General features: G+C 72.8%; 42 protein-coding genes and 1 pseudogene. 24 read left to right on the top strand and 19 right to left on the bottom strand.

What is annotated here, in order from left to right:
* The 3 genes and pseudogenes from ACIQGV_RS22495 to ACIQGV_RS22485 form a co-directional block, all read right to left on the bottom strand.
* A pseudogene (locus ACIQGV_RS22495) lies at nucleotides 1–341 on the bottom strand (hypothetical protein); the annotation flags it as partial.
* 368 nt (nucleotides 342–709) lie between these two features.
* A complete protein-coding gene (locus ACIQGV_RS22490; protein WP_402496842.1) occupies nucleotides 710–1012 on the bottom strand; it encodes a hypothetical protein in 303 nt (100 codons plus the stop codon).
* Nucleotides 1013–1361: 349 nt separating this feature from the next.
* Entirely contained in the window at nucleotides 1362–1586 is a 225-nt protein-coding gene (locus ACIQGV_RS22485) for a hypothetical protein (protein ID WP_402496841.1), read from the bottom strand.
* Nucleotides 1587–1705: 119 nt separating this feature from the next.
* Here ACIQGV_RS22485 and ACIQGV_RS22480 point away from each other — a divergent pair, with 119 nt between their 5' ends.
* Nucleotides 1706–2557 (top strand): aldo/keto reductase, encoded by an 852-nt coding sequence (locus tag ACIQGV_RS22480; RefSeq protein WP_402496840.1) that lies wholly within the window; start codon nucleotides 1706–1708, stop codon nucleotides 2555–2557.
* Between the two features lie 40 nt (nucleotides 2558–2597).
* Here the strand turns inward: ACIQGV_RS22480 and ACIQGV_RS22475 are convergent, their stop codons facing one another.
* Both ACIQGV_RS22475 and ACIQGV_RS22470 read right to left on the bottom strand, forming a co-directional pair.
* Nucleotides 2598–3368 (bottom strand): group II truncated hemoglobin, encoded by a 771-nt coding sequence (locus ACIQGV_RS22475; protein WP_402496839.1) that lies wholly within the window; start codon nucleotides 3366–3368, stop codon nucleotides 2598–2600.
* Nucleotides 3369–3510: 142 nt separating this feature from the next.
* On the bottom strand, nucleotides 3511–3672 hold the full coding sequence (locus tag ACIQGV_RS22470) for a hypothetical protein (protein ID WP_402496838.1): 162 nt from the start codon (nucleotides 3670–3672) through the stop codon (nucleotides 3511–3513).
* 140 nt (nucleotides 3673–3812) lie between these two features.
* Here ACIQGV_RS22470 and ACIQGV_RS22465 point away from each other — a divergent pair, with 140 nt between their 5' ends.
* Nucleotides 3813–7109, top strand: a complete 3297-nt coding sequence (locus ACIQGV_RS22465; protein WP_402496837.1) for a hypothetical protein — start codon at nucleotides 3813–3815, stop codon at nucleotides 7107–7109.
* 239 nt (nucleotides 7110–7348) lie between these two features.
* Here ACIQGV_RS22465 and ACIQGV_RS22460 read toward each other — a convergent pair whose 3' ends face one another.
* Nucleotides 7349–7771, bottom strand: coding sequence for a DUF6003 family protein (locus tag ACIQGV_RS22460; protein WP_402496836.1), 423 nt, complete (start codon nucleotides 7769–7771; stop codon nucleotides 7349–7351).
* Nucleotides 7772–8093: 322 nt separating this feature from the next.
* Between ACIQGV_RS22460 and ACIQGV_RS22455 the strand changes: the two genes are divergently transcribed.
* On the top strand, nucleotides 8094–9245 hold the full coding sequence (locus ACIQGV_RS22455; RefSeq protein ID WP_402496835.1) for a phosphatidylserine/phosphatidylglycerophosphate/cardiolipin synthase family protein: 1152 nt from the start codon (nucleotides 8094–8096) through the stop codon (nucleotides 9243–9245).
* 40 nt (nucleotides 9246–9285) lie between these two features.
* Here ACIQGV_RS22455 and ACIQGV_RS22450 read toward each other — a convergent pair whose 3' ends face one another.
* Complete coding sequence (locus ACIQGV_RS22450) at nucleotides 9286–9966, bottom strand: adenosylcobinamide amidohydrolase (protein WP_402496834.1); 681 nt, start codon at nucleotides 9964–9966, stop codon at nucleotides 9286–9288.
* Between the two features lie 347 nt (nucleotides 9967–10313).
* Between ACIQGV_RS22450 and ACIQGV_RS22445 the strand changes: the two genes are divergently transcribed.
* From ACIQGV_RS22445 to ACIQGV_RS22430, 4 genes are all read left to right on the top strand, one after another.
* The gene (locus ACIQGV_RS22445; RefSeq protein ID WP_402497117.1) at nucleotides 10314–12602 is read left to right on the top strand and encodes a PAS domain S-box protein; all 2289 of its coding nucleotides are present in this window, start codon (nucleotides 10314–10316) and stop codon (nucleotides 12600–12602) included.
* Nucleotides 12603–12739: 137 nt separating this feature from the next.
* Nucleotides 12740–13564, top strand: a complete 825-nt coding sequence (locus tag ACIQGV_RS22440) for a class I SAM-dependent methyltransferase (protein ID WP_402496833.1) — start codon at nucleotides 12740–12742, stop codon at nucleotides 13562–13564.
* 76 nt (nucleotides 13565–13640) lie between these two features.
* Complete coding sequence (locus ACIQGV_RS22435) at nucleotides 13641–14096, top strand: SRPBCC family protein (protein WP_402496832.1); 456 nt, start codon at nucleotides 13641–13643, stop codon at nucleotides 14094–14096.
* 123 nt (nucleotides 14097–14219) lie between these two features.
* Complete coding sequence (locus ACIQGV_RS22430) at nucleotides 14220–14891, top strand: DUF4232 domain-containing protein (protein ID WP_402496831.1); 672 nt, start codon at nucleotides 14220–14222, stop codon at nucleotides 14889–14891.
* Between the two features lie 60 nt (nucleotides 14892–14951).
* Here ACIQGV_RS22430 and ACIQGV_RS22425 read toward each other — a convergent pair whose 3' ends face one another.
* Nucleotides 14952–15335: a VOC family protein gene (locus ACIQGV_RS22425; protein WP_402496830.1), complete on the bottom strand. Its 384-nt coding sequence runs from the start codon at nucleotides 15333–15335 to the stop codon at nucleotides 14952–14954.
* A 94-nt stretch (nucleotides 15336–15429) separates the two neighbouring features.
* A complete protein-coding gene (locus ACIQGV_RS22420) occupies nucleotides 15430–15726 on the bottom strand; it encodes a hypothetical protein (protein ID WP_402496829.1) in 297 nt (98 codons plus the stop codon).
* A 654-nt stretch (nucleotides 15727–16380) separates the two neighbouring features.
* On the opposite strand from ACIQGV_RS22420, the gene ACIQGV_RS22415 reads away from it, so the two are divergent.
* Nucleotides 16381–17871 (top strand): hypothetical protein, encoded by a 1491-nt coding sequence (locus tag ACIQGV_RS22415; RefSeq protein WP_402496828.1) that lies wholly within the window; start codon nucleotides 16381–16383, stop codon nucleotides 17869–17871.
* Between the two features lie 517 nt (nucleotides 17872–18388).
* On the opposite strand, the gene ACIQGV_RS22410 is transcribed toward ACIQGV_RS22415, so the two are convergent.
* Nucleotides 18389–19141 carry a hypothetical protein gene (locus tag ACIQGV_RS22410; RefSeq protein WP_402496827.1) on the bottom strand — a complete coding sequence of 251 codons (753 nt, stop codon included), beginning with the start codon at nucleotides 19139–19141 and terminating at the stop codon, nucleotides 18389–18391.
* A 497-nt stretch (nucleotides 19142–19638) separates the two neighbouring features.
* On the opposite strand from ACIQGV_RS22410, the gene ACIQGV_RS22405 reads away from it, so the two are divergent.
* The 6 genes from ACIQGV_RS22405 (at nucleotide 19639) to ACIQGV_RS22380 (ending at nucleotide 27636) form a co-directional block, all read left to right on the top strand.
* A complete protein-coding gene (locus tag ACIQGV_RS22405; RefSeq protein WP_402496826.1) occupies nucleotides 19639–20652 on the top strand; it encodes a cyclase family protein in 1014 nt (337 codons plus the stop codon).
* A gap of 46 nt (nucleotides 20653–20698) precedes the next feature.
* Entirely contained in the window at nucleotides 20699–22279 is a 1581-nt protein-coding gene (locus ACIQGV_RS22400) for a GMC oxidoreductase (RefSeq protein ID WP_402496825.1), read from the top strand.
* Nucleotides 22280–22460: 181 nt separating this feature from the next.
* The gene (locus ACIQGV_RS22395; protein ID WP_402496824.1) at nucleotides 22461–23300 is read left to right on the top strand and encodes an SDR family oxidoreductase; all 840 of its coding nucleotides are present in this window, start codon (nucleotides 22461–22463) and stop codon (nucleotides 23298–23300) included.
* 33 nt (nucleotides 23301–23333) lie between these two features.
* A complete protein-coding gene (locus tag ACIQGV_RS22390; RefSeq protein ID WP_402496823.1) occupies nucleotides 23334–24824 on the top strand; it encodes a cytochrome ubiquinol oxidase subunit I in 1491 nt (496 codons plus the stop codon).
* Nucleotides 24821–25858, top strand: coding sequence for a cytochrome d ubiquinol oxidase subunit II (locus ACIQGV_RS22385; protein WP_402496822.1), 1038 nt, complete (start codon nucleotides 24821–24823; stop codon nucleotides 25856–25858). The genes ACIQGV_RS22390 and ACIQGV_RS22385 overlap by 4 nt, the downstream gene beginning before the upstream one ends.
* Before the next feature lie 26 nt (nucleotides 25859–25884).
* Nucleotides 25885–27636: a cation:proton antiporter gene (locus ACIQGV_RS22380; RefSeq protein ID WP_402496821.1), complete on the top strand. Its 1752-nt coding sequence runs from the start codon at nucleotides 25885–25887 to the stop codon at nucleotides 27634–27636.
* A 70-nt stretch (nucleotides 27637–27706) separates the two neighbouring features.
* Here the strand turns inward: ACIQGV_RS22380 and ACIQGV_RS22375 are convergent, their stop codons facing one another.
* From ACIQGV_RS22375 to ACIQGV_RS22365, 3 genes are read right to left on the bottom strand one after another with little or no spacing between them, the layout of a single operon-like run.
* Nucleotides 27707–29545 (bottom strand): glycoside hydrolase family 15 protein, encoded by a 1839-nt coding sequence (locus tag ACIQGV_RS22375; protein WP_402496820.1) that lies wholly within the window; start codon nucleotides 29543–29545, stop codon nucleotides 27707–27709.
* A gap of 51 nt (nucleotides 29546–29596) precedes the next feature.
* Nucleotides 29597–29962, bottom strand: coding sequence for a hypothetical protein (locus ACIQGV_RS22370; protein ID WP_402496819.1), 366 nt, complete (start codon nucleotides 29960–29962; stop codon nucleotides 29597–29599).
* Nucleotides 29963–29964: 2 nt separating this feature from the next.
* Nucleotides 29965–30453, bottom strand: a complete 489-nt coding sequence (locus ACIQGV_RS22365; protein ID WP_402497116.1) for a gluconokinase — start codon at nucleotides 30451–30453, stop codon at nucleotides 29965–29967.
* A gap of 201 nt (nucleotides 30454–30654) precedes the next feature.
* Here ACIQGV_RS22365 and ACIQGV_RS22360 point away from each other — a divergent pair, with 201 nt between their 5' ends.
* The 5 genes from ACIQGV_RS22360 to ACIQGV_RS22340 all read left to right on the top strand — a co-directional run bounded on the left by ACIQGV_RS22360 (nucleotide 30655) and on the right by ACIQGV_RS22340 (nucleotide 37519).
* The gene (locus ACIQGV_RS22360) at nucleotides 30655–33438 is read left to right on the top strand and encodes a SpoIIE family protein phosphatase (RefSeq protein ID WP_402496818.1); all 2784 of its coding nucleotides are present in this window, start codon (nucleotides 30655–30657) and stop codon (nucleotides 33436–33438) included.
* Nucleotides 33439–33680: 242 nt separating this feature from the next.
* A complete protein-coding gene (locus tag ACIQGV_RS22355; protein WP_402496817.1) occupies nucleotides 33681–35348 on the top strand; it encodes a sodium:solute symporter family protein in 1668 nt (555 codons plus the stop codon).
* Between the two features lie 20 nt (nucleotides 35349–35368).
* Complete coding sequence (locus ACIQGV_RS22350) at nucleotides 35369–35689, top strand: hypothetical protein (protein ID WP_402496816.1); 321 nt, start codon at nucleotides 35369–35371, stop codon at nucleotides 35687–35689.
* Nucleotides 35690–35966: 277 nt separating this feature from the next.
* The gene (locus ACIQGV_RS22345; protein WP_402496815.1) at nucleotides 35967–36689 is read left to right on the top strand and encodes a FadR/GntR family transcriptional regulator; all 723 of its coding nucleotides are present in this window, start codon (nucleotides 35967–35969) and stop codon (nucleotides 36687–36689) included.
* Nucleotides 36686–37519, top strand: a complete 834-nt coding sequence (locus ACIQGV_RS22340) for a sterol desaturase family protein (protein WP_402496814.1) — start codon at nucleotides 36686–36688, stop codon at nucleotides 37517–37519. Before ACIQGV_RS22345 ends, ACIQGV_RS22340 begins: the two co-directional genes overlap by 4 nt.
* A gap of 64 nt (nucleotides 37520–37583) precedes the next feature.
* Here the strand turns inward: ACIQGV_RS22340 and meaB are convergent, their stop codons facing one another.
* The 4 genes from meaB to ACIQGV_RS22320 all read right to left on the bottom strand — a co-directional run bounded on the left by meaB (nucleotide 37584) and on the right by ACIQGV_RS22320 (nucleotide 43708).
* Nucleotides 37584–38561, bottom strand: coding sequence for a methylmalonyl Co-A mutase-associated GTPase MeaB (gene meaB, locus ACIQGV_RS22335; RefSeq protein ID WP_402496813.1), 978 nt, complete (start codon nucleotides 38559–38561; stop codon nucleotides 37584–37586).
* A gap of 8 nt (nucleotides 38562–38569) precedes the next feature.
* On the bottom strand, nucleotides 38570–40744 hold the full coding sequence (gene scpA, locus ACIQGV_RS22330; RefSeq protein ID WP_402496812.1) for a methylmalonyl-CoA mutase: 2175 nt from the start codon (nucleotides 40742–40744) through the stop codon (nucleotides 38570–38572).
* The gene (locus tag ACIQGV_RS22325) at nucleotides 40744–42561 is read right to left on the bottom strand and encodes a methylmalonyl-CoA mutase family protein (RefSeq protein ID WP_402496811.1); all 1818 of its coding nucleotides are present in this window, start codon (nucleotides 42559–42561) and stop codon (nucleotides 40744–40746) included. Before ACIQGV_RS22325 ends, scpA begins: the two co-directional genes overlap by 1 nt.
* A 61-nt stretch (nucleotides 42562–42622) precedes the next feature.
* On the bottom strand, nucleotides 42623–43708 hold the full coding sequence (locus ACIQGV_RS22320) for a hypothetical protein (RefSeq protein WP_402496810.1): 1086 nt from the start codon (nucleotides 43706–43708) through the stop codon (nucleotides 42623–42625).
* A gap of 241 nt (nucleotides 43709–43949) precedes the next feature.
* Between ACIQGV_RS22320 and ACIQGV_RS22315 the strand changes: the two genes are divergently transcribed.
* Together ACIQGV_RS22315 and ACIQGV_RS22310 are read left to right on the top strand one after the other, a co-directional pair.
* A complete protein-coding gene (locus ACIQGV_RS22315) occupies nucleotides 43950–45905 on the top strand; it encodes an APC family permease (RefSeq protein ID WP_402496809.1) in 1956 nt (651 codons plus the stop codon).
* Nucleotides 45906–46134: 229 nt separating this feature from the next.
* A complete protein-coding gene (locus ACIQGV_RS22310) occupies nucleotides 46135–47097 on the top strand; it encodes a helix-turn-helix domain-containing protein (protein ID WP_402496808.1) in 963 nt (320 codons plus the stop codon).
* Between the two features lie 54 nt (nucleotides 47098–47151).
* Here the strand turns inward: ACIQGV_RS22310 and ACIQGV_RS22305 are convergent, their stop codons facing one another.
* Nucleotides 47152–48993, bottom strand: coding sequence for an N-acetylmuramoyl-L-alanine amidase (locus tag ACIQGV_RS22305; RefSeq protein WP_402496807.1), 1842 nt, complete (start codon nucleotides 48991–48993; stop codon nucleotides 47152–47154).
* Between the two features lie 77 nt (nucleotides 48994–49070).
* The gene (locus tag ACIQGV_RS22300) at nucleotides 49071–51008 is read right to left on the bottom strand and encodes a PhoX family protein (protein ID WP_402496806.1); all 1938 of its coding nucleotides are present in this window, start codon (nucleotides 51006–51008) and stop codon (nucleotides 49071–49073) included.
* Nucleotides 51009–51792: 784 nt separating this feature from the next.
* Here ACIQGV_RS22300 and ACIQGV_RS22295 point away from each other — a divergent pair.
* The 3 genes from ACIQGV_RS22295 (at nucleotide 51793) to ACIQGV_RS22285 (ending at nucleotide 56627) form a co-directional block, all read left to right on the top strand.
* Nucleotides 51793–53232 carry a hypothetical protein gene (locus ACIQGV_RS22295; protein ID WP_402496805.1) on the top strand — a complete coding sequence of 480 codons (1440 nt, stop codon included), beginning with the start codon at nucleotides 51793–51795 and terminating at the stop codon, nucleotides 53230–53232.
* The gene (locus ACIQGV_RS22290) at nucleotides 53229–54380 is read left to right on the top strand and encodes an ARPP-2 domain-containing protein (protein WP_402496804.1); all 1152 of its coding nucleotides are present in this window, start codon (nucleotides 53229–53231) and stop codon (nucleotides 54378–54380) included. The genes ACIQGV_RS22295 and ACIQGV_RS22290 overlap by 4 nt, the downstream gene beginning before the upstream one ends.
* Before the next feature lie 189 nt (nucleotides 54381–54569).
* Nucleotides 54570–56627 (top strand): glycosyl hydrolase family 28-related protein, encoded by a 2058-nt coding sequence (locus tag ACIQGV_RS22285; protein ID WP_402496803.1) that lies wholly within the window; start codon nucleotides 54570–54572, stop codon nucleotides 56625–56627.
* Nucleotides 56628–57167 lie beyond the last annotated feature (540 nt).

Raw genomic sequence — 57167 nt, 5'->3', positions numbered from 1 at the left:
GGTCCGGTGTTCAGTCGGGAGTCCGGCCCGGATCCGAGCCCGGCGTCCAGCCCGGCGTTCAGCCCCGGGCCCGGCTTGGAGTCCAGCCCCGACCCCAGCCCCGACCTCAGTCCGGAGCCCAGCCCCGACCCCGGTCCGGAGCCCGGTCCGGAGTTCACCACGGGGTCGTCCCGCCCGACGCCCAGGACCTCGCCCGTCCTGGTCCCCGTGCCGGACCCGGGACGGGCCCCGGGCCGGAGGCCGCCGCCGGCCCGCTCGCCCACCCTGTGGCCGAGGCCGTCACCGATGTCCTCGCCGATACTCTGGCCGGGACCGTCCTCGATCCCCTCGTCGATCGTCATGGCCGTACGGCCCCGGGGTCACGCCGCAGGATCCGGCGCATCCGGCGGACCAGGCCCCCTGATCCGCCGCAGACTGTCACGCATTCCATAAGGCGACGGCCTCCACCTCTGAGCAGCCTCGCCCTGCACACTCGCGGCGAGCCGGTGCCCACCCTCATTCTCAGGTCGACCGAACAAGATCGCCCGCCGGAAGCGGGGCCGGATCGGTTCCGGGCCGCCGGCCGCCGGACCACCCTCCGGACCCGGCCGGCACGCCCCGGCGGAGTCACCCACTGACGGAACCTCATCCTCCGCGATTCGGGGGCGCGTTGGCCCGTGATCGGCCTCTACGGCGATCGCGCGCCAGAGATGATCACGGCGCATTTCGGTCAGTGCAACGGGAGGGAGATCCCCATGAGGCAGCGAACCGAGTCCGTCCTGCGAGGCACCCTGGCGGCGCTCGGCGCGGCCGCGCTCATCGGGGTGGGCACGCCGTCGGCGAGCGCGAGGTCCGGCGCACCGGCCATCCGCTGCGGCGGCACCGGCTTCAACGTGCGGTGCGTGCAGTACGCGCTGAACCGCTGGAACTCGGTGAAGGGCTGCACCTCGCACCTCATCGGTGCCGACGGCATGTTCGGCGGCAGGACGTACAGCGAGGTCCGCAGGTGCCGGCAGGCGTACGGCCTGGACAACGGCGGTGTCGTCGGCCCCGTGACCGGCGGCCGTATGCACCGGGCCTGGACCGACGGCGACCTCGACGGACCGGCCTGCTGCCAGGCGGTGCCCACCCGGTCGCAGCCCGACGGCAGGCAGGGGGGAACGGCTGTGCGGACAAGGGCGTCCAGACTCTTGTGCGTTTCAGCCAGCGTGGCGCATTGTGGTCGCCCACCGTCCCGCTGGCACCCCCTGTGGGGGACACAGCACCTCCCCGGGGACGGTGCCGTGCTCCCCTTTCGGCTTCCCTGGACGAAAGCGGTGGCACAGCCCCTGCCGTGCCCCCTGCGGCAGGGGCTCACTCCTGCGCCCGGGGCGCGGCCGCCGTCACTCCCCGGCGCGGGTCCATGTGCCCGGGCCACCGCCGCGCCACTCGATCAGCGAGGCTCGTGCGACGTCCATCTCGTCCCAGTCCTGGAGTCCCGCCTCCTGCACGAACGTGACGACGTCGAGCGGGCCGTAGGCGATGCCCACGAAGCGGCCGCCGATGCGGACGCGCCGCCCGCCGTCGGCGGTGGGCGGGTAGACGACGACAGGTCGATCGGTGGCCATGGCGCCAGCCTGCCGGTGGTTCGCGCGGGGCGCACGGTGTGGTGCGCCAGTCGCGCGGGAGGCGAGGGCGGGGCAGCGTGGGAGGGAGTCCGGACCTCGCGCGACCGAACGGATGAACGATGAAGTACGTGACCCTGAACAACGGCGTCCAGATGCCCCTTCTCGGGTTCGGTGTCTACCAGATCCCCCCGGAACAGACCGAGCGGGCCGTCACCGAGGCCCTCGCCGCCGGGTACCGCCTGCTGGACACCGCGGCCGCCTACGGCAACGAGGAGGCGGTCGGCCGTGCCCTCGCCGCCGGCGGCGTCCCGCGTGAGGAACTCTTCGTCACCACCAAGCTGTGGGTCCAGGACCGGCCCGCCCAGGACAACGCCCGGCGTGCCTTCGAGCGGTCGCTGACCAGGCTCGGCCTGGACCATGTCGACCTCTACCTGATGCACCAGCCCTACGGCGACGTCCACGGACAGTGGCGTGCCATGGAGGAGCTCCACCGCGAGGGCCTCGCCCGGGCGATCGGCGTCGCCAACTTCCACCCCGACCGCCTCGTCGACCTGGACATCAACAACGAGATCACGCCCGCGGTCGACCAGATCGAGACCCACCCCTTCTTCCAGCGCACCGCCGACCACGCGTTCATGCGCGAACGGGGCGTCCAGCTCCAGTCGTGGGGCGGGTTCGCCGAAGGACGCAACGGTCTGTTCAGCAACCCGCTGCTGAGCGGCATCGGCGCCCGGCACGGCAGGTCCGTGGCACAGGTCGTGCTCCGCTGGCTCGTCCAGCGCGACATCGTCGCGATCCCCAAGTCGGTGCGGGCCGACCGCATGGCGGAGAACATCGACGTCTTCGGCTTCGAGCTCACCGACGACGAGATGACGGCCGTCGCCGGCCTCGACACCGGCGCCTCGCTCTTCTTCGACCACCGGGATCCGGTGATGGCCGAGCGCCTCGGCGGCGTCCGCGTCGACACCTGACCCGTCCGGCCGGGATCCGCCGTGGCGCCCGCGCCGCACGTCATCCCCGGTACGGCGGCGCGGCCCCCCAGTTCCAGCGGGGCACGGGCTGTTCCGCCGGCGGCGTCGCGCCGGCGGAGGAGAAGTGCACCGCCAGCCGCGTGCCCCACTCCAGGTACGCGACGAAGGCCGAACGGAACTCCGCGTCGGCCGGCAGGCCCGCCTCGTCCGCCGCGTCCTGCATCAGGTTCACCCAGCGGCGGCGCTGCGGCTCGGTGATCGAGCGGCCCATGTGCTTGGCGACCATGTGGCCGTGCCCGCCCTGCGTCTCGGAGTAGGCGGACGGGCCGCCGAAGACCTCGCCGAGCCAGAGCGCCACATGGGCGGCGTGGTCCGGGTCCAGACCGGCGAACAGCGGAGCCAGCAGGTCGTCCTCGCGGACCTTGCCGTAGAAGACGGCGGTGAGACGGTCGAGCGCCTCCGCGCCGCCCGCCCAGGCGTACAGCGTCGGCACCGACGCGCCCGTCCCGCGCACCGTCGTCGGGACGTAGTGACGCATTTCCTCGATGTGCGGGACGAACGGCCGGATCTCGGCGAGGAAGGCGGGGAAGAGGTCCGACTTGCGGAAGCCCTCCAGATGATCCTCCGTCGAGGTCCAGGTGATCCGCAGGACGAAGTGCTCGAAGTCCTCCTCGCAGCGGGTGAGTTCGTAGTCGACACAATGAGGGGAGGCCGCCAGCTGGACCGCGGCACGGGTGTAAGCGGCCAGGAACTCCGCCGACTGCTGCTCGGGGATGCGATACCGGACGTATTCGACTGTGTGGGCCGTCATGCGCTCACGCAATCACGAACCGCCCGCTGGAAGCTGCACTTCCGGCGGGCGGTTCGCTGACGGCTCATTCGCCCGGACCGCCCCCGGGCCACGGGGAGAGGCAATACCGTGGCTCCGTGCGCGGAGCGTGCCCGGGAGGTCGCTAGCGGTCGCCGCGCGGGCGGACCGGACGGCGGGCCCGGCGCACGAGCGGGGGGACGGCGGCGGCGAGACCGGTCAGAGCCGTGAGGGACTTCAGCAGGACGGTGATCTGGGGCAGCCAGTCCCACAGGAGCAGGACCGCGGCGGTGACGGTGGACCACATCGTGACCTCCGGACGGGGGGAATCGGATCGATGACCTGGCCGACGATGAGGCCGCCGCCGTCCGGTCCCGTCCAGATCTGGATGTCCGGACGGCGGCGGAGGCCGCCTCGCCGGTACGGCGACGGGACGGGACGGTGCTGATGCGCGAGGAACTGGATCTGCTGTGGGTGTCGGCGGAACGGCCGTCGGCGGTCAGCCTGCTGAGGCACTCCGATCGGTGCGGCAACAGCGTGGGCCGGTCGACGCTGGCCGAGGTCAGGAAGGAGGACCGCACGACAGCGCCCAGCTGGGCCACGGTCAAGGCGTTCGTCGAGGCATGCCACAGCTACGCCAGGGCCCGCAGGAAGCCGCTCGAACCGGTGGAGCCGGATCTGCTGCACTGGCGGACGCTGTACGACCGGACGTACCCGTCCACCCGGAGCCGCCCGGCACCGCCGTCCGCCGCCCGGCCGTCCGCCGGATGGAGCCCGTCCGATCTGGACGTGCACGACGCCCTGACGGTCGACGCCGGCCCCGGTGCGCCGCTTCCGCCGCTGCCGGCGTACCTGCGCCGCCGGTTCGACGACGAACTCGACCAGGCTCTCGCCGCCGCGGGCGAACGCAGTGTGCTGGTCGCCCTCACCGGGGGATCCTCCACGGGCAAGACCCGCGCCCTGTACGAGGCGGTCCGCCGTGACGCCGGGCTGAGCGCCCGGCCGCTCCACTACCCGCGCACCGCCGGGGCGCTCCTGGACCTGGTGGCCTCCGGCGGGCCGGCGCCGGGCACGCTGCTCTGGCTGAACGAGGCCCAGCATCTTCTGTACGGCGAGAGCGGCGAGAAGGTGGCGGAGGCACTGCGGGCACTGTTCGACAGCTCCCGGCAGGGCTCGGTCGTCGCCCTGGCCAGCATGTGGCCGGAGTACTGGGACACGCTGACGGCGGAACCGGCCCCCGGGGCGCCCGACCCCCACCTCCAGGCACGTCAGCTGCTGCTCCACCGGGCCCGCCGGATCCGTGTGCCCGACGCGTTCGACCCCGGGCTCGTGGCCGCCCTGGCCGAGCGGGCCGACGCGGACCCACGGCTCGTCCTGGCCGCCGCGACCGCCGGTGCGGGCCGTCGTGTGATCCAGACCCTGACCGGAGGGCCCTATCTCGTCGACCGGTACGAGCACCCCCAGACGAACGAGGCCCTGCTCGCCGCCGCCGTGCTCTCGGCCGCCGTCGACCTCCGCCGTTTCGGGATCACCGGCGGGGTGCCCCACGATCTGCTGACCGCCGCCGCCCGCGACTACCTCGACGTCGACGCGCACGACGGCCTGCTGCCCCGTGACTGGACGGACGCCGCACTGGACGAGGCCACCCGGCGGCGCCACGGGATCCGGGCCCTGAGCCCGCGCCGCGAGCCGCCCCCGGACGGAGCCGTCGTCGTGTACGAGGTGCACGACTACCTCGAACAGCACGGCCGCGCCCGGCGGCACGACAAGGTTCCCCCGGACAGCTTCTGGCAGGCCGTGGACGACACCCGGTCCGTCGGGGAACTGAGGGCGCTCGCCGAGGGGGCCGAGGCGCGGGGAAGGCTGCGTCAGGCGGCGCTGCTGCTGGACCGGGCCGCCAGGAGGGGCGACCGGCAGTCGGCGGCGGGCCTCGCTCACCTGCTGGACCGGGCCGGGCGGACGAAGGAGGCGTACGGCTGGTGGCGCTGTGCCGCCGAGGCGGGCGACAGCGGGGCCATGGCCGAGACCGGCATCCGCCTGCGGCGGCAGGGCGACGAGCACGCGGCCCTGCGCCGGTGGACGGCGGCGGCCGAGGCCGGCGACCTCCGCGCCCCCTGTTTGCTGGCCTACCACCTGGAGGCCGCCAGCCGGTCCCGGGAGGCCCGCGGCTGGTGGAACCGGGCCGCCCGGGCCAACGGCGAGGACTACTACGTCAACAGGACGATCATGGACTTCCTGCTCCAGGAGGGCCGTGCGGACGAGGCGATCGCCTGGGCGCCCAGACGGTGCAGCTACGTCGGCGCCCACCACGGATGGGCCGCACTGGCACGGCTGCTCCACCGGCAGGGCCGTACCGACGAGGCGATCACCTGGTGGAAGAGCCTGCTGCGGGACATGGACGAGGACCGCGGTGACCATCGGGCGGTGCTGGGCGAAGCGGCCGACGCGATGATCGCCGCCGGCCGGGCCGACGAAGCGGTCTCCTGGCTCCGCGGCATGGCCGACCACGGCAACGAGCACGCCCGTCCCGAAGCGGTGGAGCGGATGAAGGGACTCGGGCGCTTCGACGAGGCGGTGCGGTGGCTGAAGGAGCACGCCGTCTCACAGGCGGACGCTCCCGGCGACGGCACCGTCGCACGGGTCGCCGACCTGCTCGTGGCCGAAGGCCGTACCGCCGAGGCGCTGGAGTGGCTGGAGCGACGGGCCGCCGGGGGCGACCTGCCCGCGCTGGTCCGGGCGACCGGGCTGCTGCAGGCGCAGGGCCGTACGGAGGAGGCCCTGGACCTGCTGACCGGCGAGGGCGCCCTGTCGTTCACGGACGCCGCCGACGTCCGGGCCCTTCGCCGGACGGCCGGGCTGCTGCGCGCGGCGGGCCATCGCGCGCTCGCCCTGCTGCTGGTGCAGGAGGCCGCGCAGCCGGGCGGCCACGGCCACCGGTCCCTGCGGCGGCCCGTCGAGCGCCATGTCGCCTCCCGGGGCGACGTCACCGCCGCGGAGGCGGTCGAGGGGTGGGAGGAGGCGTACTCCGCGCTCGACGCGACCGCGATGATGCTCGCCGTCGCTCTCCTCGACGCCACCGGCGCCTACGAGGACGTCCGCGGCCGCCTCGCGGCGTCCGGCGTCGCCGGCCCCGATGCCGGGGAGGGCCGGGGGGTCCGGGACTGGATGCGTACCAGGATCGACTCGGGCGACCCGCTCACGGTCGTCGGAGCGGCCCGCGCGGCTGTGCGGTCCGGCTTCCCGGACGAGGCGCTGAGCGCGTACACGTGGCTGAGCGACGGCGGACACGTACTGCTGCTCGTCGGTGCGGCGGGCATCTCCCTCGGATCGGTCGCCGGGCTGCTGGAACGACAGGGCCGCGTCGACGAGGCGGTACGGCATCTCCTGGGCGACAGGGGCGGCTTCCCCCAGGGGACCCGACGCGACGCGGCGCGGATCCTGACACGCGCGGGGCGCACGGACGACGCCACGGCCCTGCTGCTCCGGCACGACGACCACAGCGCCGTCGCACGCCTGCACGCCGACGCGGGACGCGTCGAGGAAGCCGTCGACGCGCTGCGCCGCTCCGCCGACGCCGGCCGAGGCCGTGCCCTCGACGAGGCCGTGGGGCTGCTGGACGACGCGGGCCGCTCCGACACGGCCCGCCGGCTCCGCGCCTACGGCTGGAACCCGGACGGCACCCCGGCCACGGCCTGGGACGCCCCGGAACCACCGCCGCCGACTGCCGAGAGCCCCGCCCGGTGAAAGGCGCGGGCGGACGGTGGACGGTGGACGTCGAAGGGGGCACGGATCCTGCCGCCCGACGCCGGGCGGGGCGGTTCCACGGACCCGGCGCACGGCTCGCGCTCGCGGCCCGCGGGGGCGCTCCCGTCCGTTGCTGCGTTGCTGCGTCGCTCCGTCGCCTGCGACCCGGAGCGGCGTGCCCGCACGGTCCGACGGCAGGGCGAGGAGGCGGGGTGACGCCGTCCGTACGACGGCCGCCGTCAGCGGGCGGCCGCCTCGACGACCGCCAGGTCCTCGCCCGTCAGCTCCGCGATCCGGTGCGCCGGCACGCCCGCGGCCAGCGCGCGGGTGAGCAGCGCGTCACGGCCGTCGGTGTACGAGCGGTACGCCAGCAGTTCGTCCTCCAGCCGGGCGACGTCCTGCGGCGCGCTCCGGTGCCGCACCCGGCTCAGTTCCTCCTCGCCGAGGGGCACGGGGAGCCGCTCGGCGTCCTCCGGAACGGCCGAGGTCGCCTCCGGGGGGACCAGCCGCAGCCGGGGCGAGGCGGCGGTGATGCCGAACGCGTGCAGCCAGCCCTGCACCGCGGGGGTGTCCATGCAGGCGAGTTCGCCGACGGCGGCGGGAGGCACACCGAGCGTCGAGCCCGCGCCGTTCACCAGGACCAGGTAGGCGTCATCGGTCATCCTCGGCTCCTCACACGAGTTGGTCATGCCCGGGACTGCCGTATACCCGCGGTCGCCCGCCTCACCGCGGCAGTTCTCCGGCGGCGACGGCGCGACGGCGCCGCCGGGGACCCGGAGCGCGCGGTGCGGGCCGGGAGTGGACGGCCGTCCGCCGGGCACGAGGTTGTCCGGACTCCGCGACGGTTCGCGGCAGGTGTTCCAGGAGCGAGGGAGATTCGGCGTGGTCGTGAACGGCATACCGGCGGTCTCGGGTCCCGTGGGCTCAGGTCCCGCGGTTCCGGGCCCCGGGGCATCGGGGCCCGGAACCGCGTCCGAGGCGGCGGTGCGCATCCAGCGGCTGCGCCGCCGCCTGGAGCGGCTCATCGGGATAGCCGCGACGGAGGGCAACAGCCTCCGTCCCCTGCGCAACGGCGACGAGATCTTCCCCGCCATGCTCCAGGCGATCCGTGCGGCCCGGCACACCATCGACATGATGACCTTCGTCTACTGGCGCGGGCAGATCGCCCGCGACTTCGCGGCGGCCCTCGCCGACCGCGCCCGCGCGGGAGTCCGGGTGCGGCTGCTGCTCGACGGGTTCGGCGCCAAGGAGATCGAGGGGGACCTGCTCGCCCTGATGAACCGGGCGGGCGTGCAGGTGGCCTGGTTCCGCAAGCCGGTCTGGCTGTCCCCCTTCAAGCAGAACCACCGCTGCCACCGCAAGGCCCTCGTCGTCGACGAACACACCGCGTTCACCGGGGGCGTGGGCATCGCGGAGGAATGGTGCGGCGACGCACGCGGCCCCGGTGAATGGCGCGACACCCACGTCGAGGTGCGCGGCCCGGCCGTGGACGGGGTCGCCGCCGCGTTCGCGCAGAACTGGGCCGAGTGCCATGAACACCTCTACGACGAGCGCGACCGCTTCACCGGGCACGCCCAGGACGGCTCGTCGATCGTCCAGGTCGTCCGGGGGTCGGCCAGCATCGGCTGGCAGGACATGCAGACCCTCGTCCGCGTCATGCTCACCTCCGCGGAGGAACGCTTCCGCCTCGCCACCGCCTACTTCGCCCCCGACGACTACTTCGTCGGCCTGCTGTGCGAGACGGCCGGGCGCGGAGTGCGCGTGGAGATCCTGCTCCCCGGGCCGCACACCGACCAGCGCGCCTGCCAGCTCGCCGGACAGCAGCACTACGAGCGGCTGCTGCGCGCCGGGGTGCACATCGGCCAGTACCAGCCGACGATGATGCACGCCAAGATCATCACCGTGGACTCGGTCGCCTCGCTGATCGGGTCCACCAACTTCAACCGCCGCTCCATGGACCACGACGAGGAGGTCATGCTCGCCGTCCTCGACGAGGAGTTCACCGCCGCGCTCGACCAGGACTTCGACGCCGACCTGCGCGACAGTGTGGCCATCGCGCTGGACCGCTGGAGACGCAGACCTGTCCTCCAGCGCGTCAAGGAAGCGGCCGTCACCCCCATCAGAAGGTTTCTGTGACACTCCCCGGTCGCGGTCGCGGTCGCGGTCGCGGTCGCGGTCACGGCCGGGGCGCGGACGCGAGCACCGCCCGGCGGACGGCCCGGGCGAGCCGTGCACCCCACACCGAGCGGGGACCCGCGAAGGCGTGGACCTCGTCGCCCCGGCGCGGGCGGCGCGCGGCGACACACACCGCGTCGGTCGGCGTCCCGGAGCAGTCGTAGCCGGCGTCGAGCAGGGCCTGGACCTTGGCCTCCGTGGCCGTGGCGACCGCGTTGACCAGCGCCGCGTCGGTCAGCGGCACCGGCAGCGCGACGACGATGTTGATCGTCCCGGGCCCGGCCGGCCCCGGCACGCCCTCGTCCGGGGAGGCGGCCCAGCCACGCACACCGAGTCCCGCGGTGGCGACCGCGCCGACACCACCGTCCTGCCCACGGCCGTACGCGGTGACGTCGGCGGCCGTCATCAGACCGACTCCCGGCCCGTGTTCGCCCGCGGCCGCCGCCAGTTCGGCGAGATGCCGGTCCGGGTCGGTGCGCCGGTAGCCATGGGGGACCTGGGCGTTGAGAACCCAGCCCCGCTCGCCCAGACCGCCGCCGAGCGGAGCGCTGCTGATCATCCGCCAGCCGGGCCCCGCCCGCCACAGCAGCGAGTGCAGCCTCTCACCCGCCTCGGTGCGCGTCATCTGCCGCACCACGAGCGGACCGCCACGGGCACGGGGCAACGGAACGACAGCACTCACCGACAGGACACTCCTCACCCAGTACGAACCGCCCGATCCTACGGCGTGTCACCGGCACCCCCCGCACCGCCCGCCCCGCACCGTCCGGCCACCCACCCGGCGCGCGGCACCGTCGCGCCGGACGCATGATCGACCAGGTGGGTACACATGTACCCCGGTGGTCCGCGGGCAGCGACGGGCTGTGGCAGCGGTGTGGGCGAGACCGGCCGTTGAGTGGCCAATAGCGGTCATACGGGGACGCGGGAGGCGGCGATGCGCTGTGATGGCCCGATTCACCAGGGACACCTCAGGTTGGGGCCGGCATGGACGACAGTGTCAGGGCGACGAGGGCGCACGTCATCACGGAGATGAGGCCCACCTGCCACCACTGCGGTATCGCTGTCGCGGGCAACGGCACGCAGACGGGCGAGGAGCGGTTCCGGGGGCTGCTGGAGGCGGCGCCGGACGCGATGGTGATCGTGGACGGCGAAGGCTGTATACGGCTGGTGAACGCGCAGACGGAGACGTTGTTCGGGTACGGGCGGGCCGAACTGCTGGGGCAGTCGGTGGACATGCTGATCCCCGAGCGGTTCCGTGCTCAGCACGGTCATCATCGTGGCGGGTACGCGGCGACGCGGCAGGTGCGTCCGATGGGGGCGGGGCTGGAGCTGCACGGTCTGCGCAAGGACGGCACGGAGTTCCCGGTCGAGATCAGTCTGAGTCCGCTGGAGACCACCGACGGTCTGCTGGTCTCGGCGGCCGTCCGCGACGTCAGCGACCGCAAGGCCGCCGAGGAGCGGTTCCGGGGGCTGCTGGAGGCGGCGCCGGACGCGATGGTGATCGTGGACGACGAGGGCCGTATGCGGCTGGTGAACGCGCAGACGGAGACGTTGTTCGGGTACGGGCGGGCCGAACTGCTGGGGCAGTCGGTGGACATGCTGATCCCCGAGCGGTTCCGTGCTCAGCACGGTCGTCATCGTGGCGGGTACGCGGCGACGCGGCAGGTGCGTCCGATGGGGGCGGGGCTGGAGCTGCACGGTCTGCGCAAGGACGGCACGGAGTTCCCGGTCGAGATCAGTCTGAGTCCGCTGGAGACCACCGACGGTCTGCTGGTCTCGGCGGCCGTCCGCGACGTCAGCGACCGCAAGGCCGCCGAACAGCACATCAACCACCTCGCCGCGCTGGTCGAGTCCTCCCAGGACGCCATCCTCGCCAAGACCCTCGACGGGTACATCACGTACTGGAACGCCGCCGCGCACCGGCTCTACGGCTACAGCGCCGAGGAGGCGATCGGCCGGCACGTGGCCATGCTTGCGCTGCCCGATCACGCCGACGAGATCACCGCGCTGCTGGAGCGCCTCGCGCGCGGGGAGAAGATCGAGCACTTCGAGACCCTCCGGGTCACCCGGGACGGCCGGCTGCTCGACGTCGACGTGACCCTGTGGCCCACCCGCGCGGCCGACGGCACCGTGGAGGGCGCGTGCGCCATCGTGCGCGACATCACCGACCGCAAGCGCGCCGAGGCCGAACTCCAGGCGCTGTACGAGCAGCAGCGGCACATCGCCCTCACCCTGCAGCGCAGCCTGATGGGCACGCCCCCGGCCATCCCGGGGCTGGACACCGCGAGCCGCTATCTGCCCGCCACCCAGGGCGCGGGAGTGGGCGGCGACTGGTTCGACCTGATTCCCCTCGGGGCCGGCCGGGTCGGCATCCTCATCGGTGACGTGATGGGCCGCGGCCTGGACGCCGCCGCCGTCATGGGCCAACTGCGCGCCGCCGCCCACGCGCTGGCCAAGACGGGGATGGAGCCCCGCCAGCTCATGCAGGCCCTCGACGCGATCGTCGCCGATCTCGACCTGCCGGACCAGCTCGTCACCTGCTGCTACGTGATACTCGCGCCGGACAACGGCGAAGTGACCCTCTGCTCGGCCGGCCATCTGCCCGCCCTGCTGGCCGACCGGGCGGACGGGGTCCGCGCGCTCGACGCGCCCGTCAGCGCACCGCTCGGCGTCGGCGGCATCCTGCACCAGCAGTCCCGCATCACCGTGCCGCCCGGCGCCGCGCTCGTGCTCTACACCGACGGTCTGATCGAGACTCCCGGCAGCGACATCGAGCACCGCCTCGCCGGGTTCACCCGCGCCCTCGACGACGCGTTCACCGCCACCGACGACCTGGAGGCCGCCGCCGACCACGTCCTCACCGCGCTGCTGCCCGACGCCGACGGCCACAACGACGACGTCACCCTGCTGCTGGCCCGGCTGCCCTCCGCCCCGCTCGACACCGCCACCACCGACCTGCCCGCCGTCTCCTCGGCCGTCGCCGACGGACGCAGCTTTCTCGCCAAGACACTCACCGACTGGGACTGCGCCCCCCTCGTCGACGACGCCCGGCTCCTGGTCTCCGAAGTGCTCACCAACGCCGTCCAGCACGCCCAGGGCCCCCTCGGCCTGCATCTGCGCCGCACCGCCAGCGAACTCACCGTCGAGATCAGGGACCACAGCCCCCATCTGCCCCAGCCCCGTCTGGCCGCCCCGGACGACGAGTCGGGCCGGGGCCTCCTCCTCGTCGACACCCTGGCCCACGACTGGGGCGTGCGCCCCACCGACCACGGCAAGACGACCTGGTTCACCCTGCGGACCCCGGTCCAGGTCCTCTGACGGGCCGATCGCACGAGTCCCGCTGCCCGGGTGGTACGAGGGTCACCCGCTCCCTTCCTCGTGACATCTGCCAGTAGGGCGTACGGACGGGGTCCGTGAAGACTCGCTGCCAGGCCGAAGCACAGAAGGGGGCGCACGTGAACGCGCAGCAGTACGACGGGATCGGCGAGGCGTTCGAGAGGTTCAGGTCCCTTCCTCTGATGCGCTGCGGGGAGGTGCCGAGCTTCCTGGGCATGGTCGGGGACGTGAGCGGCAGATCCGTTCTCGACCTGGCCTGCGGCACCGGTTTCCACAGCAGGGAGGTCCGACGGCGCGGCGCCGCGGACGTCTTCGGGGTCGACCTCTCCGCCGGGACGGTCGCCGCCGCGCGGGAGATCGAGCGGCGCGACCCGCTCGGAGTGACCTACGAGATCGGCGACGTGGCCGAACTGCCCCCGCTTCGGCGGCGCTTCGACATCGCGCTGGGGGTGCAGTGCCCCAACCACGCCGCGGACATCGCGGAGATGGAGCGGATGTGCCGGGCCGTCCACCGCAACCTGGTCCCGGGCGGAGAGTTCTTCGTCCTCGCCCAGAAGCCCGGCCACCGGTTCGACTGCGCGTCGCCGGAGGCGTACGGGTTCCGCTGCGAACCGACGGGCGAGGAGACCGGGACGGGCCCTCGGGTACGCGTCACGGCCCTGCTCGACCCGCGGCCGATCACCATCGTCTCCACGGCCCCGCGCCGCGAGGTCTACGAGGAGTGCCTGCGGACGGCCGGGTTCGGCCAGATGGAGTGGGTCCCGCTGAGCGTGTCCGAGGCGGGCGTCCGCCGGTTCGGCGAGGACTTCCGGGCGGACCTCCGCACGAGCCCGCCCCTGGAGATGCCGCGCCTGACCCCTCCGGTGCCGCGGCGCCGTCCGGCCGGACCCGCGCGGCCGGCCGTGCCCGCGGCTCCGGATGCCGGGAGATCACCCCGCGGCTAGCCTCGTCGGGACGGCGTCCCGCGCCCGGCGGGGGCCGGGGACGCCGTCCCGACGGCGCAGAAGGAGCGTGGTAGCCGTGGCCCGGAACCGCCGGCTGATCCTGAGCCCGCCGCCGAGGGTCTGGAGTCTGCTGTCCGACGGCCGGCGCTACGGGGAATGGGTCTCCGGCACGCAGCAGGTCATCGAGGCCGACCCGCACTGGCCGGACGTGGGCGCCCGCCTGCGGGTCCGGGTCGGCCTCGGGCCGCTCACCCTCGACGACAGCTGCGTCGTACGCATCTGCGAACCGCAGCGCCGTCTGGAGCTGGAGGCGAAGGCGGACCCCTTCGGCGCGGCCCGGATCGCCATGAACCTCATCCCGTGGGGCGAGAACACCCTGTTCGTCCTCGACTGGCACCCCCTGCGCGGCCCCGGCACCCGGATGCACGGGCTTCCCGTGGACTACGTCGTCTCCATCCGCAACGGCATGATGCTGACGAAACTGGCCCGGATCGCGGTGCGTGAACAACAGGCCGGCGCACCCACGGCCTGAGGCGCCCCGCCGTCACAGTGTCACAGCCTTGTCCGAGGACGGCTCCCAGTCGGTGCGAGCAGGTGGAACCGGCGCTCCCATGAGGCACGATCACCGGGACATTCCTTCTCCCGGGGGCTTCTCATGGCACACACAGCTCGTATCCGCCGTACCGCCGCGGCGCTCGCCGCTCTCTCGCTCGGCGTCCTCGCACTGACCGCGTGCGACGGCGACACCGAGAAGGACACGTCCGCCCCGAGCGCCACCGCGAGCGCGTCCGCCGCGGACGCGGACGACGCCACCGCGACGCCCTCGACGTCCGCCCCGAGCGACGGCGGAGCCGACGCGGGCTCCTCCGGCAGCGACGGCGGCACCCCGTCGCCGTCGGAGAGCGCGACCGACGACGGCCAGGACGGCGGCGTCGGCATGTGCGAGACGAGCGACCTGGCCTACGACGTCACCGTCGCGTCCAGGCCCGTCAACCACGCCCTGCTGAAGGCCACCAACAGCAGCGGCGACGACTGTCTGCTGGCGGCCGGCGAGCTGGTCCTCACGATCCCGGAGCTCGACGGCGCCGCCGGGCACATGGGCCCCGACGGCAAGGACTGGATCCTGAAGGCCGGCGAGAGCGCCTACGCCGGCATCCTGTTCTCGCACGCCGACACCGCGGGCGGCAAGAGCACCGACAAGGTCGAGATCGCCCTCAGCGCCTCCGAGACCCCCACCACGGTCTCGGTCGCCGGCGGCCCCGTCACGGTGAACGATCCCCAGGTCACGACCTTCTTCGGCACGGCCGAGGACGCCCTCACCTACTGACCCGCGGGCCCGGGAAGGACACGCGGGTGCCGCCTGCGCCGCGGCAGTCTGACCGTCGCGTCAGACGGGCCGGATCCGCGTGCGCAGGAGGCAGAACTCGTTGCCTTCGGGGTCGGCCAGGACGTGCCAGCTCTCGGTGCCGCTCTGGCCGACGTCGGCGGGCGCCGCGCCGAGCGCGAGCAGCCGCTCCAGCTCGGCGTCCTGGTCGCGGTCGGTGGCGCTCACATCGAGGTGCAGGGGGAGCTTCCCGGTCCGCGGACCGCTGCCGGGGCTGAGGACGAGCACGGGGAGCGGGCCGCCGAAGCCGACGCCGGGCGGCCCGATCGCGATGCTCCCGTCGTCCTCCCGTTCGATCTCGACGTAGCCGAAAACCTCGCTCCAGAACGCGGCCAGCCGCTCGGGGTCGGCGCAGTCGATGACCAGCTCACTGATACGGCATGCCATGACCGCGAGTCTACGGAAGGCGCCCCCGCGGGAGCCGCGCCCAGGGCCCTTGTGACGGATCTCCGCGACGCCGCGGAGATCCGTCACAAGGGCCCTAGCGGGTGACCACGTTGTGCACCGGATAGACCCTCAGCTCCGGTTCGGGGACGCCGAGTTCCCGGAGGATCGGGACGATGGTCTCGCCGAACTGCCGGAACGCCTCCTCCGATTCCCAGACGTCGACCACGAGCCAGCCGTCGGGGGTGGGGGCGGAGGTGTGCGACACCAGCCCGGGCACCGGCCAGTCCGCGGGGCTCTTCACCGGACCCGGCCTGCCGGCCACCATCTCCGCGCTCCGCTCGTACTGGGCCTCGGTCATTCCCGGCATCTCGAAGACGACGACGACTGCCATGCTGCACTCCCTTCAGGACGGCACAGGGTTCGTCACAGTCGACCACCCCGGTGGGCCGCGGGCGCGTCGGCCTGAGCCGAACAGGGCACGCCCACGACCGCGCCGACGGCCCCGTTCACCGGGTGGGCTTCGCCATGCCGCCGTACGACCGGCTGCGGCCTCTGGACATCTCGAAGGGCAGACACGGATGCGGTCCGGTGGAGTCGCCCGTGCCGCCGGAGGCCGGGCCGCCCCTCCGGCACGGAAGAGCCCGGCGGCTCCGTCCGGGATCTCGTGGCCCCGCTCGACGAGGGCCCGCCGCACGATGCGTACGTCCCCGTTGCGCCTGCCGAACCGGACGTCGGAGAGAGCGACCATGTCCGCCGGCTCCCGGCCCTCCCGGACGCCTGGCCGAGTGGATCCTCGGCCGACGCGATGGCTGACGTGGGGGAAGGAGCGCTCCTCCTTCGGGTGCGTGAGCTTCTGCGGTGGGCCCGTCCGGGGCCGCCGAGGCAGGCCGGCACCGGTCCGGACGCCGTGTTCCGAAGGTACGGAACCGGTGTCAGCGCGGCGTCAATCCGCCGTCATCGAAGCGGCACCGGTGGGTTGCCGCGAGCGGAGGAGCGGCCGACACTGGCCGGGCGGGCCGACCGGATCCACGACAGGAGGCACGCCATGGGCGGAATGACCCTCAGCGCCCGGCTCGGCAGGGACTCGATGCCCCAGTGCCCGTTCGTGGTCAGGGTGAACGGCAGCCCCGTCGAACCCACGGAAGTGATCCTCGAGGAATCGCTCTACACGCTTCCGGACGCCTCGGCGCGGATCGACATCCTGGCCAACCCCTTCGCTGCTCCCGACAGCGTGCACGGATCCACCGAGGCCCGGCTGGAGATCGACGCGTCCGGCGGTGTCCGGGCCACGCTCCTGCCGGAGAACTGCCGTCTGACCGTTCTGCCGTCCGATCACGGCCCGGCCGTGATCATGGTGGTCCACGCCTCGCCGCTGCGGGACGCCACCGAACAGGCGCGTACGAGCCTGGAGCGCACCGGCGCCGACTACCCGGGCGCACCGCCACCGGGCGACATGAGCTTCCGCCCCTCGCCCGTGGCTCTGCCGCCCTCCGTGTACTCCCCGCTGCCGGAGGCCACCGGCGCCAGCTTCGTCGCCTCGCCCGCCGTCGCCGCCCGGGCGATCCGGGTGGAGAGCCGCACCGTGACCCCCCTCGGCGAGCTGGTCGTCCTGCGTCTTCCCGGAATAGAGGCGCCCCAGCTGGTGGCCGTCCACTGGCCGGCCGACGTGCCCCGCGGACCGGGCGCCCCGCCCGCGCCGTTCCTCGTCCTGTTCGGTCCGACGACGGCCGACCGGGTGCCCGACGGCTTCTTCGCCAACGCCCTGGACCGCCACGACCCCGGCACGGGCGACACCTATCCCTGGGGCTGGGACTACCAGTTCTTCGGCCTGCTCCGTCCTCTGCGGTTCATGGGCGATCCGCTCCTGGACGACCCCTTCCCCAAAGGGCTGCCGTACCAGGTGCAGGCATCCGGACGGAACGTGGTGCTGGTGCTGCCGCTCCCGCGCGTCGCGGACCGGCCCTGCGGGGAGGTCTCGTCGTTCACCGAGGCCGCCGTGCTGGAGGAGTACCTGGAGGAGATCCAGGCGTTCATGTTCCGCCGGGCGGGGAACTTCGCCTTCGGGTCCGTCGGACGGCTCGCCATGGGGTCGTCCGGCAGCGGTCACGCCCTGCTGAGCTGCTTCCTGACACGCGCCGCCAACCAGACGCATCCGCTCTTCCTGGACACGCTCCAGGAGGTCTACCTGTTCGACCCCCACCCCGGCGATGCGGGAGCGACGGACGGCGCTCTGGCTCATGCGACGGCATGGGCCGCGCGCGGCCCGGAGGGGGAGAGGACCGTCCGGCTGTACACGCAGAACGACCCCGCCGAGCTCGGCCCGTCGGCGGCACGGCTGGAAGTGACGGCCGGCGCGGCCCCGTTCCACGCCGAGACCCCCGACGGCCGCATGTCCCTCACCTCCCTCCCGCCGGCCGCATGGCAGGGCCTGGCCCAGCGGCTGGAGGGCCGTGTGCCCTACACGGACAGCGGCCAGGTCCATGAGGTCATACCGGCGTTGATGGTCACCGACGCGCTGCGCCGCAGCGGCTTCTGAACGACGGGCCGCTGCCCGGCCCTGCGGTCGCGCGGCACCGTCGCCGCTGCCGGCGTCGACAGGAGAGGCCCCGCGCAAACACGTCACATGCACACGGGACGACGTCGTGGCCGGTTCACCGGGTGAGGAACTTCCGGCGGCAGTGCGCACGCAGTGCGTGAATCCGCTCGACGCCGCACAACGCTCCCCGGAGTCGGCCGGCCGCCTCGCACCCCTCACGGCCGCGGGCGAGGAACGGGCCGGCACGGCACTCGCCCCGCACCTGCTCCAGCGCCTGTCGGACGTGGACGCCGGGCGGCCCGGAGCCGCCGCCCCGCTGCGCGGACTCGGCCGCCTCGCCGCACCGGAGACGTCCGGCGGCCCGGTCCATGTCGGCCTGCACGGCCGGGACGCGTCCGGCGGCCCGGGCAGGGGCGCGGTCCGGCGCCGCCGTGCGCGTCGACACACCGGGCGAGGCGTCAGGACGGTTCGCGGCGGCCCCCGCCCGCAGCACGCAGCGGTGCCCCCGGGCGCCCCGTCAGCCCTGCGCGGCTTCCGCCAGTGCCGTGAGAACGCGTTGCGTCTTGCTCTCGGAGTGCTCCGAGAGCTTCACTCCGCGCTCCCGCACCGCGTTCTCCAGCTTGTGCTGCTTGCGCTCGGCCCGGGCCGTGAGTTCCTCGGCGTCCTCCTCGTCCTTCGGCTTCACCCGGATCGAGACCTCCAGGAAGTCGAGCCCGGCGGCCGACCACGTCTCCAGCCTGGCGTCGAGACCGTCGAGCACGACCTCGTCGGCCTTGGCCGAGAAGACCGGCCCGAGCGCGACCAGTTCGCCGAACGTGACGGCGGGAGCGCAGGCGTGCACGAACTGCTCCTGCACGGGGTCGACGGGCCCGGCGGGATCACCCCCGGGCGCCACCGCGCCGGGCAGCGCGCCCGGCGGGTGCTCGTGCACGAGGGAGGCGGCCAGCAGGCGGCTGCTCGCCGACCAGTCCTCCTCGATCTTGTACGTCAGCGGCCCCACCTCGAAGGGCGCGGAGAACCGGCCGACGAGCCGGTCCCGGGTGACCGGACGCAGCTTGACCGTCAGGTCGTCCGGTCCGCCGCCGATCCGGAACCGTACGATCACACCGCCCTCCAGGAGCGGCAGCCGTCCCGCGGCGACACCGTCGCGGTCCTCCGCGAACCAGAGGTGACGTACCGTCATCGTCCCGCTCGACGCGCCGAGCGCCGACAGCGCGGCCGGCACGTCACCCTCGACGTTGACCTTGATCTCGACCGGCGACAGATTCATCTCGGCGCTCCTCGTGCTTCCGGGACGGCGTCCGTGGTCCTGGTTCCCCCGGACTTCCGGGCCGGTGCGCGCGGAGCCGCGGACGGGGGAGCCGGGGGAGGAGGGCGGGGAGGTGCCGGCCTGTGCCGAGAAGCACCTCACGCGAAGGCCCTGTGCTGTCGAAGCAGCTCCTTCCAGGGTATCCGCCCCCTCACCCGGGCGCAGGCCGGGCCCGGACCCCCCGCCCGCTCCCGGAGCCGCCGGAGCCGCCCTCCCCGCCGCCCGTCACACGTCACCCGCCGCCCGGAACACACGGTGCCCGACACGCGTCTGCCGCCCGCGCCGGGGTGCCCGCGGCCACACGGCCGGGCCTGCACTGCACGGAACACTCCGGCCCGACAAGCCCGCGGAGCCGCCCGAGGAGCCCCTGGCGAGCCCCCGGGTCCCAGCGGATGCGCCCCGGTGCCGGGGAGCCGACAGTGAGAGGACAGGGTGCCGAGGAGGAGGGACCGGTCCCGATGAGCACGCGCACGCATCCCGCGTCGCCGCATGTGCCGACGCCGCCCCCCATGTCCGACGCCGCCTTCCGGTCCCTGTACCGCCGGCTGCGCGAGCAGTCGCCGTACGAAGAACAGCACGACGAGCAGTCGCCGCCCGCGGGCCGGCCGGCGGGCGGCACGGACGGCCCGCGCGGAGCGCTCGCGCGGCTCACGCCGCAGCGGGTGGCGGCGGCCGCCGCCGAGGTCCGCACCGGCCGCACGGTCTCGCTCGCCGCCCCCGTCCAGACCGCCCGGGGACCGGACGACCCGCAGCCCGCGTCCCATCGGATGCTCGCCCCGGCCCCCGGCGAGACCGTCTCCCGGGGACTGCACTTCGCCCGCGACAGCTTCGCCATGAACGTGCACGGCGACGCCGACACCCACCTCGACGCGCTCTGCCACGTGATCTTCGACGGCGAGCTCCACGGCGGCGTGCCCGCGAGCACGGTGACCCCGCAGGGCGCCCGCGAACTGACGCTGGACACGGTGGCGGACGGCATCGTCGGACGCGGCGTGCTGCTGGACATCCCCCGCCTGTGGGGCGTGCCGTGGGTGAGGCCGGGCGACCAGGTGACCGCCGAGGACCTCACGGCCGCCGAGGAGGCCCAGGGAGTCACGGTCGGACCGGGCGACCTGCTGTTCGTACGGGTGGGGCACCGCCGTCGCCGCCGCACCCTGGGCGCCTGGGACCCGGCACAGGCGCGGGCGGGCCTGCACCCGCAGGCGATGCGCTTCCCGGCCGAACGGGGCGTGGCCGTGCTCGGGTCGGACGGCAACAACGACGCGGCCCCCAGCGCGGTGGAGGGCACCGACTATCCCGTACACGTCCTGGCCGTGCACGCCCTCGGCATGCATCTGCTGGACTACCTGGACTTCGAGGAACTGGTGCCGGTCTGCGAGGAACTCGCCCGCTGGCACTTCCTGTGCGTGGTCGCCCCGCTGAGGCTTCCGGCGGCCACGGGCTCACCGGTCAACCCGATCGCCGTGCTGTGACCGGTCGGGACACGAGGAAACCGAACATGCGAGGACGGTGGTCGGCATGGTCGACTCCCCCCGGTACGACGTCATCGTGATCGGCACCGGCGCCGGCGGCGGCACGCTCGCCCACCGGCTCGCCCCCTCCGGCAGACGTGTCCTCGTGCTCGAACGGGGCGGCTACCTGCCGCGCGAGCGCGACAACTGGGACTCGACGGCCGTGTTCGTCAAGGGAAAGTACCGGGCCCCGGAATTCTGGCTCGACCGGCACGGCGACGAGTTCCCGCCCGAGGTCAACTACTACGTCGGCGGCAACACCAAGTTCTACGGAGCGGCCCTGTTCCGGCTGCGGCCCGAGGACTTCGGGGAGATACGCCACCACGACGGCGTCTCTCCCGCATGGCCGATCGGGTACGAGGAACTGGAGCCCTACTACACCCAGGCGGAACACCTCTACCGGGTGCACGGCCGGCACGGGGAGGACCCCTGGGAAGGGCCCTGGGGGGCGCAGTACGCCCATCCGCCGGTCGAACACGAGCCGCGTATCCAGCAGTTGAGCGACGACCTGGAGAAGCAGGGGCTGCACCCCTTCCATCTGCCCATCGGCGTCGACCTCACCCAGACCCCGCTCGGCGGGGCCACCCACTCCAGCGTCTGCATCCGCTGCAACCGGGTCGACGGGTTCCCCTGCCTCGTGCGGGGCAAGTCCGACGCCGAAGTGGTCTGCGTGGAACCGGCGTTGCGGCACCCGAACGTGGAACTGGTCACCGGTGCCCGGGTGACACGGCTCGACACCGATCCGACCGGGCGCAGCGTCACGTCCGTCGTGGCCGAGCTGGCGGACGGACAGCAGGCCCGTTTCTCGGCCCACCTCGTCGTCGTGGCCTGCGGGGCGGTCAACTCGGCCGTGCTGCTGCTCGCTTCGGCGGGTGACCGGCATCCGGACGGGCTGGCCAACAGCTCGGGCGTGGTCGGCCGCCACTACATGCGGCACAACAACCTGGCCCTGATGGCGGTGTCGAAGGAACCCAACGACACCCGGTTCCAGAAGACCCTCGCCCTGCACGACTGGTACCTGGGCGCGGACGACTGGGACTTCCCGCTCGGCGGCATCCAGATGCTCGGCAAGTCGGACGCCGAGCAGATCCACGGCGAGGCCCCGCGCTGGGCCGGCGCGGTGGCACCCGACATGCCCTTCGAGGTGCTGGCCCATCACGCCGTCGACTTCTGGCTGTGCGGCGAGGACCTGCCGCAGCCCGGCAACCGGGTCACGCTGGAGAGCGACGGCCGGGTCCGTCTCACCCTGGACGAGGACAACAACACCGCCGGTCTGCGGCGCCTGCGGCACAAGCTCCAGCACATGCTCGGACGTCTCGGGATGCACGAGCACCGTCTGCTGCCGCACAGCATCTATCTGCACAAGGGGATGCCCATCGGCGCCACCGCCCACCAGGCCGGCACGGTGCGGTTCGGCACCGATCCGGCGTCCTCCGCCCTGGACGTCCACTGCAAGGCGCACGACGTCGACAACCTGTACGTCGTCGACACGAGCTTCTTCCCGAGCATCGGGGCGGTCAACCCGTCCCTGACGGCCATGGCCAACGCCCTTCGGGTGGGCGATCACCTCCTGGAACGACTGGGCTGATCCGGACCGGGCGGTACGGACCGCCGTATCCCGGCGCGGGCACGAACGGGTGAAGAAGCTGACCCGGCCGGCGCAGCGGGGCCCGCCGCCCCCGCGCGCACGCCCGCCGCCGGTGGTGGTGTGAGGGCCTGACCACCGGGCCGAGGCCCGACCCGTCCGCGCAGCCGAGGAGACAGCCATCGTGAGCTCACCGGAGGGCACGCCCCGCGCCACGATCCCCGCTCACCTGCTCAAGGGACAGAAGGCCCTGGTCACCGGCGCGAACTCCGGGATCGGCAGGGCGACGGCCGTGGCACTGGGCCGGGCCGGGGCGGACGTGGTCGTGAACTACGTCGTCGGGTCCGACGAGGCCGAGAAGGTCGTCGAGGAGATCTCCTCCTTCGGGGTGAAGGCGGCGGCCCACCGCGCGGACGTCTCCGACGAGGACCAGGTCGTCGGCATGATGGACCGGATGGTGCAGGAGTTCGGCACCATCGACATCCTCGTCGCCAACGCGGGCATGCAGCGCGACGCCGCGTTCACCGAGATGACCCTCGGCGAGTGGCAGAAGGTCCTCGACGTCAACCTCACCGGGCAGTTCCTGTGCGCCCGCGAGGCGACCAAGGAGTTCCTGCGGCGCGGTGTGGTCCCCGAGGTGTCGCGTGCCGCCGGGAAGATCATCTGCATGAGTTCCGTGCACCAGATGATTCCCTGGAGCGGACACGTCAACTACGCCGCCTCCAAGGGCGGTGTGCAGATGATGATGGAGACGCTCGCGCAGGAACTCGCGCCGCGGAAGATCCGGGTGAACGCCATCGGCCCCGGCGCGATCAGGACGCCCATCAACCGCGACGCCTGGGAGACTCCCCAGGCCCGTGAGGACCTGCTGCGGCTGATCCCGTACAGCCGTATCGGCGACCCGGAGGACATCGCGTACACCGCCGTCGCCCTCGCCTCCGACCTCATGGACTACGTGGTCGGCACCACGATCTACGTCGACGGCGGGATGACCCTCTTCCCCGGCTTCGCGACCGGCGGCTGACACGACCGACGCGACAGTCCCGGACGGAAACCGATGACCACGCTGTACGTACTGGCCGACGCGCCCGCGCAGATGCTCCCGGCCCGGTCCCTGATGGCCTTCACCCTGGCGTCCCACATCATCCTGGTGCCCCTCGGGGTGGCCCTGCCGCTGATCACGCTCATCCTGCACGGCTACGGCCTGCGCCGCGGGGACCCCACAGCGCTGCTGCTCGCCCGCCGCTGGTCGGCGGTCATGGCCGTCCAGTTCGCCATCGGCGTGGTCACCGGCACCGTCCTGTCCTTCGAGTTCGGGCTGCTCTGGCCGGGCCTGATGGGCCGCTGGGGCGATGTCTTCGGCATCGGGTTCGGTGTCGAGGCGTGGGCCTTCTTCCTGGAGGCCGTCCTCATCGCGATCTACCTCTACGGCTGGCGGCGGCTGCCGGCCCGGACCCACTTCCTGCTCGGGCTGCCGCTGCCCGCCACGGCGCTGCTGGGCGCCTTCGGGATCCTGGCCGCCAACTCGTGGATGAACACCCCGCGCGGCTTCACCCTGGACTCCGCGGGCGACCCGGTCGACGTGGACGTCTGGAAGGCGATCTTCACGCCCATGTTCGGGCCGCAGTACTGGCACTTCGTGGTGGCCATGCTGGTGACGGCCGGGTACGTCGTGGCCGGCGTCTACGCCGTCGGACGGCTGCGCGGCCGCCGGGACCACTACCACCGGCTCGGCTTCACGATCCCCTTCACGGTCGCGGCCGTCCTCACCCCCGTGCAGTTCGTGCTGGGCGACTCGATCGCCCGGCAGGTGTTCCAGAAGCAGCCGGTGAAGTTCGCCGCCATGGAGATCGTCTGGAAGACCGACACCCATGTGCCGGAGTACCTGTTCGGGCGGCTCCACCCGGACGGCACCGTCTCCGGCGGCATCAAGATCCCTCAGCTCGACTCCATCCTCGCCGGTTTCCGCCCCGACACCCGGGTGACCGGACTGACCTCCGTCCCCGCCGACGAACGCCCGACGGCCACCCAGGCGACCATCGTCCACTGGACCTTCGACATCATGGTCGGCATCGGATCCGCGCTCCTCCTGCTGGCCCTGTGGTACGGCCTGGTGTGGCTGCGCCGGCGCCGGCTGCCCGCCTCGCCGTGGTTCTACCGGTGCGCCGCCGTGGCCGGAGCCGCCTCCGTCGTCGCGGTCGAATGCGGCTGGATCACCACCGAGGTGGGCCGCCAGCCCTGGATCGTCTACCAGAACATGCGGGTCGCCGACGCGGTCACCTCGACCCGGTCCACCACCCTGTGGATCATGTTCGCCCTGGTCGTCGTGGTCTACGTGCTCGTCTTCGGGTCCTTCCTCGTCGTCCTGCTGAGGATGCGCACCCGCTGGCGGCTCGCCGACGAACAGGACGGCAGCCGGGCGGGCGGGTCACCGCGGCAGACACCGGAGACGGACACCCCCTACGGGCCCCGCCCCGCGGTGCCGTCCGGCTCCGCGACCCGGCCGGGCGGCGACGGGCCGCCCCCGACCGAGAAGGGCGAGCCGTGATCCAGGACGTCATCGCCGTGGTCCTGCTGCTGGCCGTCGCCGCCTACGCCTGCGCCGGCGGCACCGACTACGGAGCCGGCTTCTGGGACCTGACCGCGGGCGGCGCCCGGCGCGGCAGACGGCCCCGATGGCTCATCGACCACGCGATGGCTCCCGTGTGGGAGGTCAACAACGTCTGGCTGATCTTCGTCCTCGTCATCATGTGGACGGGCTTTCCCACCCTGTTCCAGCGGCTGTTCACGGCGATGTGGCTGCCGCTGGCGCTGGCCGCCGTGGGGATCGTGCTGCGGGGCGCCGGTTTCGCCCTGCGCAAGCCCACCCGCCGGCTGGCCGGGCGGCGGCTGTACGGCGCGGCGTTCGCCGTCTCCTCCCTGCTGACACCCTTCTTCCTCGGCGTCGCGGCCGGGGGAGTGGCGTCGGGTCGCGTGACGGCGGACACGACCGCGTCCATGGACGCCTGGGCCCATCCGACCCCGCTGATGTTCGGTGTCCTCGCCGTCACGAGCACGGCCGTGCTCGGCGCGGTGTTCCTCGCCGCGGACGCCCGCCGCTTCGGCGCCCCGGACCTGGACGGCTACTTCCGGCGGCGGGCGCTCGGCGCGCTCGCCGCGCTCACCGTCCTCGCGGTGATCACCCTGGTCGTCGCCCACGACGACGCGCCCCACGTCTGGCACGGGCTCACCCACGGCGCGGGACTGTTCCTCGCCGTGGTGGCGGCCCTGAGCACCCTCGCCACCGCCTGGCTGCTCCTGCGTCCCTCCGGGGCCTGGTCCCGGACCACCGGCGTCGGCGTGGTCGCCTGCGCCGTCGTCGCCTGGGGCCTGGCGCAGCGCCCGTACCTGATCCCGACCTCCCTGACCGTCGCCGAGGGCGCCGGCGCCGACACCACCCTGCGCTGGCTGGGCGTGGTCACGCTGGTCGCCGTCGTCCTGGTGATGCCCGCGGTCGCCCTGCTGTACTGGCTGGACACCCACGGCGAACTGGAGAGTCTCACCGACGCCGACCTCGGACGCGGCGCCGGTGACGGTGGCTGACCCGCGCGGGCGGGGGTGAGGGCGCGGTGAGCGAGGACGAGATCCTGCTGGGCATCGCGCTGACCGTGGCGCTCGCCGTCGGCTCCCAGATCCTCGCCGGCCGGCTGCGGATCCCGGCGCTGATCGTGCTCCTGCCGGCCGGGTTCACCGCGGGAGCCCTCACCGACGTGGTCCATCCCGACCGGCTCGTCGGCGCGGACTTCCCGGCGCTCGTGTCGCTGTCGGTGGCGCTCATCCTCTACGACGCCGGGCTCGGCCTGGACCTGCGTCTGCTCAAGGGCGCGCTCCGTCGCACCGTGGTCCGGCTGCTGCTGTTCCAGGTGGCGCTCACCTGGGCGGCGGTCATGGCGCTGGGCCCGTCCCTGTACGCGGTGCCGGCCGCGGTGGCCAGCATGATCGGGGTGATCCTGGTGGTGTCCGGGCCGACGGTGGTCGGTCCGCTGCTGGAGCACGTCAGACCCTCGGACACGGTGCGGCGCGTGCTGGTGTGGGAGGGATCCCTGATCGACGCCGTCGGCGGCATCCTCGGGGCCGTCGTCTTCCACTCCCTGGTCGCCGGAGGACTGCGGCCCGGGCACTTCCGCCTCGGGGCGTTCCTGGGCAGTGTCGCGGTGGGCCTGGCGGGCGGCGTCGCCGGGGCGGCGCTGCTGTGGTTCACCCTGCGGGTGCTGCGCCTGGGCGAGACCCTGGGCACGCTGGCCCAGCTCGCCGTCGTCGTGGTGGTGGCCGCCGGCTGCGACACGCTGTACGACGACACCGGGCTGATCGCGGCGATCGTCACCGGGCTGATCGCCGCGAACCTGCCCGGCTTCGACATGCCCGCCCGGCGGCCGTTCTTCGAGACGCTCGTCCAGCTGATCATCGGGCTGCTGTTCGTCTCCATCTCGGCCACGGTCACACCCGCCTCGCTCCGGCCGGTGCTGCTGCCCACCGTGGCCCTGGTCGCGGCACTGGTCCTGGTGGTCAGACCGGTGATCGCCTGGCTGTCCACCCTCAGGAGCGGCCTCACCGGCCGCGAGCGCGCCTTCGTCGGCTGGATGGCCCCGCGCGGCATCGTCGCGGCCTCCACCGCCACCACCTTCTCCGCCGCGCTCACCGCCGACGGACTGCGCGACGCCGACAAGATCCTTCCGGTCACCTTCCTGGTGATCGTCGCAACGGTCGTGGTCTACGGACTGACCGCCGGGCCGGTGGCCGCCCGGCTGGGCGTGGTGCGCCGCACCCGCGCCAGGCCGCTCCTGCTGGGCGGCGACCCCTGGGTCGTCGACCTCGCCCGGGCGCTGCGCGCCGCCGGGGCGGAGGTGCGGATGTGGGCGGGCACCGAGCAGGCGCGGGCCGGTATCGAGGAGGCGGGGATCGAGCTGGCGTCCGGGGACCTCATGACCGTGGCGACCGATCCGCGGTCCCGGCTGGAGGGCGTCTCGGCGGTCTATCTGCTCACGGACGACGACGACTTCAACGCGCTGTTCTCGGTCGTCCTGCGCGACAGCGTCGACGGACCGGTCTACCGGGTCGGGCCCCCGCCCGGCGGTCCGGGCGTGGTGGCCCCCTACACCTCCGGGGAGACCCTCTTCGGCCCCGGGCTCGTCCGTCATGCCGTGGCGGCCCGTCACGGCAGCGGCGCCCGCTTCCGGACGCGGCCCGCCTCACAGCCGTGCCCGCCCGGGTACGAGACCGTGTTCGTCGTACGGCGCGACGGCCGGCTGGAGCCCGTGACGCAGGCCCGCCCCGCCACCCCCGGGAAGGGCGACACGCTCGTGCTCCTGGGCCCCGCGTGACGCAGGCCCCAGGGCCCTTCCGACGGATTTCCGCGGCGTCGCGACGCCGCGGAAATCCGTCGGAAGGGCCCTAGCCGCGGTCGAGGGCGGCGTCCAGGGTGATGGCCGCGTCGATGAGCGCCAGGTGCGTGAACGCCTGCGGGAAGTTGCCGAGCTGACGGCCCGTCGGGTCGATCTCCTCGGAGTACAGGCCCAGATGGTTCGCGTACCCCATCATTTTTTCGAGCACCAGCCGCGCCTTGTCCGTCTGTCCCGCGCGTGCCAGGGCGTCGACGTACATGAAGGTGCACAGGGAGAACGTGCCCTCCGAGCCGCGCAGGCCGTCGGGGGAGGCCGCCGGGTCGTAGCGGTACACCAGGCTGTCGCTGACCAGTTCCTCCTCCATGGCGGCGAGGGTCGACGTCCACAGGGGATCCTCGGGGGTGATGAACCCGACCGTCGCCATGCGCAGCAGCGAGGAGTCGAGGACCTCGTTGCCGTAGTGCTGCACGAACGCCTGGTGTTTCTCGCTCCAGCCCTTGGCCATGACCTGCTCGTAGCAGTCGTCCCGCGCGCGGCGCCACCGTTCCGAGGACGCCGGGCGGCCGTTGGACTCGGCGAGCCGCAGCGCGCGGTCGAAGGCCACCCAGGACATCACCCGGCCGTAGGTGAAGTCCTGCCGGCCGCCACGGGTCTCCCACAGCCCCTCCTCCGGCTGGTCCCAGTGGTCGACCAGCCAGTCCAGATTGGTGAGCAGGGCGTTCCACCCGCGGTGCCCCAGCTGCAGACCGTGCCGGTGCGCGAAGTAGATGCTGTCGAGGGCCTCGCCGTAGATGTCGAGCTGGAGCTGGGCGGCGGCGCCGTTGCCGATCCGCACCGGCGCGGAACCCGTGTAGCCCTCCCAGTGGTCGAGGGTCTCCTCGACCAGGTCCGAGGACCCGTCCACCCGGTACATGATGTTCAGGGGTCCGGTGTCCCCGGCGCTTCCGGCCCGCTCCTTGACGCGGTCGCTCAGCCACTGGATGAACGCCTTGGCCTCGTCGGTGAACCCCAGCCCCAGCAGCGCGTACACGGAGAAGGACGCGTCACGGATCCAGGTGAACCGGTAGTCCCAGTTCCGCTCGCCGCCCAGCTGTTCGGGGAGACCCGCCGTCGGCGCGGCCACCACGGCGCCGGTGGGCGCGTACGTCATCAGCTTCAGCGTGATCGCCGAGCGCTCCACGGTCTCGCGCCACCGGCCCGAGTAACGCGACTGGCGCAGCCAGGAACGCCAGAACAGCACCGTCTCGTCGAACATCTGCCGGTACTCGGCCAGCCGGATGTCCCGCGGCGGTCCGTCGCCCGCCCATTCCAGGGCCAGTCCGCGCTCCTGTCCCGCCTCCAGGGTGAGGGTGAAGTGCAGGGCGTCCCGGCGGTCGGGGAGCAGTTCCAGCACCCGCTGGTCCTCCGGCTCGCGGATGGGGTGCACGGTGAGCCGCGCGCCGTCGTCCGCGATGAACCGCGCTCCGTGTCCGGAGACATGGATGCGGTGCGGCCGGCGGCCGTAGTCGAAGCGCGGGGCCACCTCCACCTCGAACGTCATCCTGCCGCGCACACAGCGGACCATCCGCACCAGCCGGTGACTTTCCGTGACCGTCCTGCCGGTGACCGGCATGAAGTCGATCACCTCTCCGGCGCCCGCCTCCGTCATGAACCGGGTCACCAGGATCGCGGTGTCGGGAAGGTACAGCTGCTTCGTCGCGTAGGCGTGGTGGAGCGGCCGGACCGTGCAGTGTCCGCCCTCGTCCTTGTCCAGGAGCGCGCCGAACACGCTGGGCGAGTCGAAGCGGGGAGCGCAGAACCAGTCGACACAGCCGTCGGTGGTCACCAGTGCCGCGGTCTGCAGATCCCCGACGAGGCCGTGGTCCTCGATGAGCGGGTATCGATCCATCGGGGGAGCCTTTCCGGTGTCCAGATCACCCGAACGCCCCCCGCGTTCAGATTACGTCGGGGGTCTTCGGACGGCGCGCGCAGCCGCCCGGATACGCGCATCGCCCCCGGCCCGCAGCGGCGCGTGCGCCAGCGCGGGGGACTGCGCGGCCCCGGCCTCCTCCGCGCGCCGCGAGAACGTCGAGTTGGCCGTGTCCACCGCGACGGCCCCCGTACGGTCGACGCCCGGTTCGCGCAGGCGTCCGAGGAGGCCGTCGGCGGCTCCCCGCACCACGTCGCACTCCGGCGCGTCGCCCTCGGGCAGCTGACTCGACCTCACCACCACGAGGTTGAACACACCGCTGTGCCCGGTGAGCAGGCCGACGGCCTGCCGCGTGAGAGCGGGTGGCGTCAGCATGCGGAAGCGGACCGGTTCCATGACTACGCCGCGGACCGGGCCAGATCGCGCAGCACCAGCTCCAGGACCTGCTCCCGGCTGCCGGACGCGTCGACGGTGACGCCCGCTTCGTCGGCCTGCAGCGGTTCGAGGACCGCGTACTGGGAGTCGAGCAGCGACGGCGGCATGAAGTGGCCCGTCCGGCGGGAGATGCGCTGCTGCGCCAGCCGGTGATCGAGCGCCAGATGGACGACGTACACGTTCGCGCCCGTGCTGCGCAACACGTCGCGGTAGGAGCGTCTGAGCGCGGAACAGGAGACGACACCGCCGCGCCCGGCGGAGCCGGCCGCCCGGATCCAGTCGGCGAGCGCCGCGAGCCAGGGGCGGCGGTCGGCGTCGTCGAGGGGGTGGCCGGAGGCCATCTTGGCCCGGCCGGCGGCGGAGTGCAGGTCGTCGCCCTCCAGGAAGGGCACATCGAGCCGTCGCGCCAACCGGGCCCCGACGGTGGACTTCCCCGACGCCGCCACACCCATGACGACCACGATCCGCGGATCTGGGACCTTCCCGGTCAAGAGTCCTCCCTGAGTCGGCGGCGATGCTCCCGTGCGGATCCACTGTCACCCGGGGCCCGGTGCGGCGCTTCCGGTGAGGCACTTGCGGTGCGGCGCCGCGGCCCCTGCTTCACCGGACCACAGCATTCGCCGGTGAAGCGGGCATGGTGCTAGAAATGGGACATGATCGGTCCTTCTCGCCGGTCCTGGACGAGAGCGGTGCCGTTCGGTGAAGGGCGCCCCCCGGACTCGTCCCGCCGTTCGGGGGCACGGCATGCCCCCTGGGGCCGTCTGTCACCGTCCCTGAGCGTGCGCACGCTCTCCGCGCAGGTCTTCCTGCTCCAGGTGCTCATCGTGCTGGTGCTGATCGCCGCGGCGGTCACGGCCCTGGCGATCCAGGGACGGTACGAGGCCGAGCAGGGCGCCAAGAACCGCTGCCTGGCCGTCGCGGAGGGATTCGCGCACCCGCCCGGCACGGCCGCCGCGCTGACGGCCCCGGACGCGACGGCACGGCTCCAGCCGGCCGCCGAGGCGGCCAGACGCGCGTCCGGCGTCGACTTCATCTCCGTCCTGGACCTGCGCGGGGTGCGGCTCACCGATCCCCGGCCCGAGCTGATCGGCAGCAGGGCGGAAGGCGTCGAACGGGCCGCGGCGGGCGAGGCGTTCACCGAGACGTTCCGCGGCGAGCCCGCCGACGCCGTGCGCGCGGTCGTCCCCGTGCGGGACGGCGACGGACGGGTGATCGGCATGGTCACCGCGGGGATCCAGTTCGACACCCTGGGCCAGGTGCTGTACGAGCAGGTCCCGGTGATGCTGGTCGCGGCGGCGATCGCGCTGTCGCTGGCCACGGTCGGCACGGCCCTGGTCAGCCGGCGGCTGAGCCGGCAGACCCACGGTCTGGGCCCGGCCGAGATGACCAGGATGTTCGAGCACCACGACGCCGTCCTGCACGCCGTGCGCGAGGGCGTCCTGATCGTCGGCGGCGACGGACGCCTGATGCTCGCCAACGACGAGGCACGCCGGCTGCTGGACCTCCCGGAGGGCGCCGACCGGCGGCCCGTCACGGAGCTGGGGCTCGGTCCCCGCCTGACCCGGCTGCTGGTGTCGGCGGAGCCCGTCTCGGACGAGGTGATCCCGGCCGGTGAGCGGCTGCTCGCGGTCAACACCCGGCTCACCGAGCCCTACGGCGGTGTGCCGGGCCTGGTGGCCACCTTTCGCGACACCACGGAACTGCGTGTCCTGTCGGGCCAGGCCGACCGGGCGCGAGGACGGCTCACCCTGCTCTACGAGGCGGGCGTACGCGTCGGCACCACGCTGGACATACGGCGGACGGCGGAGGAGCTCGCCGAGGTGGCGGTCCCCCGGCTCGCCGACTTCGTCACCGTGGAACTCCTCGACTCCGTCCTGCGCGGCGACGAGCCCACCGGCGCCGTACGGCGGATGCGGCGCACCGCGCTGCACGGGTCCCAGGACGGGCATCCGCTGCAGCCGGTGGGGGACCTGATCCAGTTCGTGGTGGCCGACACGCCGATGACGGCGGCGCTGCACCGCGGCAAGGCCGTACGGGTGGCGGATCTGCAGAGTGCCCAGGACTGGCGGGCCCATGATCCGGAAGGGGCCCGCCAGGCACTGGAGTACGGCATCCACTCGCTGATCACCGTTCCCCTGCGAGCCCGCGGTGTCGTCCTCGGCATGGTCAACTTCTGGCGGGGCGGGGATTCGCCGCCCTTCGAGGAGGAGGACATCGCGGTCGTCGAGGAGCTGGTGGCCCGGGCCGCCGTCGCGATCGACAACGCCCGCCGCTACGCCCGTGAGCACGCCATGGCCGTGACCCTGCAGCGCAGCCTGCTGCCCCGCGATCTGCCGGACCAGGACGCGCTGGAGATCGCCTGGCGCTATCTGCCCGCCCAGGCCGGTGTGGGCGGTGACTGGTTCGACGTCATCCCGCTGTCCGGCTTCCGTGTCGCCCTGGTGGTCGGCGACATCGTGGGGCACGGGCTGCACGCCGCGGTGACCATGGGCCGGCTGCGGACCGCGGTACTGAACTTCTCCTCGCTGGACCTCGCCCCGGACGAGCTCCTGGGCCATCTCGACGAGATGGTGGCCCTGTGGGACACCCAGTCCTCGAACGCGGACGGCGATGTCGCCCCGGTCACCGGAGCCACCTGCCTGTACGCCGTCTACGACCCGGTCGGCGGGCGCTGCACCCTCTCCCGTGCCGGGCATGTCGCGCCGGCCGTGGTGGATCCGGGCGGCCGGGTGACCTTCCCCGACCTTCCGCTGTCGCCGCCGCTGGGGGTGGGCGGGCATCCCTTCGAGGCCGGCGAGCTGGAGCTGCCCGAGGGCAGCCGGCTGGTGCTGTTCACCGACGGACTGATCGAGGACCGCGGCGGCGACATCGACGAGGGCCTGCGCCGGCTCCGCTCGGCCGCCGCCGGTGCGGACCGGACCCCGGAGGAGACCTGCCGTGCCGTCATGGCGGCGATGATGTCCGCTCACCCCGGCGACGACGTGGCCCTGCTGGTGGCCCGGACCCGGTTGCTCGACCCCTCCCGGGTCGCGGTCTGGGACGTGCCGTCCGACGTGACGGCCGTCTCCCGGATCCGCGCGCAGGTGGGCCGCAGGCTCGGCGACTGGGACCTGGAAGAGGCGTCCTTCACCACGGAACTCATCCTCAGCGAACTCCTCACCAACGCGATCCGCTACGGCGCTCCTCCGGTGCGGGTCCGGCTGCTGCTGGGCAGCAGCCTCGTCCTGGAGGTCGCGGACGGCAGCAACACCTCGCCCCGTCTGCGCCGTGCGGCCGCCACCGACGAGGGCGGCCGCGGCCTGTTCCTCGTCTCCCGGTTCGCGGCCCGCTGGGGCACCCGCTACGAGGCCGAGGGAAAGGTCATCTGGGCCGAGCAGAATCTCGGCCGCGCCGCCGACCCGGACCCGGACGCGCTGATCGACGCGCTGGCCCGGTGACCGCGGAGCCCCTCCCGGGCGGGTGTCCCGGCCGCGCGCGTTCAGGAGTCGCAGCGGAGGCCGGCCCCTCGAACCGGGCGTGACCTTCTCGTGATCAAGTGGGGGCGTGGCAGCGCTTGCTTCCGACATTTCCACCACGTTCAATCACGATCAAACAAAGATGCTCAGATTCGCTGTTCACTTCTTGTCGCTCGGTGCGTAGGTTCGCGCATGATCCTTTCGGGCGACGAAGTGAGTTCCCCATGCAACTGGCCGCGGAGCTGCGGCTCCCCACCAACTGGCTCGACTACACGATCCTGGCGATCTACTTCGCCGTGGTCCTGGGCATCGGCTTCGCCGCCCGGGCCAGCGTGAGAACCAGCCTCGACTTCTTCCTCTCGGGCCGGTCGCTGCCGGCCTGGGTCACCGGGCTGGCGTTCGTCGCCGCCAACCTCGGCGCCACCGAGATCCTCGGCATGGCGGCGACGGGCGCCCAGTACGGCGTGGCGGTCGTGCACTGGTACTGGATCGGCGCCATCCCCGCGATGGTCTTCCTGGGCCTCGTGATGATGCCCTTCTACTACGGCTCCAAGGTCCGCTCGGTGCCGGAGTTCCTGCTCCAGCGCTTCGACCGCTCCGCGCACCTGCTCAGCTCGGTGCTGTTCGCCTTCGCGGCGATCCTCATCGCGGGCGTCAACCTCTACGCCCTGTCGATCGTCGTCGAGGCGCTCCTCGGCTGGCCGCAGTGGGTCTCCATCGTCGTCGCGGGCTTCTTCGTCCTTGCGTACATCACCGTCGGCGGTCTGTCCTCGGCGATCTACAACGAGGTGCTCCAGTTCTTCGTCATCCTCGCCGCGCTCATCCCGCTGACGATCCTCGGCCTCAAGCGCGTCGGCGGCTGGGACGGACTGACCGGCTCGCTGGAGAAGCGGCACGGACCGGACTTCCTGTCCGCCTGGGGCGGCACCGGCATCGGTGACCCCAACCCGCTCGGCGCCAACTGGCTGACCATCGTCCTCGGCCTCGGGTTCGTCCTCTCCTTCGGCTACTGGACGACCAACTTCGCCGAGGTGCAGCGCGCCCTGTCCGCCAAGAACCTCTCCGCGGCCCGGCGCACCCCGCTCATCGCCGCGTTCCCCAAGATCTTCATCGTGTTCGTGGTGATGATCCCCGGCTTGGTCGCCGCCGGCCTCGTCCCGGACATCGGCGCGGACGGCTCCGGACTGACCTACAACGACGCGATCCCGCTGCTCATGCAGGAACTGCTGCCGAACGGTGTGCTCGGCATAGCCGTGACCGGTCTGCTGGCCGCGTTCATGGCGGGCATGGCCGCGAACGTCTCGTCCTTCAACACCGTCTTCACCGCCGACATCTGGGCCAAGTACGTCGTCAAGGACCGCGACGACGGCTACTACCTCCGGTTCGGCCGCCTCATCACCGCCATCGGCGTCGTCGCCTCCATCGGCACCGCGTTCCTGGCCGCCAGCTTCTCCAACATCATGGGGTACCTCCAGACGCTGTTCTCCTTCTTCAACGTGCCGATGTTCGTCGTCTTCATCATCGGCATGTTCTGGAAGCGCGCCTCCGTCAAGTCCGGCTTCTGGGGCCTGATCGCGGGCACCGTCGCGGCGATGGTGAACTACTTCGTCGTCTACAAGCAGGGCGTCATCGACATCCCCACCGACCAGGGCGCCAACTTCGTCTCGGCCATCGTCGGCTTCGTCGCCGGCGCGGTGGTCATGGTCGCCGTCACCCTGTTCACGGCCCCCAAGCCCGAGGCGGAACTGGCCGGGCTGGTCTACGGCACGAGGTCGCCCGGCATGGACGAGGCACCGTCCGAGGGCGACGACGCCTGGTACCGCAGGCCCGCCCTGCTCGGCTGGGGAGCCGTCGTCCTGGCCGCCCTGTGCTACCTGCCGTACTCCTTCTGACCGATCGGAGGCACCCATCCATGTCCGAACTGCAGCGTGAAGTCTCCGAGCTGGAGGGCAGGTCGGCCACGGCCGCCCGGCTCTTCGACATCCGGCGGATCATCGGCGGCCTGTTCACCCTCTACGGCGTGATCGTGACCCTCGCGGGCGTCACGGCCGACGACGCGGACCTCGACAAGGCCGTCGGCGTCAACATCAATCTCTGGACGGGTCTGGGCATGCTCGCCCTCGGGCTGTTCTTCCTGGGGTGGCTGTGGCTCCGCCCGACGGCACCGCCCCCGCCCGGCGCCGAGGACGAGACCGCCGAGGACGCCGCCGGGCCCGGCACCCCGCGGGACTGACCCGCGAACTCCGCATCCGGGCACCCCGGTCGCCCGTCCGGCCGGCGGGGCGCGGCGACGCAGGCGCCGCCCCCGCCGTCCGGCACGTCCGGCCGCGGCTCTCCGGAGAGCCCGGAAGCGCAGACGGCCCGTGATCGGGGGGACGGCCGGTGGCCCGCAAGGGAGGCAGCCCGTAAGGGAGTCGGCCCGTAAGGGAGAGGGCCCGTAAGGGAGACGGCCCGGAAAACACTGGTCCAACCAGTTGACCAGTGCCGGTGCGTGCCCCACTCTGATCGCCATGACGCAGCAGCCCCTGCGGCGCGAGGCGGTCTCCGACCAGCTCCACGCCGTGCTCCGCGACCGGATCCTGAGCGGCGCCCTTCCCGCCGGCGCACCCCTCACCGCGGAACGTGAGCTGGCGGCCGAGTTCGGGGTCAACCGGCACGCCGTGCGCGAGGCCGTCAAACGCCTCCAGCAGGCCCGCCTCGTCGAGGTGAGCCACGGTGGCCGCACCCTCGTCCTCGACTGGCGGCGCACCGCGGGCCTCGACCTCGCCGTCGGCATCGCCCGGGCCGCGGACGGCCCCGCCCTGCCCGACCTGACGCGCGACGCACTGGAGATGAGGGCCTGCATCGGCGCCGACGCGGCACGGCTGTGCGCCGTGCGCTGCTCGCGCGCGACCGCGGACGCCGTCGCCCGGGCCGCCGAACGCTACGCCCGGGCCGCGCCCGACCTGGCCGCCCTCGGCGAGACCGACATCGCCTGGTGGCGCCTGATCGTCGAGGGCTCCGGCAACCTGGCCTATCTGCTCGCCTTCAACAGCCTCGTCGGCGGCACCCTCGCGGCCGGCGAGGTCCCGATGATCCTGCGCACCGCCGAACTCCTCGACGTAGGAGCCCACTTGAGGCTCGCCGCCCATATCGCGGCCCGCGAGGCGGACGCCGCCGAACGGCTCGCCCGCGGGCTGCTCGGCCGCAGCGTCCCGGCCGCCGCACCGCAGCGGACGGAGGAGCCGCGATGATCCCCGCCGTGGTGTACGCGATACCCGCGTTCGTCCTCCTGGTCGTCGTGGAAGCCCTCTCCTACCGCTTCCTCCCCGACGACGACGAACGCGGCTACGAGCTGCGCGACACCGTCACCAGCATGTCGATGGGCGCCGGCAGCCAGGTGATCGGCCTGCCGTGGAAGGCCGTCGCGGTCCTCGCCTACGCCGCCTGCCACACCCTCGTCCCCTGGCACCTGTCACCGGGGTCCGGGTGGACCTGGGTCCTGCTGTTCTTCGCGGACGACCTGGCGTACTACGCCTTCCACCGCGCCCATCACCGCGTACGGGTGCTGTGGGCGAGCCATGTCGTCCACCACTCCAGCGTCCGCTTCAACCTGTCGACGGCCCTGCGGCAGAGCTGGACACCGATGACGACCCTGCCGTTCTGGCTGCCCCTGGCCCTGCTCGGCATCCCGCCCTGGATGATCCTGCTCCAGCAGTCCTTCAGCCTCGTCTACCAGTTCTTCCTGCACACCGAACGCGTGGACAGACTGCCGCGCCCCGTGGAGTGGTTCTTCAACACCCCGTCCCACCACCGCGTCCACCACGCCTCGAACGACGTCTACCTGGACCGCAACTACGGCGGTGTCCTCATCGTCTGGGACCGTCTCTGCGGCACCTTCGAGCCCGAGGGCGAGCGGGTGGTGTACGGCCTGACGAAGAACATCACGACCTACAACCCCGTACGCGTGGCCTTCCACGAGTACGCCGCCGTCTGGCGCGATGTGAGGGCGGCCCGGCGCTGGCGCGACCGGGTCGGCCACCTCGTGGGGCCGCCCGGCTGGGAACCGGGGGCGAAGGGCTGACCCGGGCGCGGGCGCCGCCCGGTGCGACGCCCGCGTCCATGCCTTCGTCCCGCCCCGGTGTCCGTCAGCCCCCGAACGCGCCGAGGATGCGCTCGGCCGCGAGCGTCGGTGTCAACCGGCCGTCCCTGACCTGCTGCTCGATGTCCGGGGTGAGCGCACGGACCGCCGGATCGGCGTGCAGCCGCGTGAGGAGTTCGTCGCGGACCATCGTCCAGGCCCAGTCGACCTGCTGCTCACGGCGCCGGGCGTCGAGACGGCCGGCCGCGTCGAGGAGCGAGCGGTGCTTCTCCAGGCGTTCCCACACCTCGTCCAGACCGGTGGACTCGCGGGCGCTGCAACTGAGCACCGGCGGCGTCCAGACGGCCTCGCGGCCGTGCATCAGCCGCAGCGCGCCCGCGAGTTCACGGGCGGCCGCACGGGCGTCGGCCGTGTGCGGGCCGTCCGCCTTGTTCACCGCCACCACGTCCGCGAGCTCCAGGACACCCTTCTTGATGCCCTGCAGCTGGTCGCCCGTCCGTGCCAGGGTGAGCAGGAGGAAGGAGTCGACCATGTCCGCCACGGCCGTCTCCGACTGGCCGACGCCGACCGTCTCCACCAGCACGACGTCGTAGCCGGCCGCCTCCATCACCACCATCGACTCGCGGGTCGCCTTGGCGACCCCGCCGAGCGTGCCGGCGCTGGGGGAGGGCCGCACGAACGCCGCCGGGTCGACCGCGAGCCGTTCCATCCGGGTCTTGTCACCGAGGATCGAGCCCCCGGTCCGGGTGGAGGACGGGTCGACGGCGAGCACCGCCACCCGGTGCCCCAGCCCGGTGAGCATCGTGCCGAAGGCGTCGATGAACGTGGACTTGCCCACGCCCGGCACCCCGCTGATGCCGATCCGCCGGGCCCGGCCGCTGTGCGGCAGCAGCCGGGTCAGCAGCTCCTGGGCGAGAGCGCGGTGGGCCGGACGGGTCGACTCCACCAGGGTGATGGCGCGCGCCACGAGAGCGCGCCTGCCGTCCCGTACGCCCTTCTCGTACGCGTCGAGATCGATGGCCATGCCGCGCGCTACTGACCGTGGCCCAGGTCGGCCGCCAGCCGGCGCACCAGATCCGCGGCCGCGTCCGGGATCACCGTGCCGGGCGGGAAGACGGCCGCGGCGCCCATCTCCAGCAGGGTGGGCACGTCCTGGGGCGGGATGACACCGCCGACCACGATCATGATGTCCTCCCGGCCCTCCGCGGCCAGCTCGTCCCGCAGGGCGGGGACGAGCGTGAGGTGGCCCGCCGCCAGCGACGAGACGCCCACGATGTGCACGTCCGCCTCGACGGCCTGCCGGGCCACCTCGCCCGGCGTCTGGAACAGCGGGCCGACGTCGACGTCGAAGCCCAGGTCGGCGAAGGCGGTCGCGATGACCTTCTGGCCGCGGTCGTGGCCGTCCTGGCCCATCTTGGCGACCAGGATGCGCGGACGGCGGCCCTCGGCCTCCTCGAACTCGTCCACGAGCGTACGGGTGGAGTCGACGGTGGGTGACTCGCCTGCTTCGTTGCGGTACACGCCGGAGATCGTACGGATCTGGCCGGAGTGACGTCCGTACACCTTCTCCAGTGCGTCCGAGATCTCACCCACGGTGGCCTTCGCGCGCGCGGCCCGCACGGCGAGTTCCAGGAGGTTGCCCTCGCCGCCCGCGGCCCGGGTGAGGTCCTCGAGCGAGTCCTGGCAGGCCCGCTCGTCGCGCTCCTCACGCAGCCGCCGCAGCTTGTCGATCTGCTGGGCGCGCACCGAGGAGTTGTCGACCTTGAGGACCTCGATCTGCTCGTCGCCGTCCACGCGGTACTTGTTGACGCCGATGACCGGCTGGCGGCCGGAGTCGATGCGGGCCTGGGTGCGGGCCGCGGCCTCCTCGATGCGCAGCTTGGGAATGCCCGCGTCGATGGCCTTGGCCATGCCGCCGGCCGCCTCGACCTCCTGGATGTGCTGCCAGGCCCGGCGTGCCAGGTCGTACGTCAGCCGCTCGACGTACGCGCTGCCGCCCCAGGGGTCGATGACCCGGGTGGTGCCGGACTCCTGCTGGATCAGCAGCTGGGTGTTGCGGGCGATGCGCGCCGAGAAGTCGGTCGGCAGCGCCAGCGCCTCGTCCAGGGCGTTGGTGTGCAGCGACTGGGTGTGGCCCTGGGTCGCCGCCATCGCCTCGACACACGTGCGCGTGACGTTGTTGAAGACGTCCTGGGCGGTGAGCGACCAGCCGGAGGTCTGCGAATGGGTGCGCAGCGACAGCGACTTGGAGTTCTTCGGGTCGAACTCCTTGACCAGCTTCGCCCACAGCAGCCGCGCGGCGCGCAGCTTGGCGACCTCCATGAAGAAGTTCATGCCGATCGCCCAGAAGAACGACAGGCGGGGCGCGAACGCGTCCACGTCCAGGCCCGCCTCCCGGCCGGCCCGGATGTACTCCACGCCGTCCGCGAGGGTGTACGCCAGCTCCAGGTCGGCCGTCGCGCCGGCTTCCTGGATGTGGTAGCCCGAGATGGAGATGGAGTTGTAGCGGGGCATGTTCCGAGAGGTGAAGGCGAAGATGTCGGAGATGATCCGCATCGACGGCTTCGGCGGGTAGATGTAGGTGTTGCGGACCATGAACTCCTTGAGGATGTCGTTCTGGATGGTCCCCGCGAGCTTGTCGGCGGACACACCCTGTTCCTCGGCGGCCACGATGTACAGCGCCAGCACCGGCAGGACGGCGCCGTTCATCGTCATCGACACCGACATCCGGTCCAGCGGGATGCCGTCGAACAGCTGACGCATGTCGTAGATCGAGTCGATCGCCACACCCGCCATGCCGACGTCGCCCGTCACCCGCGGGTGATCGCTGTCGTAGCCGCGGTGCGTGGGCAGGTCGAAGGCGACCGACAGGCCCTTCTGGCCGGCCGCGAGGTTGCGGCGGTAGAAGGCGTTCGACTCCTCGGCGGTGGAGAAACCCGCGTACTGGCGGATCGTCCACGGCTGGTTGACGTACATCGTCGGGTACGGTCCGCGCAGATACGGCGCCGTGCCCGGGTACGTGCCGAGGAAGTCCACGTCCTTGAGGTCACCCTGGGTGTACAGCGGCTTGACCGCGATGCCCTCCGGGGTCTCCCAGAGCGGGTCCGCACCGCCGGACGCCCGCTTCATGGCGTCGCGCCAGTCCTCCAGGCTGCCGTCGGGGGACGCGGACGCGAGGTCGATCCCGGTGAAATCGGGGATTCCCATCAGGACACTCCCATGCGGTCGAGGGCGGCGGAGAGGACGGCGACCGCGTCGCATCCGGTGAAGACGTAGGAGCCGACACCCGGGTACGAGCCGGGACGGCCGGCCAGCGACACATGGCGGGCGCCCGCGGCGGCCAGGGCCGCGGCCTCCGACCCGGCCCGCTCCTCGTACAGGGCGTCGCTGGAGCACAGGCACGCCTCGGTGGCGCCGCTGTCCGCGAAGGAGCCCTCGGTGACGGGCTCGATGCCGCCGGCCTGGAAGAGGTTGGCGGCGAAGGTGAGCCGCGCCGTGTGCGCGGCGGCGGGTCCGAGCGCGGCCAGATAGACGCGCGGCCGGGCACCGGTCGCCGCGAGATGGGCGTCGGACCGGGCGCGCAGCGCCTCGAACGCCTCGTCGCGGCGGACCCGCGGCAGGCCGCCGCCGGGCTCGGCCGGGGCGGGCTCGCGGACGACCGGCTTCTCCCCGAGGTGCGGGAACTCGCTCACGCCCGTGACGGGCTCGCGCCGCTTGGCGAGGGCCTTGGACCGCTCGGCCCACGTCGCCGACAGCCGCTCCCCGGTCCACCCGGAACGCAGTGCCGCCGCCTGACCGCCCGCACGCTCGGTCTCCTGGAAGAACTCCCAGCCCGCGCGGGCGAGTTCGTCGGTCAGCGACTCCACGTACCAGGAGCCGCCGGCCGGGTCGACGACCCGTGCCAGGTGCGACTCCTCGATGAGGATCGTGGAGGTGTTGCGGGCGATGCGCCGCGCGAAGGCGTCGGGCAGACCCAGTGCGTGGTCGAAGGGGTGGACGGTCACCGACTCGGCGCCGCCCACACCGGCCGCGAGGGTCGCGACCGTCGTGCGCAGCATGTTCACCCAGGGGTCGCGGACGGTCATCATCACCGGTGAGGTGACCGCGTGCTGGAGCTGCGCCCCGGCGGCCGGCGCCCCGCACGCCTCGGCCACCCGTGCCCACAGACGACGTGCCGCACGCAGCTTGGCGACGGTGAGGAACTGGTCGGCGGTGGCCGCGTAGCGGAACTCCAGCTGCCCCAGGGCCTGCTCGACGGTCAGTCCGCCGTCGGTGAGCGCCCGCAGATAGGCCACACCGGTGGCGAGCGAGGCGCCCAGCTCCTGCGCGGCCGAACCGCCGGCCTCGTGGTACGGCAGGGCGTCCACGGTCAGGGCCCGCAGCCCGGGGTACGTCTGCGTACAGCGCCGCGCGAGACCGACGGTGACGGGGAGACCGTCCTCGTCGTACGCGGACCCCGTGCGTGCCTGTGTGCCGAGCGGGTCGGCGCCGAGGTTGCCGCGCACCGCCTCGGGAGCCACGCCCCTGCGGCCGTGGACCGCGAGGAGTTCCTCCGCGGCGGCGGCGGTCTCGTGGCCGGCGTCCAGGACGACCGGGGCCAGGTCCAGGTACACGTCCTTCAGGACCCGGCCCAGTTCGGCCACCGGGATGCCGCCCTGCCCCACGCCCAGCCACAGCGACGTGACGCCGTTCTCCAGGTCCGTGAGGACGGCCTCGGGGTCGGCGGCCGTGTGCCGCTGCCGCACGTCCCAGCCGCCCGCCGTGTTGCCCTCGGGCCGTCCGGCACGGACGAACGGGGCGAAGCCGGGCAGGCCGGGATCGGGCGCGCCGTCGGCGGCCGTATAGAGGGGACGGGCGCGCAGGCCGTCCTCCAGCGCCGTGGACAGGGCCTTCTCGGCCTCGGTCCCGGGTACGTCCTTGCCCGACCTGCTCAGCACGCCTGCCACGAGGCGCTGCCACTGCGCATGGGTCGCTGCGGGGAATTCGGCGGCCAGTGAGAGGCCGTCGTCAGGCAGCACAGTCATGATCGGATGCTAGCCAGCGACTCATCGGAGCAGCAGGGTGATCCTCTGTGACATATCCCTCTCAGCACCAGCGGGTGTGCCGGCAGACACTCCAGCCGTCGCCGTCCGAGCCGCCCGACGAGCCGCCGGATCCGGAGGAGTCGCCCGGCCGACCGTCCGGGAACAGCCGGGTGCGATCGTGCTGGTCAGGGTAGGGGTCCAGGTAGTCGGGGTCCCCGTCGTCGTCACGGTCCGACAGGCGGGCGTCGCTGCCGCGGTCCGGCTCCGGGCAGCCGTTCCCGGGTGACGACAGGAAGAGCTTCACGAGGTACACGTCGTCCGTGACGGGATCGCCCCCGGCCGGATCCTGGACGCAGACCCGCCAGTCGTCGTACTCGCCCTCGACCGGCAGTGTGTCGTTCCTGTAGGCGGTGTCGGCGCGCAGCAGGTCCTCGGGAACGCCCGCGGCGACCACCTCCGCCACCGCGGCGGGCCAGGCCGTCCCCACCACGTCGGGCATGACCGGCCAGGGCACCGCCTCGCCGTCGGCCGGCGGGCAGGGTTCGTCCCGGTCCACGGCGGCGAAGTCGACCGTCGGCTCCTCGGGGGTGCCGCCGGTCCGCTGGAAGCACACCTTCCACAGCGAGCGGTGCGTCACCGCGCGCTTCTGGTCCGAGGCGTCGTGGTAGTCGACGGTGAAGCCCCTGCGGACGGACTTGGGGAAGGCGAGGTCCAGCGACTTGCCGGTGAAGTCGGGCAGGGTCGGCATCGTCGCCTCGGGTGCCGACGGCGAGGGCAGTGCGAAGAGGCTCGCGGTGGGGGCCGGGGTGGTCCGTGCCGAGCCCGCGGCCGGCTGCGGGTCCTTCGCGGGCTGGTCCGGGACCACGGCGTTGAACAGCCCCAGCGCCGCGACGGAGGCGACGAACCGGACCGGCTTGGGCCAGGAGCTGGGGTACCAGAGCAGCACCAGGGCGAACAGCAGCACCACCGCGCCCAGCCTGTCGTTCACCAGCCCCACCAGGGGCACTGCGACGACGGCCCCGACGCGGGCGGCGTTCGTCCGCCACCAGGGAAGCGGCGCCGGGGAGGCGGGGGGTTCGTGCTGCGGGGAGCCGGACATGGCGGTGCCGTGCCTTTCGAGCAGGTGTGCGAGAAGATCATTGCGCATCGTATGCGGAACATGGACTCGCATTTACCTCTGGCCTGCTGAAACGCCCCCGTCCTGGCCGACGGGCCTCCGCCCTTCATCGGGCGCCCCTTCTCGGGTCCCCCTGTCGGCCGAGGCGTCGGCCGTCCGGGTGCCTGATCACGTGTCCCGGCCGCGCGGACCGGGAGCGGACGGCCGGGACGTGAACACCGGGCCCGGCCACTTCGCCGCCCACAGGACGGAGAGGCCGGAGGGAGAGGACGTGTCGCAGAGGTCGAGCACTTTCGCGGGCGGGCGGGACGGGCAGGGCGGGCAGGGCGGAGACGACTCCGTCGAGCTCGGCGGCCACCGGCAGGAACTCAGAAGGACACTCGGCTCCTTCCAGGTGTTCGCGATCTCGTTCGTGTTCATCTCCGTGGCGGTCGGCATCTTCGGCATCTTCGGCACCTTCGACGAGGTGCTGCGCTCCTCGGGACCGGTGGGGATCTGGCTGTGGCCGGTGGCGGCGCTGGGGCAGACCCTGGTCGCGCTGGTGGTCGCCCGGTTCGCCGCCCGGATCCCGCTCAGCGGCTCGTCCTGCCAGTGGGCCTCGCGGCTGAGCAGCACCCGGGTCGGCCGGTGGTCCGGCCGGCTGACCTTCTGCTACCCGGCCATCGCGGTGGTCGCCATCGACGACGCGCCGGCCGGCCAGGCGTTCATGCCGTTGCTCGACATGAAACCCGACGAGGACGTCGCGCGCATGATCACGCTGGTGGTGCTGCTGGTCCAGGCCCTGCCGGCCATCGCCTCCACGCGGCTGGTCAGCTGGATCGACTCCGCCGCGGTCGGACTGGAACCGGCACTCGTCGTGGTGGTGGCGATCGCGCTCGTCGTCGTGGCGGCCACCGACGACGGGGACGCCGCCGACCTCGCCTCGCGCGGCGTCACCGAGAACGCCCCGGACCACTTCGCGATCGGCGGCGGTCTGATGATCGCGATGATCATGGGTCTCGCCACGCTCGTCGGCTTCGGCTCCGCGGCGAACCTCGCGGAGGAGACCCGCGACCCCCACCGCAGCGTCCCCCGGGCGATCGTGGGGTCGGTGGCCGCGGCCGGACTGCTCGGCATGCTCTTCCTGATCACCCTCACCGTCGCGATCGAGGACGTCTCCGCCGTCACCGCCGACGGCTCCCCGGTCGCGGCGATCATGCGGCAGCAGCTCGGCTCCGTCGCGGAGAGCGTGCTGCTGGTCCTGATCACCTTCGCGTTCTTCGGCGCCGGGATCGTGGTGATGGTCTCGTGCTCACGGCTCGTCCACGCGATGGCGCGCGACGGGCGGTTCCCCGCGCACCGTGTGATGCGCCGGGTCGACCCCAGGACCCGGACGCCCGTCCCGGCGACGGTCCTGATCCTCGCTCCGGGGGTGGCCCTGATGGTCGTGCTGCCCGGAGAGGCGCTGCTGGAGCTGATCACCGCCTCGACGATCCTGCCCGCCCTCATCCACGGCTCCACGATCGTCCTCTGTATCGCGGTCCGCGGGCGACTGAGCCGCCAGGAGGGCGCGTTCGATCTTGGGCGCCTCGAACTGCCTGTCGCCGTCTGCGCGTTGACGTGGACGCTCGTCGCCCTGTTCGTCCTGGTCTCCCCGCCGGAGGCGCTCACCTCCGTGGTCGTCGTGGCCGGACTGCTGGTCCTGGGCGGTGTGTTCTTCGCCGGCATGCTGATGTTCGACCGGCAGGCGCCGGAGAACGAGCCGGGCGACGTGGAGGCTTTCAGGAAGCAGGTCCGCACACCGCCGCCCGGCCGGTCCGGTGTCAGCAGAACTCCTCGACGTACAGCAGGACCCGGCCGTCCTCGGAGCGGAAGTCGTACGCCCGGTACCTGCCCGGTCCGGGTGCCGCCGGCTCGTCCTCGATCAGGGCCCGGACCTCCTCGCGCCCGTCCGCCGCAACGGGCCGCAGCACCTCCCCGGCTCCCTCCCCGACGATCACCGCGTCCGCGTCGCGCACGAGCCGTCCGGCCGGCCGGACCGCCAGCGGTCCCCGGCTCCTCGTCCACAGCACGCCCCGCTCGTCGACGAGTTCGCCCGCGCTCGCGGGAGAGAGCAGGCCGGCCGCCGGATCGGAGCCCTCCGCCGGCTCCAGGGAGGCCACCACGTCGGCGAAGGTCCTGCCGGATGTCCGCTTCCTGGGCATGCGGCCAGTCTGACAGAGGCCACCGCCCTGCTGTGAGCCGGTGAACTTCACCACGTCCGCGCAGGGTCCGCCCACCGGGTGAGTATGGTGACCGTCGGTGATCGAGGGTGAGGGGCGGCCACGCGGAATCCGGCACCGGTGCCGGAGAACTACCGCCTCGGCGGGGAACTGTCGTACCTTCACGCGATGGACGGGCGGTGAGCCCGCGCGATTCAGTCACAGGGGGACATGAACGTGAGCAAGGCGGACCCGGTCAGACGGGTTCAGGGGGACATGACGAAGGACCGGCAGGAGGACCCGGCGGACGTCTCGCCCAGGGACCGACTGGCGGCCGAACTCAGGAGAATCAAGGAAGAATCGCAGCTGAGCTTCGAGCGGCTGGCCGCTCGGACCAACTACAGCCGGTCCTCCCTGGAGAGGTTCCTCAACGGCAAGCAGCTTCCGACAGCGGTCGCTGTCGAGCAACTGGCGGCAGTGACCCGGGAGGACCCGGCCCCGCTGCTCGATCTGCTGTCCCGGGCGACGGCGCAGACGGGCGCGAGCGACGCGGTCCCGCCGGGCGGGCAGGCACACACAGTGACACCGCCTCCCGGCGAGCCGGAAGTCTCCGGCACCCGTACCGAGGCCCCGCCGCCCCTCGGCGCGCCTCGGCGGCACGGGTCCGGCTGGCGGCGCAGGACCGTCGTCGCCGGCTATGTGCTGGGCGGCGCTCTGGCCGGGTCGCTCCTCACCGGTCTGCTCATGGACTCGTCGGCGACGTCCGGCGAGCCGGACGGCAAGGGCGCCCGGCAGTCGTCCGCGTCGTCCGCGTCCGGGGAGGGCGCGGACGACGCGGCGCGCGTCGCCGGCGACAAGGAGCCCGTGCCACCGGAGAACGTCAAGGTCAAGTGCAGGTCCGACACCTGCCTCAGGCACGACCCGCAGGCGATGGAGTGCCAGTGGGACGCGACGACGGCCCGGGAGACGTGGCTGCGGGGGATGCACATCGAGCTCCGGTACAGCCGCGCCTGCCAGGCGGTGTGGGGGCGCATCGAAGCCGGGACCGTCGGTGACAAGGTGATCATCAGGGACGGCCGTGCGTTCGACCTGGACGCCACCATCAGGTTCGAGCACGACACGTACACCAAGATGCTCGCCGTCTCCAAGGAGACGCCTCTGAGCTCCATCTCCATCTGCGGAGTGATTCCCCGGCAGAAGCAGATGGAGTGTGTTCCCCACGCCAAGGTGTCGCCCTAGACCGGCAGGTGCCGGGGGCCGCTCCGTCCGGAGCGCCCCCCGTGCCCGGTGTCCTCAGAACCTGCCCTGGTTCAGGGCGGTCTGCAGTGCCCTCACCGTGGCCGGACCCCAGACGCCGTCGACGGTGAGGCCCGCACCGGTCATGGCGTTGAGGAAGCTCTGCAGCGCCCTGTAGGTGGCGGGTCCGGTGGCGCCGTCCTCGACGAGCCCGGCGTTCCCCCAGACGTTCAGATGGTGCTGCAGGGCCCGCTTGGACTCCGTCCCCCACTGGCCGTCCACGGTGACACCGATCGCCCGCTGGGTGGCCATGACGGTCAGGGTGCCGAAACTGCCGTCGACGGTGAGACCCGCGCCGTCGTCGATGTACGCGAAGTACGCGGACTCGGTGCCCGGCCCCCACAGCCCGTCGGCCGTGACGCCGACCCTGCCCTGCAGCCACTTCACCCCCGCGGCCGTCTGCGGCCCCCAGAGTCCGTCGACCGTCAGGGCCGGGCTGTACCCCAGCGAGTTGACCGCGTCCTGCTGCGAGCCGACCGAACGCACGGACGTCATGCCGCCGCCGGCGGAGCCGCCTCCGCTGTAGGCCGTGTACGCGGATTCGGTGGCGGGCCCCCACAGTCCGTCGGCCGTGACGCCGACCCTGCCCTGCAGCCACTTCACCCCCGCGGCGGTCAGCGGCCCCCAGAGTCCGTCGACCGTCAGGGCCGGGCTGTGGCCGAGGGAGTTGACGGCCTGCTGCTGGGCGGCCACCGACCGGACCTGCGTCATGCCGCCGCCGGCGGATCCGCTGGAGTCGGAGGGCGGGAGGTCGTCCCCCGACCCCCAGTCCAGGCCACGGACCGCGGCCACCATGCCGCCGCGGACCCAGGCACGCAGCATCGCTCCGGGACAGTCGGTGGAGTTGCCGGGGAGCCCGCCGTGGTAGGTCTTCTCCAGGGTGCGGCCGGTCATGTCGACCGCCGTCTCGTACAGCGTGCGGATCGCGGACAGGGCGATGTCCGTGGCGTCGCCGTCCTCTCCGATGAAGCACACGCCGATGTGGCTGACGTTGGATCCGGTGGCGTGGGCGCCCTGCACGTGCCAGCCCCGGCCCTCGAAGATGCGGCCGCTCGCGTCGACCAGGAAGTTGTACCCGATGTCGGACCAACCCCGGGAATCCATGTGGTAGTTCTGGATCTGCCGGACCGTCTGCGTCGTCGGGCCGTCCGAGTAGTGCACGGTGAAGCCCGTGCGGGCACTCAGATCCACCCGTGTGACCTCCTTGGGCGGACGCGCTCCCCACGCGCTGCGCGGATAGAGGTACAGCAGGTCGTCGTCCGGGCCGCCCCCGGTGCCCCCGCCCGCTACGACGAAAGAGCCGCCCTGGACGTACGGGTAGAGATTTCCCGGGCAGTGGGTCTGGGACGTACGCACATCCCGGTGCCCCAGGATCGAGGGACCCGCGTCACGCTCGTTCTGGAGGTGGCCGCACAGGTCCCGGAAAGCCGTGGCCATCGCCGGGGTGACCGGGTCGTCGGAGCCGATCAGCCCCATCACGGCGTAGTAGTTGCTGTTCGCGCCGGGTACGTCCGTGCCGTTGGCGGCTGACCGCCGCCGGTACCCGCGTCCCTCGTAGACGCTGCCGTGCTTGCAGACGAGGAAGTTGTAGGGGATGTCGTCGTACTCGGGCTCCTTCAGCTTGATCTGCACCGCGATGCCTTCGACGATGTTGTAGTACATCGAGTCGCTCTGGATCTTCCGCACCAGCGCGGCGCAGTCGCTGTGGGATTCGACGGCGACATGTCCGGCGCCCTCATGATGCACGACGATGCCGCCGAGCCACGGTGCGAAGGGAAGCGGATCGGTCTTCTTGGGCGGCTTGGCGCCCCATGAGGCGCGCGAGATGATGGCGACCATCTGGTTCTCCCGGGTTCGTTCGGCTGAGCTGGGCTGCCTGCCCGTGGCGGGCGCGGTGTCGTGCGGGGGCGGGGCCGTCAGGCGGCCCCGATCACGCCCCCGTCCTCGCGCCGCACCACGAGCACGGCCGAACGCGGCCGGCCCTGGGGGTCGTGGTCGGGCCAGTTGCTCACCGCCCGGGGATCGTCGTCGGTGGGCGCTCCCCAGGCCGCGGTGCGCTCGCCCGGGTGCTGGACGGTGACGAACAGGGCACGGCGGTCGGGCGTGGCGACCACACCGGTGATCTCGGCTCCGCGCGGCCCCGTCAGGAAGCGGCGGATCTCCCCGGTGGCCGGGTCCGCGGCCAGCAACGCGTTGTTGCCCAGGTTCTCGTGGCCCGTCCCCGCCCGGTTCTGGTCGTGCCCCGAGACACCGGTCCCGATCCACAGCCGCCCGTCGGCGTCGAACGACAGCCCCTTGGGCGAAGCGAACATGCCGGCGGCGTCCAGCACGACCTGCTCGTCATGGGCCGGGTCGCCGGCGAGCACGAAGACGTCCCAGCGGAACCCGGGCGCCGCGCCGTCGCCCTCGTCCTCCCGCCACCGCACGATGTGCCCGTACGGGTTGCGGGCGCGCGGGGAGGCCGGGGACCCCGCGGTGTCCGCACCATGGACGCAGCGGGCCCGCCCCGGGCTGTTGGCGAGTGCGCAGAAGACGGTCCCGTCGCCGGGGCGCACAGAGGTCTGCTGGGGCCGGTCCAGCGGGGTCGCGCCGAGGGCGTCCGCAGCCTGTCTGGCCCGCAGCACCACGTCGGCCTGGTCCGTCCAGCCGTTCTGCCGCGTCAGCGGGCCCTGACCGTGCGTCAGCGGAAGCCAGCGTCCGGTGCCGTCGTCCTCGAACCGGGCGACGTACAGCGTGCCGTGGTCCAGGGGACTGCGGCCCCGGGCGCGCATCCGCCGCCACCCGTCCTCGCTCACGAACTTGTAGAGGTAGCCGCCGTTCTCGTCGTCACCGCTGTAGACGACCGCCCGGCCCGCGGACTCGGTCACCGTGGCGCCGACGTGCCGGAAGCGGCCCAGCGCGGTGCGTTTCACGGGCGTCGCCTGCGGCACCCGCGGGTCGATCTCCACGACCCAGCCGAACCGGTTGACCTCGTTGCCGTTCACCGCGAGGTCGAAGCGCTCGTCGGCCCGGTGCCAGCCGTGTCCGTGGCCGCGGGCGCTGACGCCGTAGCGCTTCTGTGCGCGCGTCGGCCTCCAGGAGGCGCTGTCGGTACCGAAGTAGCCGACGGCGTTCTCCTCGCCGCTCAGGAAGGTCCCCCACGGGGTCACGCCGTGCGCGCTGTTGCCGAGCGTGCCCACGGCGGGCCTGCCCGTCCGCAGCGCCGGGTGGCCGGCGTCGAGCGGTCCGGAGAAGGTGACGGGGGTGGTGCCGGTGACGCGCACGTTGCGGGGCGAGTCGACGAGCGTCCAGTCGCCGCCGCTCTCGCGCACCTCCAGCACACTGAGGCCGTGCGCGGCGAGGGCCTTGTCGACCTGGGCCCTGGTCACCCGGGTTCCGGCACGGCCGTGCAGGAGGGAGGCGTCGGTGTACTCGTGGGTGACGACGAGGGTGCCGTGCCGGTCGGTCCGCGAGTCCGTGTCGCCGGGGAAGAAGTGCACGCCGCCGTGGTGGGACCCGACCTGACGGGCCTGCTCCGCGGCGGAGTTGCCGCCGTCGGCCCGCCATGCGGGACCGCTCGCCCGTACGGGCTGCCCCCAGGGTGCGAGCACGCCCACCCGGTACCCCGGAGGGACGGCCACGGTGTCCGCGGTGCCCGGCGGAACGGCCTCGAACCCCAGCAGGCCCTGTGCCGCGCGGCGCGCGCCCGCCCGCGGAGCGGCGGAGGCGGGGGCGGGGGAGGACAGGCCCATGAAGGCGGCGAGGGCGAGCGCGCCTCCCGTCACGACCTGACGGCGCGACAGGCCCGTGGCCACCACGCCGTCGGACGAACGGCCCCGTGCCGTCTGCGGGTGTGGAAGATCGTGATCTGGCATGTTCGCCACCCAGGGAAGGTCGGCCCGCCGGGGCGGGGTGCTGTGCAGGGACGAGGAAGCGCGCACCGCCGACGTCCGCGACGCGCACCGGTGCCCACCGGTGCGGACCGGTCGTGGGGGGTGCGGGAGAGACAGCCGGAGACGGCGACGGCACGAACCTAGATCGCCTCGTGCGTCCCCCTCCACCGGGAGGCGTCCCGTACCGTCCCGGCGCCGTCCCGGGATCCGGCAGCCGCGGGAGAGGAAGCCTCCGCCGAGGGGGACACCGCGGCCGTCCGTGTCCGGCGGCCGTGCGGGACGTCCCGCACGCTGTCCCGGATCGTGCCGTCGTCGCAGGTCCGGGCGGCCCTCGATCGTCCTGGGACGTCTCGGCGAGGCGTGGGACGGTGTGCCGGGCAGGCGCTGGCAGGCTCCTCCCACGCCGCCGGAGAGGCCGTGACGACAACCCGGCCCGTGCGACGGCACGCCACGTTCAGCCCCTCACCCGCGGTGCGGACCGCACGGACGTCCCCCGCGCCGCTCACGCGTACGAGGAACTCCTCCGCGCGTACGCACCGCCGCCCCGGCCGCGGTCGCCCCCGCCGCCCCGGGCCTGCTCCCGACGGCCCCGTCGACCGCGGACAGACGGGGGGAAAGTCGGTGGAGGGCCTGCGGCCCGGGCTGTTACGGTCCCGGAGCCGGCCGCGGGACTTCGGCGCGACTTCCGGAACCTGCCTGTAAAGCAATGATTCGCAGCTCGTGCCCCCATTCCCCGGCCGGCATCCGCACCTCGGGGGAGATCGGGATGGACACGTACGGAGACCTCATCGCCGCCGACGACGTGCTGCTCTTCGTCAACGCGGCGATCACCTCCACCGGCCAGCGCGAGTTCCACGACGACGCGGGCGAGCAGCGGCTGTCCCTGGACTTCCTCCACGCGTACATGCTGGGCAACTACCGCGACCTGTACGCCGGGGTACTCGCCCTCGACATCAACGACCACAACGCGGCCCTCATCGTCCGGCGGCTGCTGGAGACCAGCGGTGAGGCCACCGCCGGGCAGCGCCGCAGCGAGGGCCGGCTGATCGCGGCCCGTCTGGCGACGCTGCCGCCGCAGCGCGTGTACGGACTGTTCGACGCCCTGCGCCGGGCCGGGGTGAACAACCGCCGCACCCGCGCGATCATGCGCGACTGGCTGTCCGCCCGGCCGGACCTCGCCTTCGACGCCGTGAAGTACCGCGGCGCCCTCAAGCGGGCCCTGCGCCATGCCCATCTGACCCCGGCCGGCGAGGAGTTGGGGGCGTTCCTGTTCGCGCCGCGGACCCGGACGCGCTACGCGACACCCCTCCTGGAGACATGGCGCCGCGCCCACCACGAGCAGGTTGCGCTGTACGGGCTGCCCCTCACGGTGGCCGAGGGCTTCGCCGCCCGGCACGGCATCCGCCGGGACGCCTTCCTGGAGCGCATGGCCCCGCGGATGACCCGCCTGGAGACCCTGCGCCTGCAGGAGTCCGCCCAGCGGCACGGCATCACCGGCGTGCCCGCGGACCTGACCCGCATGCCGCTGACCCGGCTGGCCACGTACGTGCTCGCACTGCCCGTCGAGGACCGGGTGCGCCGACGCGCCGAGCTGACCCGCGCCCTGGAGTCGGCGGCCGGCCGGGTGGCCGGTGCGCACCGGGGGAGCTGGGGCAGGGTCACCGCCGTCCTGGACGACAGCTTCTCCGCCTTCGGTTCGGTCCACAAGCGCCGGCGCCCGCTGGCCGTGGCCCTCGCCTGCCACCATCTGCTCGCGGCCCTCGCCGGCGACTACACCGCACTGTGGACCTCCGGCCGGACCGACGCACTGCTGGCCCACCCGTACGGGCCGACGCCGCTGGGCCGAAGGATCCTCGACGCCCTGGACACCGAGCCCGCCAGGCTGGTGATCGTCTCCGACGGATGGGACAACGCGCCTCCCGGCCTCGCCGCCGAGGTGCTGCGCGTGTGGCGGACCCGGCTCGACCCCGGGCGCCGCACCGGCGTGGTCCATCTCAACCCCGTGTACGACGCGGCCGGCTTCGACGTACGACGGCTGTCCCCGGCCGTCCCCACCGCGGGTGTCCGTGACGCCGAGGACCTGCCCGCCCTGGTCGAACTCGCCCAGTTCGCGGAGGGCCGGACGGGCCTGTCCGAACTGACCGCCTACATGGATTCCCGTGCTGCCCGTCTGACGGGCGCACACCGCCAGGAGCACACACCATGACCGCACCGGACCTGACCGGCCTGGCCACCCGCCCCTCCCAGGTCTGGGGCGCCGTCCGGCTGGTGCCGCTCGTGCGCGAGGAGCCCGTCGAGGATCTCCGGCTGGGCGCGCGGCTGTACGGCGGCGCGGCCGGTCTCGTCGAGGTCGGACCGCGCCACGCCTACGTCTCCTACATCCCGCACGGATTCGTCGCCACGTGGACCGACGACGGCACGCCCGCGGCCGCCTACGGCACCCAGCTCTCCGCCGGCACCGACGCGGCCCCGGCCGCCGCCATGGGTCTGGCCTTCCACCGTCGGACGGCCCGCCGCGAGGCCAGGGACCGGCTGCGGTTCCTTCCCCTGCACCTGGCGCTGGAGGGCTATCTGGCGCTGCACTTCGGCGGCCCCACCATCGCCTGGGAGGAGTGGTCGCAGCGCGCGATCCGCCAGGGGCTCTCCCCCCGGGCCGAGGAGGCGTACCTGGGCGCCGAGGTGCGCGGACTCGCCGACGCGCTGCGGGTCTTCGAGATCCACCCGGGCCAGTGCGGTGTGCTGGTGTACGTCGCCGACGCGCTCGCCGCGGCGTTCGCCGTCCCGCATCCCGACGACTACCGAGCCCTGCACCCGACGCTCGTACAGGACCTGTACGGCGAGCTGATCCACCACTACGCGACGCTGATGCCGCCGGTGCCGGACTTCCGGGCCCGTCTGGCCGGCCCGGGGATCCGCTCGCTGGCCGATCTGCGCACGGCCGTCGCCGGGCAGGAACACGCGTGGGTGCGTTTCCACGACTCGGCCATGGCGGCCGGCCTGCTGGAGCACGCGTACACCTGGCAGCAGGTGTACCGGCTGGGACGCTTCACGCTCTCCCGCTTCCTGCCGCGGTTCCGTCCCAAGCAGGAGAACCACATCGGTGAGGCCATCACCGACGACGCGGGCAGGACCGTCTACCTCAAGACGTTCCGGCTGTCGGAGAACCAGGTCCGGCGCGGCCATCTCCTGAGCCGACTCGCCGCCCACGACTGGCACCTGGCGGACACCGCGGACGAACTGGGGCTCGACGAGGCCCAGCTGGGACTGCGGCTGGAGGCCGCGGGCTTCGGCCATCTGCTTCGGCAGGACGTCCTGGACGCCTACCGCAGGCGGCGACGGAACAGGGCCGGGTGAGCACCGGGCAGCGAACCTGCCGACGCAAAAACTCTTTCATCTGATGCATTTAGGTAGCAGGAGCACGGAAATTCCTGCATACGTCTTGTGGGCCAGGTCGCGCGAGTCCTACTGTCGCGTGACTCCGCCGGCGTGCCGTTCCGCCCGCGCGAGCCCTCAGTGACACCTCTTGAGAGAAACGAGCATCCGATGTCACGGAGCTTCACAGGAGCTGCTGCGAGAAGACCGGGCCTGCCGCTGCGCGGGCCCGCCCTGGTGCTGGCCGCGGTGACCGCGGCGGGCGGGCTCGGCGCCCCCGCCTCCGCGGCGGGCTCCGCCCCGGCAGCCCCCGCCGCACCGGCGGTCACCCGGGCGGGCCTCGCCCCGTCGCTGGTCGCGGGCCGTGGCGCGGACCTGGGCCTCGCCGAGCAGGAGGCGGAGTCCGCCGCCACCACCGGCACGGTCATCGGCCCGGACCGCACCGCCTACACCCTGCCCGCCGAGGCGTCCGGCCGCTCCGCGGTGAAGCTGGCGAAGGGGGAGTACGTCGAGTTCACCCTGCCCTCCGCGGCCAACGCGATCACCGTGCGCTACAGCATCCCGGACGCGCCGGGCGGCGGCGGGACCACCGCGCCCCTCGATGTCGCGGTGAACGGCAAGAAGCGCACCACCATGACGCTGACCTCGCAGTACTCATGGCTGTACAACCAGTACCCGTTCACCGACGACCCCCGTGCGGACCTGCTCCATCCCGACTGGTGGATCACCGAGTGCGCCTGTGTGCCCAGCGGGACGACTCCCGCGCCGCAGATCACCAAGCCGTTCCGGGCGAACCACTTCTACGACGAGCAGCGTCTGCTGCTGGGCCGTACCTACAAGGCCGGTGACAGGATCCGGCTGTCGGTCCCGGCCCGGTCCGCGGCCGCCTGGACGGTCGTCGATCTGCTCGAGTCGCAGCTCGTGGCCGAGCCGCATGTGAACCTTGCCGCCGCGAACGTACTGGCCTTCGGCGCCGACCCGACGGGACGGCGGGAGTCCGCGGACGCCTTCGACCGCGCCATCGCCTTCGCCCGGCGGGCCCGTCTGAAGGTGTACATCCCGCCGGGCACCTACCAGGTCAACCGGCACATCGTCGTCGACGACGTCACGATCGAGGGCGCCGGCAGCTGGTACACCGTGGTGAAGGGCCGCCAGGTCGACCTCCCCGCCCCCGCGCCCGACGGCTCGGTGCACACCGGTGTCGGCTTCTACGGCAGGAGCGCCGCCGAGGGCGGCAGCCGCAACGTCCATCTCTCCGGCTTCGCGATCGAGGGCGACGTCCGCGAACGCATCGACACCGACCAGGTCAACGGCATCGGCGGGTCGCTCAGCGACTCCTCCGTCCGCGGCCTCTACATCCACCACACCAAGGTGGGCATGTGGTTCGACGGCCCGATGAAGAACTTCACCGCGACCGACAACGTCATCACCGACCAGATCGCGGACGGCCTGAACTTCCACACCGGCGTGACCGACTCCGTCGTACGCAACAATCTCATCCGTAACTCGGGCGACGACGGCCTCGCCATGTGGGCCGAGAAGACGAGCAACGCCCGCAACACCTTCGACCACAACACCGTGCAGTCGCCCGTACTGGCGAACGGCATCGCGGTCTACGGCGGCACCGACAACACCGTCTCGAACAACCTGATCGCCGATCCGGTCCGCGAGGGCAGCGCGATCCACGTCGGCGCCCGCTTCGGCGCCGAGCCGTTCGCCGGACACCTGTGGATCAAGGACAACACCACGGTCCGGGCGGGCACGTACGAGCTGAACTGGAGGATCGGCCTGGGGGCGATCTGGTTCTCCGCCCTGGACAGGAGCATCGACGCCGACATCAGGGTGACCGGGGACCACTACCTCGACAGCACCTACAACGCGATCATGCTGGTCACCGACTGGCCGGTGAAGGACCTGTACAAGATCGAGAACGTCCGTTTCAAGGACGTCCGCGTCGACGGGACCGGTACCTCGGTGGTCAGCGCCCGGGCGGCCGGGGGCGCCACGTTCGAGAACGTCGACGCCCGCAACGTGGGCGCGGTCGGCGTCAACAACTGCGGCTCGTTCCACTTCACGCCGTCCGGGTCGGAGTTCTCCCTGACCGACCTCGGCGGCAACGACGGGGGCGGCACCGCAGGGCCCTGGCTGGGGTCCTGGCTGCTGCCCAACACCATCACCTGCGACGACCGTCCGCCGGTCGTCCGGCCGCCGGCGCCGTCGCCCTGGTGACACCGCCCGGCAGCGTCCGGTGAACCACTGACGAGCACCGCCGAGGGCGGCGTCCGGGCCGAGCCCGCACGCCGCCCTCCACGGCGTTCCACGCCTCCGGACCGCGAGGTCTTTGCGTCGGCGATCCCGAGGGGTCGCGCAGCCCCTGAAGGCCCCCACGGGGCCGGCCGGCGAGCAGGGCCCGGCGACCGTGCCGCCCCGCCGACGCGCCTCAGGGCGGTCCTGAAGCCCTTGCGAGGGCCGCTCCCGAGCAGCCCTGGGCGCGAGGCCGCCCGCAAGGCAGTTCACGCCCAGCCGACTCAACTTTGTCGAGCAATTACGAAATCGGCGCGATATCTTGCGTTCACTTGTTGGGGATGGTTGAGTGAGCCGCGCCCCAACAACGCACCTGCGATGGGGCGACCTCCACGTTCATGCGCTCCACGTTCATGCCCGAAGGGGACCACCCATGAGAAGTGCCCGGCTTCGCCGCAGCCGTCGTGCCGCCGCAGTCACTGTCGTCTCCGCCCTGACGCTGACCGCGCTCGCGGCCTGCGGCAC

The organism is Streptomyces sp. NPDC093094, assembly GCF_044754345.1.
In the GTDB taxonomy this organism is placed as follows: Bacteria; Actinomycetota; Actinomycetes; order Streptomycetales; family Streptomycetaceae; genus Streptomyces.
Note: the sequence above shows the minus strand (reverse complement) of the source record. Positions and strands in the feature narration are given on the sequence as shown.

Excerpts from the sequence above, each read along its gene's own strand:
- ACIQGV_RS22325 (WP_402496811.1), bottom strand. The coding sequence starts at position 42,561 with ATGACTGTGCTGCCTGACGACGGCCTCTCACTGGCCGCCGAATTCCCC.
- ACIQGV_RS22350 (WP_402496816.1), top strand. The coding sequence starts at position 35,369 with ATGTCCGAACTGCAGCGTGAAGTCTCCGAGCTGGAGGGCAGGTCGGCC.
- ACIQGV_RS22340 (WP_402496814.1), top strand. The coding sequence starts at position 36,686 with ATGATCCCCGCCGTGGTGTACGCGATACCCGCGTTCGTCCTCCTGGTC.
- ACIQGV_RS22470 (WP_402496838.1), bottom strand. The coding sequence starts at position 3,672 with ATGTGGTCCACCGTCACCGCCGCGGTCCTGCTCCTGTGGGACTGGCTG.
- ACIQGV_RS22295 (WP_402496805.1), top strand. The coding sequence starts at position 51,793 with ATGGACACGTACGGAGACCTCATCGCCGCCGACGACGTGCTGCTCTTC.
- ACIQGV_RS22485 (WP_402496841.1), bottom strand. The coding sequence starts at position 1,586 with ATGGCCACCGATCGACCTGTCGTCGTCTACCCGCCCACCGCCGACGGC.
- ACIQGV_RS22345 (WP_402496815.1), top strand. The coding sequence starts at position 35,967 with ATGACGCAGCAGCCCCTGCGGCGCGAGGCGGTCTCCGACCAGCTCCAC.
- ACIQGV_RS22445 (WP_402497117.1), top strand. The coding sequence starts at position 10,314 with ATGAGGCCCACCTGCCACCACTGCGGTATCGCTGTCGCGGGCAACGGC.
- ACIQGV_RS22305 (WP_402496807.1), bottom strand. The coding sequence starts at position 48,993 with ATGGTCGCCATCATCTCGCGCGCCTCATGGGGCGCCAAGCCGCCCAAG.
- ACIQGV_RS22390 (WP_402496823.1), top strand. The coding sequence starts at position 23,334 with ATGACCACGCTGTACGTACTGGCCGACGCGCCCGCGCAGATGCTCCCG.
- ACIQGV_RS22475 (WP_402496839.1), bottom strand. The coding sequence starts at position 3,368 with ATGACGGCCCACACAGTCGAATACGTCCGGTATCGCATCCCCGAGCAG.
- ACIQGV_RS22320 (WP_402496810.1), bottom strand. The coding sequence starts at position 43,708 with ATGCGCAATGATCTTCTCGCACACCTGCTCGAAAGGCACGGCACCGCC.
- ACIQGV_RS22425 (WP_402496830.1), bottom strand. The coding sequence starts at position 15,335 with ATGGCATGCCGTATCAGTGAGCTGGTCATCGACTGCGCCGACCCCGAG.
- ACIQGV_RS22415 (WP_402496828.1), top strand. The coding sequence starts at position 16,381 with ATGGGCGGAATGACCCTCAGCGCCCGGCTCGGCAGGGACTCGATGCCC.
- ACIQGV_RS22460 (WP_402496836.1), bottom strand. The coding sequence starts at position 7,771 with ATGACCGATGACGCCTACCTGGTCCTGGTGAACGGCGCGGGCTCGACG.
- ACIQGV_RS22430 (WP_402496831.1), top strand. The coding sequence starts at position 14,220 with ATGGCACACACAGCTCGTATCCGCCGTACCGCCGCGGCGCTCGCCGCT.
- scpA (WP_402496812.1), bottom strand. The coding sequence starts at position 40,744 with ATGGGAATCCCCGATTTCACCGGGATCGACCTCGCGTCCGCGTCCCCC.
- ACIQGV_RS22405 (WP_402496826.1), top strand. The coding sequence starts at position 19,639 with ATGAGCACGCGCACGCATCCCGCGTCGCCGCATGTGCCGACGCCGCCC.
- ACIQGV_RS22400 (WP_402496825.1), top strand. The coding sequence starts at position 20,699 with ATGGTCGACTCCCCCCGGTACGACGTCATCGTGATCGGCACCGGCGCC.
- ACIQGV_RS22285 (WP_402496803.1), top strand. The coding sequence starts at position 54,570 with ATGTCACGGAGCTTCACAGGAGCTGCTGCGAGAAGACCGGGCCTGCCG.
- ACIQGV_RS22420 (WP_402496829.1), bottom strand. The coding sequence starts at position 15,726 with ATGGCAGTCGTCGTCGTCTTCGAGATGCCGGGAATGACCGAGGCCCAG.
- ACIQGV_RS22370 (WP_402496819.1), bottom strand. The coding sequence starts at position 29,962 with ATGGAACCGGTCCGCTTCCGCATGCTGACGCCACCCGCTCTCACGCGG.
- ACIQGV_RS22410 (WP_402496827.1), bottom strand. The coding sequence starts at position 19,141 with ATGAATCTGTCGCCGGTCGAGATCAAGGTCAACGTCGAGGGTGACGTG.
- ACIQGV_RS22290 (WP_402496804.1), top strand. The coding sequence starts at position 53,229 with ATGACCGCACCGGACCTGACCGGCCTGGCCACCCGCCCCTCCCAGGTC.
- ACIQGV_RS22375 (WP_402496820.1), bottom strand. The coding sequence starts at position 29,545 with ATGGATCGATACCCGCTCATCGAGGACCACGGCCTCGTCGGGGATCTG.
- ACIQGV_RS22360 (WP_402496818.1), top strand. The coding sequence starts at position 30,655 with ATGATCGGTCCTTCTCGCCGGTCCTGGACGAGAGCGGTGCCGTTCGGT.
- ACIQGV_RS22300 (WP_402496806.1), bottom strand. The coding sequence starts at position 51,008 with ATGCCAGATCACGATCTTCCACACCCGCAGACGGCACGGGGCCGTTCG.
- ACIQGV_RS22310 (WP_402496808.1), top strand. The coding sequence starts at position 46,135 with ATGACGAAGGACCGGCAGGAGGACCCGGCGGACGTCTCGCCCAGGGAC.
- ACIQGV_RS22465 (WP_402496837.1), top strand. The coding sequence starts at position 3,813 with ATGCGCGAGGAACTGGATCTGCTGTGGGTGTCGGCGGAACGGCCGTCG.
- ACIQGV_RS22355 (WP_402496817.1), top strand. The coding sequence starts at position 33,681 with ATGCAACTGGCCGCGGAGCTGCGGCTCCCCACCAACTGGCTCGACTAC.
- ACIQGV_RS22480 (WP_402496840.1), top strand. The coding sequence starts at position 1,706 with ATGAAGTACGTGACCCTGAACAACGGCGTCCAGATGCCCCTTCTCGGG.
- ACIQGV_RS22365 (WP_402497116.1), bottom strand. The coding sequence starts at position 30,453 with ATGGGTGTGGCGGCGTCGGGGAAGTCCACCGTCGGGGCCCGGTTGGCG.
- meaB (WP_402496813.1), bottom strand. The coding sequence starts at position 38,561 with ATGGCCATCGATCTCGACGCGTACGAGAAGGGCGTACGGGACGGCAGG.